Origin of the sequence: Vibrio fluvialis, assembly GCF_900460245.1 — a bacterium.
Classification (GTDB): Bacteria; Pseudomonadota; Gammaproteobacteria; order Enterobacterales; family Vibrionaceae; genus Vibrio; species Vibrio fluvialis.
This window is the reverse complement of record NZ_UHIP01000002.1, coordinates 459,081-516,751: the sequence shown is the minus strand read 5'-3', so window position 1 is coordinate 516,751 and position 57,671 is coordinate 459,081. Positions and strand designations below refer to the sequence as shown.

Below are 57,671 nucleotides of genomic sequence, written 5' to 3'. Positions count from 1 at the left end.
AACGTCTCCGGATTGCTGGTTGACAGCCAGTCGACCAGCTGTCCCATAAAGCCAAACAGAGAGACTTCGATGATCGCGATGGTGGTGCTGAGCAGCGCCATCACCATCAGCGGCTTTTCGTAACCTTTTGTGTAATGACGGCAGAATGCCCACAGCGTATTTGGCGGACGCTGTGGCTCGTCCTGAGGGAAAGCCTGAGTAAAGCTTTCAAACTTTTTATACATGAAGAGTCCTTATCTGTGTCCCGTTCTTTGTACGAGTTATCGCCCAGTGATGTGCAGTCGCCAGAGTCGGGGGATTGTGTACTCTCCAGCCTCATAGTTGAGTGATGGTGAAGAGCACGTCGCCCATCTCTGGTTTCATTACGACGTCTGGATTGTTATGTGTGAGTTGCAGCGAGCGGGCAAATAGCCAAACAAATATGCAACAGATTGTTCGGCCAAGTTCGGCCAGTATAACCTGAATTGATGAAAAGATGCGCATCAGGAATAACGGCGGGCGGCAGAACAGGAATATCCACTGCCCGCTTTGCTGTGCATCGATGGTGCTGGTGAATATTTCCAGAAAATGCGGCATAAAGTGCGCATATTCTGGCCTTGTTGTGAATGTGGTCAGTAAATATTTCTGCCAATTTTATAAATGTCAGTGAAAACAAAAATTCTGCGGCGCAACTATTCTCAAAATCAGTGATTTTTTGTTTAACAATATGCTTACAATTTGCCTATTCGAGTTAAGGAAACGAATCGTCAAATGTTAATGGAACAACAGCGAATTGAAGCCGAATGGCTCCGCTCTCACAGTGCAAATTGTGTGGTGATGGTGCCGCCGAAAGAGTTTAAATACAACGCCGAAACCGCCAAAGATAATGAGTTTCAGCATCAAATCGCACTCAGCGATGAACAGGTTCGGGCTCAGGCGATGCAAGAATACACCGACATGGTGGCGAACCTGCGTCGCGAAGGGGTTCAGGTCGTGGAGTTTGATTATCCACTGTCGGATGTCGAGACTCCGGATGCGGTATTTCCCAACAACTGGTTCAGTACCACGGCGGATGGTGGATTCTTTACTTTTCCGATGGCGTGCGCAAACCGCCAGCAGGAAGTTAGGCCACAAGCGTTAATAGCGGCGCTGCAACAAGCGGGTCGCCAGGTGCGCCTGCGTGACAGTCTGGTTGAATATCAGGAGCAGCGTGCGTTTCTGGAAAGCACCGGCGTGATGGTCATGGATCATGTCAATGAAACGATTTATGCCGCGTTGTCACAACGTTGTGACCGCGAAGTGCTGGAAGATTATGCACAGCGCATCGGTTATTCACGCGTTGTGTCGTTTCAAACCGTTCTGCCTTCCGGCCAGCCGATTTATCACACTAACGTGATGATGGCGGTGGGGGAGAGCTTCTGTGTGATCTGCGACGAAGTGATCCCTGAGTTTGAACGTCGCTTTGTGGTGAAATCGCTGGCGAAAGACAAGCAAGTGATCTCGATTACGCTTGAGCAGATGAACCGCTTTTGTGGCAACATTCTTCAATTGGAAAATGCGTCAGGCGACAAGCTGATTGCGATGTCTCAGTCAGCGTATGACGCGTTTACGCCCAGCCAGCGTTTGCAGCTGTCCGGTCATGGCAAACTGCTGCCATTCAATGTGAAAACCATCGAAGATATCGGGGGCGGTAGTGTGCGCTGTATGTTGGGCGAAGTGTTTCTGCCTGCGCTCAAATAGCATCACTTGTCCTGACAATAAAAAACACCGCTGATGCGGTGTTTTTTTATGCTTACGCTGTCCCTTTCAGATTGCGTGTCCGGCCTTTCTTCTTGGGCTGATAATGCATGATGGTCATCGAAACCGGCAACTGCAGCACTTCGCCTTCCGCATGCCCTGGTTGCACGTTACGCATATTGGTATCGCAAATGATGCGCCACTCCTGCCCCCGATCATTCGGCAGTTTAAAACGCGCTGGCGCATTGGTTTGGTTGATCAGATAGAGTAACTCCTGACCATCTTCACCGATGCCGATGTGTAGCGCGACTGAGCACAGACGGTTCCAGTCATCGTGTTCCATCAGACTGCCATCCACTCGGCGCCAGAAAATGCGGTTAAAGTTGCGTTCTTCACCGCTGAAAGCGCGAATAAACGGCACCATATAGGTTTGGCGCGCGGACACCATTTCCGATAACCAGTTTTTAAAATAGGTTTTGCGCTCAGACAAGCTCCAGTCTAACCAACTGATTTCGTTGTCCTGACAGTAAGCATTGTTGTTACCTTGCTGAGTATGTGAAAGCACATCCGCGGTGAGAATGTGCGGGATGCCGAACGCAAACAACAAGCTGGCCATGAAGTTGCGCTTTTGCCGTTCACGGATGGTGCGAACCACCATATTGTCCGTTTCACCTTCAACCCCGTAGTTGTCTGAACGGTTATCACCGTGCCCGTCGCGGTTCTGCTCACCGTTCGCTTCGTTGTGCTTGAGCTTGTACGACACCAGATCCTGCAAGGTAAACCCGTCATGATAGGTGATGTAGTTCACCGTCAGTTTGTACGGCCAGTTCGCCGCGCTGTAGAGATCGCGTGAACCCATCAGCCGGGTGGCAAATTCTTTCAGATATCCCTGATCGCCCCGCCAGAAGCTGCGGGTGATGTCGCGCAGTTTGTCGTTGGTTTCATTCCAGCCGAAGGGGAAATTCCCCACTTGATAGCCGTTCGGACCGATGTCCCAGGGCTCTGCAATCAGTTTGACCTGACGCAGAATTGGATCTTGTGCCACCGCTTTGAAAAAGGCGGCATCGCGGCTGAAATCGTCGCCATTACGGCCAAGTGTCGCGGCCAAATCAAAACGGAAGCCGTCGATATGATATTCGCTGACCCAGTAGCGTAATGTGTCCATCACCAGCGTAAGCGAGGGCTGATAGGAGAGGTCAAGCGTATTGCCACAGCCGGTAAAGTTGGCAAAGTGCGGACCGTGCTGCAGGTAGTAGTGCGGATCCAGCGCCTTGAGGTTGAAAATTGGCCCATCTTCACCACCTTCGGCTGTGTGGTTATACACCACATCAAGAATGACTTCGATGCCCTGCTTATGCAGTTCACGAATGGTGGTTTTGAGTTCAGTCACGGCATCGTGCCGGGCATAGCGGGGATCCGGCGCCATGAACACATAAGGGTTGTAACCCCAGTAATTCACTTTACCCATTTCAAGCAGGTGTGGCTCATGCATGCAGGCGGCAATCGGCAACAGTTGCAGCGTATTGATGTTCTGCTTGCGGTAAAAGGTCAGCATCGGCTCGCTGATGAGGCCAAGATAGGTGCCTTGCAGCCCTTTCTCTACCTCCGGATTCTGTTTGGTCACGCCTTTGACGTGCGTTTCAAACAGCACCATTTCTTCGCGTGGTCGTTCGGGCTTCGGGGTATCCTGCCAGTCAAACTGGGTATCGATGACGACGCATTTGGCCAAATCAAAACTGCTGGCAGGCTTGAACGGAACTTCGTAGGTGAGGTTCTTGTCCAACGCCTTAGCATACGGGTCGGATAAGCACAGCAAGTCATCGCCGTGCTGGACGATGAAACCGTATTTTTGCCCTGCTTTTATGCCTTCGACATAAGTGTGCTGGATACTGGCGTATTCGCTTTCCAGCGGGTGAGTTTCATAACTGCCGTCAGCGTGAAATAACGCCAACAGCAAATCCTTATTTGCCGGGGCATAAACCGCAAAATTGCATCCATTTGGATCAAGAGTTGCACCTAAAGGGTACGGGCGAGAGCAGGTCGTTTTCATCGTAAGCAGTCGTTTTTGTTATTGAGTTAGCAGTAACCACCGTTTTAAGTAAAAGGCTTTGCTGGTATTAGGTCAAGAGCCCTGTCACAAAATTTTCCATGTAATTTTCTTTCATTTTTATGACGTTATTTCGTTGAAATAGTGATCAATAATGCATTTTGTATTCCATGTCTCCGAAAGTGAGCAAGCTCCTCCCCCCAGATTACGTGATCAATGCTATAAAAACACCATGCGGTAAAAAATCTACGCCTTTCTCATCCCCCCTAAATATATCGGGGGCGGAGGAAGCCACCCCTATGCGCCTTTAGTAATCTTTTCATCAGTTGAAACGACTGGGGATTCGTCCCATCTTGCCTCTCTTTTTCGATGTGACCTCTTTTCTGCCTTTAGAGGGACCAGCAAAGGTGAGCTGAGAGATTAGAAGTAAAAATTTAAATAAGAAAAGACCCTAAATGGAGTTAACAATGAAAAAAGTAAGTGTAATTGCTGCCGCAGTTGCTGCTACTCTTGCAGCGGGCTCTGCATTCGCAGTGGACTTCAACGGTTACTTCCGCGCTGGTACTGGTATCAGTGGCAATGGTGAAGGTGACTACAAATTCATGGTAAACCGAATCGGTCGTCTAGGTAACGAAAACGACAACTACTACGAGTTCGGTTTCTCTCAAGAGCTGAAAACTGGCGAGCAAACCTGGAAAGTGGATTCCATGCTGGCGAAAGGTGACGACGGTAAATCTGGTTGGGAATCTGACAACGCAGTAAACGTCGCTCAGTTCAACGTTCAAGCTAAAGGCCTGTTCGCTTCAGACCCAGACGCGGTAATGTGGGCGGGTAAACGCTACTACCAACGTAAAGATATCCACATCACTGACTTTTACTTCCTGAACACTTCTGGTACTGGTGGTGGTATCGAAAACGTTTCTCTGGGCAACCAAAAGCTGTCTGTGGCGCTGATGCAAGATGGCGAAACGGATGCTTCAGCGGGCTACATCTTTGATGCACGTCTGGCGAACATCCCACTGTGGAATAACGCTTCTCTGGAACTGGCTGTTGCGTACAACTTCGCAACAGAAAAAGATTCTCAGAATGAAGCCGCAGATGACGGCGTGATGACCAGTGCGATTCTGCACCAAGGTCTGAGCAACGGCTTCAACCAAACTGTATTCCAGGTTGGTACAGCGGGTTACGGTAACCAAGTAGCGAACTTCGGTTCTGGTGCATGGTATTCTCGTGGTACTTCTGAGTACAACGATGCAGTGGGTTACCGCCTAATCAACTGGGGTGTGGTTAAATTTGGCGAGAAATGGGAAATGGGTCACCAGGTTTCATTCCACCACGGTGAAGATATCTCTAACGGCGAAGGCACATCTGACATCTTTACTGCTGTAGTTCGCCCAATGTACAAATGGAATGACACCATGCGTACTATCGGTGAAGCTGGCTACTCTTACGGTGAAGAGAAGATCTCTGGCACCACAACTAAGACTGGCGGTAGCAAGTTTACTGTAGCTCAGGCATGGGCAATGGGTGACAGCTTCTGGTCTCGTCCTGAGCTGCGCGTATACGGTTCATACATCACTGATGACGAAGGCACCACGTTCGGCGACAAAGGCGATTCAGACTTTGTTGTAGGTGTTCAAGTCGAAGCTTGGTGGTAATCTGCCACTAAGTCCTAGAAAAATTTAAGTCCATATTCAAATAGCCGACTTAGGTCGGCTATTTTTTTAAGGGTTTATGAGAGCCTTTAAAAAAATAAAAACAGGAGAAGAGTATGTATCTTCGAGCATTACTTTTGGGCGGATGTATCGCGCTGACAGGCTGCCAGTCAGCAACGGTGGTTGAACAACCACAATCAACCTCTGCGCAAGCATTCAGTGTAATCTCCCAGCTTCAAGCGACCAAAGTTAAATTCCCCAGTACCACCAAAATTTCGATCACTCCGTCGACTCAGTATCTGCGCAATGAACAGATTTCGAGCCCGGTTGCGGTATTTGAAATCCCGGCTAACCGCGGCCAGATGTCGCTGACGATCACCAGTGAAATTAAAGATTCGGTGTTTTTCCCACATGTGATGATCACCGACCAACAAGGCAAAGTCGTGGAAAGCTACGACGACTCAGTGTTTGAATACCGCAAGCCGCGCCTGAACTTGGGTAACCGTCTGGTTGCGGAGCTGGATTTCTACCCGCCTCAGGGGTATCAGAATCTGTATGTGGTCGTCTACACCAAGGAGTCGGATCTCAAAGACGTGACTTACGTGGCGCATCCGGGACGTATTGACGCCGAAGCGCGTGGCAACTACATGCCAGAGCTGAAAGACATTGCGGTCCCACACAGTCTGACAGGAACGCTGGAACTGGATGTTGCGGGCCCGGGTCTGCTCGGTTTCACCCGCTTAGAATCGCCAGCCAACGCAACTTCCAGCGATCAGGCGAAGGCACAAATCGTGGTGCAGCCTGATACTCAGGCGTACTACTTCTCGACCATCGAAAAGGCGGTGGAAGCGAACGATATCCCTAAAGCGCTGAGCCTGCTGGATGAAGCGAAAGCACTGGGTATTGAAGGTGCGCAAGAAGTGTTTGTCAAAGCGGTGAACCGCAAATCGGCGCAATAAACTCGGTGAGTGCGCGGCCTGAAACGCGCGACTGACCACAATTCTCATTGCTATTTACTTTGCTAGTACCGCACTTCGTCTGGAGTGCGGTACTATTGTTTTTATCGGAACACACTGTAACGCCACGCTGGAATTAAGTTTTTGCTTCTCGCGCCGATACAGTACCAAAGACTGAGTTAAGAACATTATTAGATGAATACCATTGGGATTGCGATTGGCGCGACGGGCCTGTCACTGATATTGATATTTGTGTGGATGATTTCGCTGTCTATTCGCAAAAAGCGTCTGGAAGCGGAAAAGAAAGCCCGTGAGGAAGCCTATCGTAAAGCGCTGGAACGTCAGCGTGACGAGGAGCGCAAAGAACGTCTGTATAAGGCCGAATCTGGTCATGTTCCTACCATGTTGTATCTGGCGAAAGAAGCGGAACGCTCCAACTTGCGCGAAGCGCTGTTCTGGTATGAAAAGGCCGCACACAACGAAAACATCACCGGTATGTACGGTATTGTCCGCATTTGCCAGCGCATCCGTGATGACTACATCCTCAAAGAAAAAGCCAAGTTCTGGCAAAACTACATTCGTGGTCAGGAAGGCGATCTGGGGGCTAAATATGAAACCGGCCGAGCGCTGGTGCATGGCCGTGGCGTCGAAGTGGATGTGTCAAAAGGCATTGCTATGATTCAGGACGCAGCTGAAGATCAGTACATTGATGCGATTCTGTTTATGGGCGACTGGTGTGTATCAAAAGACAACATCGCCCCTGCGCCGGGTGATTCCACCTACTGGTATTCAAAAGCAGCCAAACTCAACAGCCTGGAAGGGATGATGAAACTCGGTATCAACTACATCAAAGGTATCGGCATTGCAGCAGACTTTCAGAAAGGGGTTTACTGGTTAGAGCGTGCCAGTGAAAAAGGGCACGCCGAAGCCATGTATCATGCTGGTCAAGCCTGGATTGATCGCGGTGCAAACGGCAATGCCATCGCTTATATCTGGCTGTTTCTGTCCGCCTTTTTTGGTTACGAGCCAGCGAAATCGCTGCGCGATCAGGTGGGTGGCCGTATTGGTGTGGATTCTGTGGTTGGCCTGCAATCGCTGTCCAAACCGCTGCAGAAGAAAATCAGCTCAGGTACGGTTAGCAAGCATTCTATCATTCGTGCTCTGAACAAACTGTATAAACGCGGGATTCCGGTGCCGAAGAAAGGCGAAGCGATGGATGATGAGGGCATTGCGGACAATGTAAGTGACACGCTGCTTGATGAACTAGATGGTTCGCTGTTTGATGACACCTCCGCAGCGGAGACTCCCGCAGAAGAGCAGCCTTCGGCGCTGAACTTCTCTCAGACGTCGATGGATAAATTCTGAGAATCGCGACAATAAAAAAAGCCCCGACTGGTCGGGGCTTTTTACAATCTGTGTAACAGATTAAGCAGAAGGTTTGTGTTCTGACTGGCAAACGGCTGCCGTGAAAACTACGTCTGTTGAGCTGTTCAGAGCAGTTTCTGCTGAGTCCTGAATCACGCCAATGATAAAGCCTACCGCAACAACCTGCATCGCCACATCGTTTGAGATACCGAACAGGCCACAAGCCAGTGGAATCAGCAGCAGTGAACCACCCGCAACGCCTGATGCGCCACAAGCCGAGACCGCAGCCACCACGCTCAGTAGCAGCGCCGTCATCAGGTCAACCTCAATACCCATGGTGTGTACCGCAGCCAGAGTCAGTACTGTGATGGTAATTGCTGCACCAGCCATGTTGATGGTTGCGCCTAGTGGAATCGATACTGAGTAAGTATCTTCATCCAGTTTCAGCTTTTCACACAGTGCCATGTTCACGGGAATGTTGGCTGCACTTGAACGGGTAAAGAACGCGGTGACACCACTTTCACGCAGACATTGGAATACCAGCGGGTATGGGTTAGCGCGGGTTTTTACGTACACAATCAGCGGGTTTACCACCAGTGCGATGATCGCCATTGCGCCCAGCAGTACTGCCAGCAGCTGTGCATAGCCAGCCAGCGCGCCAAAACCAGTCGTTGCAAAGGTAGACGCCACCAGACCGAAGATACCAAATGGGGCCAGACGGATGATGAAGCGCACGATTTGCGACACGCCGTGGCTCAGATCTTCGAAAACCGCTTTGGTGGTTGCCGATGCATGGTGCAGTGCCAGACCGAGGCCGACAGCCCAAGCCAGGATGCCGATGTAGTTGGCTGACATCAGTGCGTTGACTGGGTTATCCACCAATTTGAACAGCAGTGTTTGCAGAACTTCCGTAATGCCTTGAGGAGGAGTTGCACCTTCCGCGCCAGCAACCAGTGTCAATGTGGTTGGGAACATGAAGCTCAGAACCACTGCTGTCAGTGCCGCGGTAAAAGTGCCGAAAAGGTATAGCACGACGATAGGACGCATGTAGGTGTGTTGGTTTTTCTTTTGGTTGGCGATAGATGCGGCAACCAGAATAAAGACCAGAATGGGTGCTACGGCTTTCAGAGCACCGACGAAAAGGCTTCCGAGTAGCCCTGCACTTTGCGCAGTATCCGGAGCGGCAACGGCCAGCACGACACCAAAAATGATACCTGCCAGAATTTGCAGCACGAGGTTACCACGAGCAAAACGGGCAAAAATGTTGTTGCTTTGCATAGTTATCCCTGCGATGAATATATGGTTTGATTTGTAGTTATTTCAGTGGATACCACTGAAGGTAGCCAATATTAACGTCACGGGATAATGTGTCTAGGATTAATTGATAGTTAGAACAAAAAATTACCAATCATGTTGAAATGCAACACATTTTAGGTTGTTTGTTAATTATTTGTAGATGTTTGGTTGAAAGCAGAGGGTGAAATTTCACCCTCTGTTGTGTGGTCATCAGGCTTTATGGTTGTTTGATGACGTTCTGTGCATTACGTACCATTTTGCTGAAGCGCCGATGTCTGGCGTGGCGTTCGGCGATGGTTTCACTGTTATATAGCTGTTCTGCAAGTAATTTCTGGTAATTCTTCAATCGTCTCGCATCCAGCTCCCCGCTCTCTACGGCGCGATTCACCGCGCAGCCTGGCTCCGATTGATGGCGACAATCACTGAAGCGACATTGCTGCGCCAGCGACTCCACATCAGCAAACGTTTGTGCAACACCGTGTTCACAATCGGCGATTTGCAGTTCACGCATTCCCGGTGTGTCGAGCAATAAAGCGCCGCTTGGCATCGGCAACAGGAAGCGGGCCGTTGTCGTATGACGTCCTTTACTGTCTTGCTCGCGAATGCCTCCGGTCTCTTGAACCTGCTCACCCATCAGTGTGTTGACCAACGTCGATTTCCCTACGCCGGACGAGCCCATCACCGCGATAGTGCGGCCGATTTTGCACCACGAGTGCAGCACCTGACAGCTTTCATTATTGAGCGCGTTGATGGTTTCAACACTCAATAAGGGGCTGAGATCTTGCACCTGACGGCGTTTGTCTTCCGCGTCATCGCACAGATCGGCTTTGGACAACACGATGACAGGCTCGACCTGAGCTTCTCGCGCCAGCGCCAGATAACGTTCGATGCGACTGAGATTGAAGTCCTGATTGAGAGACGAAACGATGAAGACAGTATCGACGTTTGCCGCAATCAACTGCTCATAGGCGCGATTGCCTGCTGCTTTGCGGCTGAACAGAGATTGTCTATCCAATAGGCGCACAAACTGCTGGCTGTGATCGATAACAATCCAGTCTCCGACAGTCATCGCGGGTAATTTGGCGTGAATGTCGAGATGAAATTCTCCCTGTTCGCTCCAACAGACGTAGCCACTGCGATGGTGCGCAGCAACTCGGGCCAGAGCGTTGTGCTCCATGTCTTCTAAGCTAAGCTGTTGTTGAAATACAGGTCGCCACCCTAACTGTGGCAGTGAGAGAGTGTGTGTATCTGTTAAACTCATTGGTTTACCCCAGACATGCGTAATCACGCTGTCTTGAACGCATTAAAATATGGCTAGGGTCTAAATTGTGTGATGTGACCCCGGTTGAGAACACCGGGCAATTCTAGGGAAGGAAAGGTGAAATTTTGGGTTATGCTTTCTTCACTGAATTTGCGCGGTGGTGAGTAAGTACAATCATAAAATCCTCCAGAGATTAGTTTTTTGTTAATGCGGTTTCATAATAGCAGAAGAGGTGGATTTGCCCACCTCTTTTTGCCGGATCGAGTCACATTCGCCACTCGATATGTACAAACTGAGTGATCAGTGTTGCATGCCTTTCATGACCTTTTTCACCGGCGCTGTAAACGAGACTTGCTCGCCATCTTTAAACGTCAGTTGAACATCGATCTGTGTGCCTTCCTGAAAAGGCATTTTGAGATCAAACAGCATGATGTGGAAACTGCCAGGTTTCAGCTCCAGAGTGCCGTTGGCCGGAATAGTGAACGCCTCGACCTGACGCATCTTCATCACGTCACCCTCTTTGATAACGTCGTGCAGTTCAACTTTGCCTGCCGCTGGAGTGGAAGCTGCCACGATAAAGCGATCGTGGTCGCTGTTGTTCACCAGTTCCGCAAACACCGCGCTGGTCGGGGCATTGGGTGGTGTTGCGCGAGCATACGGATGATGGGCCATGATGTCCGTTTGGGCATAACTGAATGGACTGAGCATCAATCCTGCTAACCACAGAGCCTTCAATTTCATTTCACTATCCTTCTGATGAATTTATTGTTTTTTTAATCGCATCCACGATCGGTGCGGGGTTTTGGGTATGCGGTACTTTGGTGATCAAGGTACCGTCTGGCTTAAGAAAATAGAAATAGGAGCTATGGTCCAAGGTGTATTTCAGTTCTGAATTCGGCAATTCCGTTTTTCTGAAAATCACCCCGTAGCGGTGGGCCAGCGCAGTTGTTACGTCCAGCGGTGCGGACATACCTTCAATCATCGGATGAAAATAGTGGGCGTATGTGGCTGATGCCTCTGCGTTGTCGCGCTCAGGATCCAATGAAACAAACATCGGGCGCAGGTGGCTCAGCGTTTTTTCATCCAGTTCATTTAACGCCCCTGCCAGCATGGCGAGTGAGGTCGGGCAAACATCCGGGCAGCGGGTAAAACCAAAATAGATAATGCGAATGCGATCGTCTTTGGGATCGAAAATATTCACCGCTTTATTGTCGGCTCCGAACAGAGTGACCGTCTGTGGGTCCTGCGAGGCAGAAAGTTGGTTTTGTGAATCCCAATACGTTTTCGCTCCAAATCCCAAGGCAAACGCCACCACCAAAATCAACGACCAATTCTTACTCATCTTTGCATCCTTATTGCGGGATAAACTGTTTTATTCCCATCCGTCAATGTTCCGACCCACGTCATGCTGTCGGTGGTGCAAACCGGCAACATCAAATCTGCGGCGTAATGCCCGTTGGCTGAGCGTTTCAGAACAAACTTCGCCTGTCCCATGTCCATCTCTAATCCTTCCAGCGTCAGCAGCAGTGTATCGGCCTTGCTGTCTGGCCATTGAACATCAAGTGGGGTGGCAACCAATGGATGAGCCGTATCTTGTGCCAGCGTCATACTGACACCATTCTGCTCACACGCTTGGCTGGACAGGTGGCAGTAACTATTAAGAGCTCTGGCTGGCGCTGGGTTCTGAAAATAGTGGACAATATCATTGACGAAGAACCCCGCCAGTAAAGCGATAACCACAACAACAAATCGAACGACTCTGCGCATATTCCTTCCTGATAGCCTATCCGTTGCGTGAAATAAGGTAGCACTGCGACATTTCATGAGATGAGCAGGGGCTGCCGGCCGGCAACGGAGAAAGGAGAATGGTAGCATAGGTCACTTTAACTGGCTGGAAAGGAAGGAGAAAACTGTGCTGGCAGTCAAGCAAACAAAAAAGGCGGCCAAAGCCACCTTTTGTTTGCGTTTTAACGCGTTACACGTCGTGTGTCTGAGCGAATTTTTCTAACCCCAATACCAGCAGTATTGCACACAGCATCAGTACGATGGCGATACCAAGTTGTGCCGGTTGTGAGGTGATAGCCTCGAAATCAAGCGGGCTGAGGTTGTGTTGCAGCAGCGGAACCTGTTCTCCATGTGAGTTGGTACGCCAACTGACGGTCTCTTTCCATGGCCAGATCTTCGGCAGGGTACCCAGCATCAGTCCGGTCAGGAAGGAAAGCGTAATATCGCGGTAGTGCTTGAGCAACCAGGACAATACGTGCGAGAAACTCAGCAAACCAATCACACAGCCAAGCAGGAACAAGCTGAGAATGTCGACCTGAAGCGATTTTACCGCGCCCAGAACGGGTGTGTACATACCGATCAGCAGCAGAATGAAACTGCCGGAAATGCCAGGCAGAATCATGGCGCAGATGGCAATACCGCCCGCGATCAGCACATTGAGGCTGGTGAACTCCATTTCGAGTGGTTTCAAGACAGTGATGGAATAGGCAAAGGCCACTCCGACCAGAAGCAGCGCCCAGCGCGATAAGCTTTTCTGCTCTATCTGTTTGAGTACGTGATAAACCGAGACCAGTATCAGGCCAAAGAAGAACGACCAGATAGGAATCGGGTGGGTCACGAGCAACCAGGAAATCAGTTTCGCCAGCGTCAGAATGCTGGTGAAGATGCCGCCGAACAAAGCGATAAGAAACCAGCCGTTAATATGACGAAACGCTGCGGCAAACCCTTCTCGTTTCCACAAACGCAATAAGCTAGGGTTTACCCGACGGATACTTTCGAGCAGGGTATCGTAGACGCCGGTGATAAAAGCAATGGTACCGCCAGATACACCAGGAACGACATCCGCCGCGCCCATCGCCATGCCTTTCAAAAACGTACTAAAGTAATTCATTGAGAACCTTATTCGAACCAACTGAAGTGTGCAGTATAACCAAAAAATCCAGCCAAATCCGATCGATAAATGTGGATCCGCAAAAGTTTCATTCGCACCTTTATAAGCAATTGCATGACTATGCAATATGATCATTTTTGCAAATTGCAATTATCAATTTGCAAAAAATAAGTCAGGGTTTTCTCAGGAACTGTGTTATTCAGCCCAAAAAAAGGACTTTTAAAGATGGCACGCTTAATGCATAATTCATTTCGACCCTTCTTAAAGCCGAGGGTCACCTAGCCAACTGACGTTGTTAGTGAATAGATTTTTGTTCACACCATACATAAGCCAATCGCGGTTTTGCGATTGGCTCTTTTTTTTCTGGTTAGGTATGATAGCACCACTCCACATCCTCAGTTCACTGACGAATACGGCTCAGTGAACCAGTTCTCACTTAAACATTGATACAGAGACGTGACGTTTTGTCACAACTAAGAGGTTTTCTATAACGACACCGGTATGGTCGTTTATTTGAGCGCCGCTGCTCGGCTGGGTCGCTCGTAGCTCATTAAGGAAGATGAGTGTGAATATAAGAGGTTATATGAATCACATTATCTCCGTGGGCGCGCTGGAATCTTTCCTGATTGCCATCAGCGTGCTGTTTATCGGGCATTTCATCAATGCCAAGTTGCCAGTCCTGACAAAATTCAACATTCCTGAACCCATTGTGGGCGGTCTGCTGGTCGCTATTCTGATCACGATTTTGCATTTCAATGGGATTGATCTGGAATTCTCTCTGCCTTTACAAAACACCTTTATGCTGATGTTTTTCAGTACTGTGGGCTTGGCGGCAAACTACACTCAACTGGTCAAAGGTGGCGCCAAAGTCTTCCTGTTTCTTGCTGTCGCTTCCTTCTTTATCATCATTCAGAATGGCGTAGGCGTGACGCTCGCAACGGCGTTAGGGCTGGATCCGCTGATGGGGTTGATTGCGGGTTCAATTACGTTATCCGGTGGTCACGGCACGGGAGCGGCCTGGTCGCAGACTTTCAGCGAAACCTATGGCTTAAGCAATTCGCTGGAAATCGCGATGGCTTCGGCGACGTTTGGTTTGATCGTGGGTGGCTTGATTGGTAGCCCGGTGGCGAAAAAACTGATCGATAAGCACAACTTTGAATCTGAATATGGCCGAGGTACGCAAGCGCACAGTCGTTTCCCGGAGCTGGTGACCTACAACGAGTACGAAGAAGACAAAGTGACCTCTAAAAAGGTGATTGAAGTGTTGTTCGTCCTGCTGATTTGTGTGACAGGCGCGCAGTATCTGGAACGTTGGGTCGAAGCATTGAATATCCGTTGGTTGATGATTCCGGACTTTGTTTATGCACTGTTCATCGGTGTGTTTATTACCAACGTGCTGCAAGTGACCAAGGCTCATAAACTGGATACTGAAACGGTTGATATTCTTGGCACGGTGTCGTTGTCACTGTTTCTGGCCATGGCTTTGATGAGCCTTAAGCTGTGGAACATTTTCGACTTGGCCATCCCTTTCCTGGTGATATTGGCCGTTCAATCGGCGGTGCTGGGGATATTTGCTTACTTCGTGACATTTAAGGTGATGGGCGCCAACTATGATGCGGCCGTGATCTCGGGCGGTCACTGTGGATTTGGCCTCGGTGCCACGCCTACGGCAGTCATGAATATGGGCTCGCTGGTCAATCGGTACGGACCTTCACCTCAAGCCTTTATGGTTGTTCCGATTGTCGGCGCATTCTTTATCGACATCGTGAATCTGATTATCCTGCAAGGCTACATCTCTTTTCTGGGATAAAGAAAAAGGCTCTGCAATGCAGAGCCTTTTTTAATGCTAAGGGCGATAAATCCTATTCAATATTAAGCGTCAGTTTGGTGCCATTGAACTTGAGCTGGCTCAGCAGATTTTTGGCGTTAGTACGGCCTTGCTCATTGAACTCAAGTCCGTACCGTGCGTAGTGCATGGAGCGCTGTAAGTTACAGATACGTCCGACCAACGGGGCAAACACTTTGGATCCACGCTTGTCGGCAAAGATTTCAATCGAAACCAGATCCCCGACTTGGTAGGAGCGGCCCAATGGCGCGGTGATAAAACGGCAGCCGCTTTTCGACAGATCCCGCACTTCACATTCTGATTTACGTTCACTTTGATGCACTTTGCCCGACAGGTTCACTTCATAACGCGGTTCTTTGCGCAGCTGAGTGACTTGCATGGTGTTGGGAATCGAGAGCATCGCCAGAGCGACTGGCTCGTGCAGGATATGCAGCAACTGGCTGCGAAAATGCAGCATCGCGCCTTCACCACGCGGTGAAATCGCACGAACGTTAATCCAGAAGCCTTCCTGAAAGAAGTAGGCGAGATCATCACTGGAAATTTCAGGAATTTCTATCAGCAGGTAAGTGTCGGAATGGGTACCAATAAAAGGGGTCTTACAGATGAATTTGGTACCGACTGGCGTTGTGATGCTCAACGTCAGCTCACTGCCGTGTTCGACCATAGCCAGAGCATCGGTGCTATTAAGCGTGGAAACGGTTTTATGCCGTGAGTTCGATTTGGAACTTCCGGTCTCCGGTTGGGTAGCTACTGACTGTGAACGCATTGATCTCTCCGTATAACGTACTGCTTTATTTTTATTTTTCCTGCAGATTTAACGATTTTATGATTTGATACCGGGAGATTCAATTCAGTTCTGCCACAATTTATTTGAGTTAATTATCAAATTTGGAGCCTAAATGGAACATCAAGTGACACATGATGCACAAAACCACTGTTTTAAGGTGCATTTGGAAGGTGATGAGTACGCAGTGGTGAAGTATCAGCAAGAAGACGACGTGCTGTATATCACCTCAACACGTGTGCCGGATAGCCTGCAAGGGAAAGGGTACGGAAAGGTGATGATGGAGGCCGTGTTACCGCTTATTGAGCAGCAAGGCCAGACGATTGTGCCAGTATGCAGCTATGTGGATCACTATCTGACCCGCAATGCACAATGGCAGCATCTGCGTCACCGCGCTTGATTGCTGTTTGAATCGCTGTGATCATCGGTTTCACTATCACTCGGATCTGGGGCGGATTTTTGCAGCTTTTCCGGGTGAGCGTGCAGCTCATCGATCAACTCGCGGTCACGCTGGGCAAAATAAATATTCTCAGCGGCCTGACCGCGTAAACGCATCATTTCGACAAAGTCCATGGGTTTGCCACTCCTTACGTTCACTGCTGTAAGTATAGTGACAAACCCCGGGAAGTGTCGTTGCCTCAATCAGGCTTTGATGCGTGCCATGTAATAGGTGCTGATAAACTCGCCTTCACGAAATACCGAGCATTTTGCTTCGCCTTCAATTTCAAATCCGAACTTCTTATAACATGCGATAGCCGCTGCGTTATCACTGTTCACTTCGATTTGAATGCGTTTGATGTTAAGCCAGTTGTCGGCCAGATTGAGTACGGTTTCAATCAGTTGACTGCCAATGCCGTGACCGTGAAATTCGTCATGCACGCCAATACCAAAACTGGCGCAGTGGGCGGTGCGTTCACGTTGCGAAACCTGCATACCGATATTACCCACGACGCGGCCATCCACCTCAGCCACAAAACTGAATACGCCAGCGGGGATGGTTTCCAGTCGTTTCTGCCACATGGCTACTGATGGATGGGGTAATTGCAGCGTTTCTCGCTGTGCTTTCGGTTGAGAATAAATATCGCATAGTGCGCGTGCATCACTGACTTCTGTTGGCCGAATATGAATTTCCATGCTTTCCTTCTTTTTATCTGTTGTTTTTTAACCAATCTAACGAGTTACGCAAGAAATGAAAAGCACTTGGATGCATATAAATTTCAAATGCCGGATGATTTGGCGCACTGCAAGGTGATGGCGACCAGTGCGTGATCGCTGGCATACCGATCGGTCTCAAAGTGCGGATTGATCAGATGCTGATCTTCCACGTGAAAGTCACACACTAAAGCGACCGGATAATCGGCTTCACGGCTGAAATCGCTCGACAGCAAAATGTAGTCGAGTACCTGGCCGGAAGCGCCAGTGTAATGGGTCGGTTTACGTAGCTCGTCACGCGTGTGGCTAAACAGTTCCCAGCTGTCAAAAAGATGATACGGCATAAGCGGTGCGAAGCTATCTGGCTGGCGGAAACGATGGGTGGAACGCAAAGCGGAAAATTCAATGCTGCTCAGTACCTGATTGAAATCCCCCATCAACACCACCGGATGACGGCTTTGTTGCTTACGCTGTACGATCGCTTTGTGCAGTAGGTGTGCTTCTTGTCCGCGCTGCATTGTCGACTGCCAACGGCCGTACAATTCTTGCTGCCAGGCATTCATCAAGTCGTCACTTTGCGGCTCATTGAGCATCGGGCGCTGAGATTTGAAATGCACCACATACACATCGATATGACCCAGAGCCGGATGATGCACCGTTGCGCGAAGCGGTTTGCGGTGAAAGTGAAAGTCCGGCTGTTGGGCGTCCACCGCGACAACGTCGCTGAGTGGATAACGTGAGGCAATGCCAACAACCGGAGACGAGTAAATGTAGTCATCGCTAACCTGCGGCGTGTCAATGACTTCGAAGTATGGATAGCCCAGATCATGCATCTGCTCACGCAAGGCGTCGGCACTGAAAATCTCCTGGAAACCAATCACATCAGCATTCAGCTCAATCAGTTTATGATTCAGCCAACGCTGTTTTTGCTGCCACTGTGTAGCCTCATAGATGTTGTTGAACTCATAGAAGGCATTAGGCGGAGCGAGATAGTTCAATAAGTTGGCGGTGGCAAAACGAACCTGCATACGAAACCTCGGAATTCAGCGTTATCACCTTATGGTGCCGTTGCGACGACACGCTGGAAAAGAAGGATGTGTTACAAAAGGTTACACCGGAGATAAGTTTGGGTAAACTGGCAATCCGATTGATAAGGATGATAATAATTCTCATGGAAGCGAAGACTTGGCGTACGCCACAAAACTTTCTGCTGATCATATCCATTATTGTGCCCATTGCGTTTTCCAGCTGGATGGCACTGCTCAACAATTTCGTGATCGAGAAAGCCAACTTTAACGGTGCCGATATCGGCCTGCTGCAAAGCGTGCGGGAGATCCCCGGCTTTTTGTCTTTTACGGCGGTGTTTGTGCTGCTGTTCATTCGTGAGCAACGTTTTTTGGTCTTGTCGCTGGGAATGCTGACAATTGGTACGGCGATTACTGGCCTGTTCCCGACACTGACCGGATTGTTGCTGACGACATTGTTGATGTCGACCGGCTTTCACTATTTCGAGACGCTGAAGCAGTCGCTGTCGCTGCAGTGGTTGAAGAAAGATGAAGCGCCGGAGATGCTCGGCAAGCTGATTTCAGTCGGTGCATTGGCGTCGCTGCTGACCTACGGCGCACTGTGGGTGATGTTGGAACAACTGCAACTGAGTTTTAAATGGGTGTATGGCATTACTGGTGGTGTGGCGTTTGCGCTGGTGGTCGTGATTGCTTTTGCGTTTCCGGAGTTTAAATCGGAAACCCCGCAAAATAAAAAGTTGGTGCTGCGCAAGCGATACTGGCTCTATTACGCGCTGACTTTCATGAGCGGCGCGCGCCGTCAGATTTTTACCGTGTTCGCGGGCTTTTTGATGGTGGAAAAATTTGGCTATACGGCTGCTGATATCACGTTGTTATTCCTGATCAACTACGTATTCAACTTCCTGTTTGCCAAACGTATCGGTCGTTTTATCGGTGTGGTAGGGGAGCGTAAAGCGCTGTTGTTTGAGTACACGGGACTGATTCTGGTGTTCGTCGGATATGGTCTGGTTACCGATGCGCACTGGGCCGCAGGGTTGTATGTGGTTGATCATCTGTTTTTTGCGCTGGCGTTGGCTGTGAAAACCTATTTTCAGAAGATCGCCGATCCGGCTGACATGGCATCTACCGCCGGTGTGGCTTTTACCATCAACCACATTGCCGCCGTCGTGATTCCGGTCAGCTTTGGGTTGTTGTGGCTGGTATCGCCGGCAGCGGTATTCTTTATTGGCGCCGGCATGGCGGGTGTTTCTTTTGTGCTATCGCTGAACATTCCGCGTCAGCCGGAAGAGGGTAACGAAGTGCGTGTGCTGCGCTGGAGCTAACGTTCTCACGGATAAGAAAAAACCGCCGAAGTTCGGCGGTTTTTTTGTCAGTCAGGATTAATGATCCAGATAGAGGTAGTTTTGCCAGCTCTTCATACGAATCAAAACTTTACGCATGATGGATACATGCTCAAAGGTATCGGAGTATACCGCCACTTCGGCATTAGTACCCAGTGGCAGGTTGAACTCACTCATGTCATCAGTGATGCGCAGTTTCACCAACACGCGGCCCTGAGTATTCAGCGCCTGAGTACCAAGCAGTGAACCTCGTGCCTGAATCTGGCCTTCTGCAATCGCAGGAATGACTTCAACCACTTCACCTTTAAACACTCTGCCAGGCAGTGCGCGGAACAGGAATTCTGCTTCAAAACCCGGATGCAGGCGTTGCAGAGAGTTCTGGCGGAATGCACCTACGTAGTACTTCTCTTCGGTATGCACAAAGGTCATCACCGGAGCCAGAGGCAGCGGAACCGCCATCATACCCGGGCGCAGGGCCAGTTGGGTGACGTAGCCATCGGTCGGCGCGCGAACGACGGTCTCATCGAGATTAAACTGAGCTTGTGTCAATTCTGCACGGATACGTGCAACCGTGGTGTTCTCACCGTCGATCTGAGATTCAAATGCCAGTTTCGCTTCATTTTCCAAAGCCTGAGCGACTTCCAGTGCAGCCTGAGCGGATTTGTAAGCCTGACGCGTGGTATCGACCTGTTGCGCGGTAAATGCGCCGCGCTTGTAGCCTTTCTCGTAACGAGCGGCTTCGCGTTTGGCTTTATCGCGTTCAGCTTCGGCTTTTACTGTCGATGCCGTCGCTTGCTTGTATGCAGACTCCAGTCTCAGCACATCTTGCTCCGCTTCCGCCAGCGCCGCTTGCTTCTGAACGACTGCGGCTTCAAACGGTACAGGGTCAAGTTTGAACAGAATATCGCCTTTATGCAGCGGTGTGTTCGGTTCGACATCGACTTCGATAACTTTACCACGCACGCTCGAAACGATAGGTGTGGTGTTGTACACCTGACCACCAATCGAGGTAAACGGATGGTTGTAGTTCATCAATAGGATCAGCGTACCGATCAGCACCACGCCGCCCAGCACCGCGGTCGGCACCGTCCATTTGTTGAGCGGAATTTTGAAGATTTTGAAAATCGCGATACAGATAGCGGTGTAGGTCAGAATGAGTAGTAAATCCATTAGTTGTGCTCCTCATTCTTTTCCGACGGTTGCGCGCTGGTTTTAGGCTGTTTGAGAGCCGCTACTTCGGCCTTGAGTGCCGCGATTTCGTCGATCAGTTCATCGACGCGGTGATGAATATCGTGTTGTTCTTCTTGTAGTTTGGCAAAACCCCAGCCGCGATCCGGGCGCCACAGCGTTGCCCAAATCCAGAGAAATGGCCACAGGACATGAAGCGTGAAAAGGCTGACCCAGCCCGCAACGTGAATCGCATCCTGATGCGGATGGTTACGCTCTTTGGATATTTCATAAGGGATGTCGTGGATGACGATAATGCCGTAAAAAATAACCAAGGCAACGAAGATTAATACCCCGAGGGCAAAATAATCTAAAAACATGAAAGAGTCCTTGTAACCAAGTAAGAAAAGTGGGCGTAATCATGAGAGATAACACCTATTTATATTAAACAAGTTTTAGTGATTTAATCTGAATAAAATGACCAAATAACGTAAATAATGACGCTAATTTGGGCCATGCTTCACATCCAAGAATGGGAATGCAAGTGGCGGCACTGCAACCTCGTGTCGCCAGAGTGGTGAGACTATTCTGTGCAGACTTGGTTCCGGCCATTTGCTTTGGCCCGGTAAAGTGCTTTGTCTGCGCGGTAAAACGTGCGTTGCGTATTCTCACCGTCACGATGCAAAGTAATGCCGATACTGACGGTCAGGCCGCGTTCGCCGAGAATCTCCGGCCAGTTAAACTGGTAGATGCGCTCGCGAAACGCTTCCGCATGTTTAGTGGCTTCTTCCAGTGTTGCGTTTTCCAGAATGACCAGAAACTCTTCGCCACCAAAGCGGATGCAAGAGGTGCCTTGGAAATCGAAGTAGTTCGCGATTTCATTCGAGACATTGACGATGGCTTTGTCTCCCACCAAATGGCTCAGCTCATCGTTGATGGATTTAAAATGGTCAATATCGACAACCAGAAATGCAAATGAAGCTTCGTTAAGCAGCAGGTCTTTGAGTTTAACTTCCAGCCAGCGTCGGTTGTGCAGCCGGGTCATCGGGTCGGTAAATACGTCCTGTTGCAGCTGTGCTACGGTGTTTTTCTGATTTTCCGTGGTCTCTTTGAGTTCGCGGTTTTCCAGCTCTGAGAGGATCAGTTTTAACTGTAATTCAAAGCGCGACAGACGACGCAACTGAGTGGCGCCCAGCTCTCCAATCGGAATGTGTTTCATCAAATCGGATTCGATTTGAAAGCCCTTTTTCTCGTAGGTCAGCGCTTTTTGATACAAGCCCTGACGCTCGCATACATGACTGAACGCTTCATACAGGCGCTTTTCCAGAATCGGCGCAACCAAGTTGGGCAGACGCTTCTCTGTTGACTCCAGAAGGAAAGTGGAGAAATGAGGCTTTTCCATCTCTACAAGGCAATATACTTTTTCAATCCGGATCATATTCGACAACCAGGTCGAATGCACATTGCCCAGGGTGTACTGCACATTACTCAGCGTCGAGATGGCCTGCGCCAACTTGCCTTGCTCACGATAGAGTTTTGCCTGATAAAGCAGAATTTGACCGCTCAGCGTTTTGTCGCTGACCAGAATACTCAGCTCTTCACACTCCTTGATCAGATCGTTGGCGGCCGTAAAACGGCGCAAGTGCAGGTAGCACGCCAACATATAGAGTTTGTAGCGCAGACGTAGCGAGCGGCTGGAAATAGCGTGGTCGATGCTGTCGATTTTTTGGTAGTAGCGTAGCGCTCGGTTACGGTCGCCATAGGCATCACACAGGTTGCCCATACCTAAAATCGCCAGTACATAGTCATCAATGAAACCATGTTCTACCGCGAGATTGGAGGCAGAAACATATTCGTTGAGAGCGGCGTTGTAATCGCCGTGCTCGACCAGACGATCACTTAAACTGTTTTTCAGCGATAGGATAAGCTCAATATGCTGACTACCTGACAACAACTTCAGTGCCGCACTGAGCTCGTCGATACTTTCTTGAAGGCGATTCATTTCGGCGTGGTATTCCGCGCTGAACGTCAGGCTGAGCGCCTTTTCTTCCGGCGTGGTCGCAATATGCTGGCGCACATGATTCCAGAAATTGATCGCCTCATCCCCCGAGACAGCAGTCGCATCCAGCCCGGCATCTTGAATCTTATTGAGTAGGACTTCCATACGACTCTTCCTGTAATGACATCTCTTCGAGCTGTTCGAGGGTAAACGGGAAACTGAGAATGCTGTGCAGCGTGACATTGGGCATCTCGCCGCTCAACTCTTTGCGCTGCCAAGGATAAATTTCGATCATGTTCAGCAAAGTCTGGTAAACCTGCTCTGATGCCTCATCCTTCTCAGCCAGTAGTAAGCCAAGACGCTGGCTGCTGATCCGCGAGAGCAAATCGTTGTGCGCACACAACGAGTGAACCAGTTCTGTGCACACATCGAGAAAATGTGGGTCGCGGTGTTGAATCACAATCACCGAATGGCTGGAGTGTTGCAATTCGGCTTTGAACTCCATCATCTGTTCCCACCAATAGGTTTCGGACACCACGTTGGAGAGATGTTTTTCCGGGTCGTACTCGTGTTGGCTGCGCACCCGGTTAATCAGTTTGCGCGCCCGCTGCTCCATCTGTCGTTTCGAGGCGCGAGCTTTGTCGCGACCGACCAGAATCGTCTGCTCTCGCAGCATGGTGATGGAAAACTTGCGATATTTGCGAAAAGCTTCCAGTGCACTTTTAAAATCCCCGCTCTCTTCGGCCACTCTTGATTGCTGAAAGCAGATTTGAGACAGCAATTCACCGTTGTCAAACTTCTCTGCGGAGACTTCAGCGGCATGCAGCAGCTCACTCGCTTTGTCGAGATTTTTGCGCAGCAGCTCCAGTCGCGCGCGGCTGATGTAAGAGTGCGCTTTCATCCACACTAGATCGTGTTTGACCGCCAGTTCGTGGGCGCGCTGAGTGGCGTCTTCAGCATCTGCCAAGCGTTCGAGACCCAGCAGCGCCAAGCCACGAAAATCCCATACTTCCGCTTGCCATGTGCGATCCGAATGGCCGCGTAGCACTTCTTCGGCACCATCCAGCACGGTGAGCATGTCGACGTATTGCTCCAGCAAGTACAGGTCCCAAGCCCACAGAATGCGCGCTTTGCCTTCCAGCCAGTGAATGCGGGTGTTGTTGGCGACTTTAACGGCGAGCTCGTGGGTTGATGCCGCAAGCTTGTATTCATTAGTAATGCGCCACACATTGCCCAGACCAATCAGACACTCGATGAGAATTTCGTTTTCATCGACCAAGGCGGCTTGTTCCAGGGCATTAATCCAGAATTGTTGAGCAGTATAGTATTTGGCTTGCCCCCAGAAATGCAGTGCATGCACGTGAAGAATTTCGGGCAAGTAGTCGTCAGTGTCGAGGCTGTTTTGGTAGGTGAATGCTTGTTTGATGGTTTTGAGGCCGCGGCGATAATCCATATTGCACCATAGGCAGCGCGACATGATGATCAGAGACTGCAGAATACCGTCTGAAAACCCGAGTTGCGTTGCTCGGCTCAGACATTGTTCTGCCACCGCCAGGACTTGCTGCGGTTCAGATTCTATGCGATGCCTGAGCTGGTCGATTTCGAGTTCGAGAAGGTACTGGCTTTTATCCAAACTGCATAATCCTTGGCGTTACGGTCCAAACGACAGACTCATTATATTGAGCTGCTAATTTTTCGCATCCATTACTGCAATAAATTGAGTTTATTTACAATTCGTCTAAGCATTTATTGACCTTAGTTCACATTTTAATACTAGACAAATCGTCAAAACGTTTAGGATAAAAGTTCTTTCAGCGTCAAAGGATGCTGGGTGACCCCCAGATTCTGAGCGGCGGTAAATCCTTGTTTATCTTGATAACAAAGGTTGTGCCAGGCGCGGAAAATATCCAGCAGCGGTTGTAGGCCACCCGGACGCAGTTTGCGTCGTGGTTCGTTGATGAACGACTCAAACAGCAACTGGAAACGTTGTTGGTAAAACTCTATCTGGCGAATGGAAGCCGATTGCAGCCACTGCTGCGGATCGGCGTTGTTTCCGGCGAGATAACAGATCCCCTTGTCGCCTTGATTCTGGCTGGCAATCGCCCAGCGGTCGCGCCACCATCCCATCAGCACAATGTCGATTTTGTTGAAATTCAGCTCCGAATTCCAGCCGCTGTCCTCTTCCACGTACATCAGATCCACGGTGTTGTTGCGGATACGCGGCAGACAAACACTGAGCGCCGCAGAGCGCAGTACCGGATCCTGAGGCATGAAAATCGAAACCCGTTTTTCGCTCTCACACATATCCAGTACATGCAGATAGTGGGCGTAGGAGGTATACGGCGGACGAATCAGCGCCCCTTTGGACGGATAATGGAACGAGGTGAGGTTGCCCATCGGGTCTTCCACATTACCTCGTGCCAGAATGGTCTGGTATTTTTGATCGATGCGCTCTCGCAGCACAGGTGATGGCGGCGGAACGGGCAGATTAGCTTCGGCGGAGTGCTCACGCGAGACAAATCGCGCGGGGTAGTCGTAAGGATTGTGATCGGCACTCCCGGCTGGTTCTTCCTGCGCAGAGTAGTTCACGTGCTGACAAAGAATGTAGCCGGTGCGCGCATCGCCAGTTGCAATCCACAATACGCCGTTGTTGCTGCGAGGCTGGAGGGGCATATAACGGGAGGCAAACTGGAACGAATCTGCATGGTTCACCCAGCGCGCATCAATCATCGCCAGTTTGCGTCGGCAGCGGCTGGCAATGTGATCCACGTGATCATAGAAGGTTTTCGGATTGATGCTGAGCTTGCGACAGATCTCGCGCACGGAGTAGCCCATAAAGAGCAGACCGAGCAAGGTCTCTTGAAAACTGAGCTTTTTATTGGCGCCGGACCACTTATCAACGAAAGTCGACTGGCACTGCTTACAGCGGTAGCGTTGACGATCGCCACTGTAACCAAAGGCATGGTAGAGATGCTTGTGCGTATGAACCGACAAGCCGAAGTTCGCGCAGTCGTTATTCCGACACGCAGGCAACCCCTCGCTGTGTAACTGACGCAGACGATGCAGCTCGTTTAACACTTCGCGGTTGTTAAGTAAGGGGGGGAAAGCTCCACATTCACGACAAACCATCGTTGGACGCTTGGGGTTCGCACGCTGCAAAACATAACGTTCTGCATCACTCAAGCCAAAGTTGTCACACGCCAATGTTTTACAAAAGTTGAGCTGTAAACCATCAGCATCCGCCGGTAATTGGTCGTTAGACACGATCGCCCCCTCGGGGTAATTCTGGCAACCGGGTCGGTGACCCGGCTGCGGATGTTGAGTCGTCAAATTAGATATTGATGGCGGTTTCCAGCGCCACTTGCATCATATCGTGGAATGATTTTTGACGATCTTCTGAACTAAGTTTCTCGCCACGCAGAATGTGGTCAGAAACCGTCAGAATGGTCAGTGCACGTGCACCAAGATCTGCGGCAACACCGTAGATGCCAGCGGCTTCCATATCCACACCCAGGATGCCCAGATTCTTCATTTTTTCGAAGATTTCAGGTTCTGGAGTGTAGAACAGATCAGCGGAGAACACGTTGCCCACTTTTACGGGTACGTTGTGCGCGCGAGCTTGGTTAACGGCGGTTTCCAGCAGGTCATAGTCGGCAATCGCTGCGAAATCGTGGCCGCTGAAACGGATACGGTTTACTTTGGAATCGGTCGAAGCACCCATGCCGATCACAACGTCCATCAGTTTAACGTCGTCACGTACAGCGCCACAGCTACCGATACGGATGATGTTTTTCACGCCGTATTCTGCAATCAGCTCGTGTACGTAGATGCTGCAAGATGGGATACCCATACCGTGGCCCATCACAGACACTTTTTTGCCTTTGTATGTGCCTGTGTAACCAAACATATTGCGAACGTCACATACCTGCTTTACGTCTTCCAGGTAAGTTTCAGCAATGAATTTAGCGCGTAGCGGGTCACCTGGCATCAGCACAGTATCAGCGAAATCACCAGGTTGTGCGTTAATGTGTGGGGTTGCCATCGTTTCTCTCCAAAGTAGGTCAGTCAAATGGGTTACCGAGATAAATTACGGTTTCTGTTGACTGATGAATCATCTGTTGCGGCAATACTAGCCAGTTACCCCAACGATCCTTGAGAAGTTTGTCACAAAATGAGTCTAGTCGTGCTGGGTTGTGGTTATTGATAACTAAATGTGTTGAAAGTGGTAAAGCAATCGATTCGGGTAAACGTTTAGTTGGCCGCTGAAATTTTTTGTACAAAAAATTAGTTTGTACAAGATTAATGGCTCGTGCTATATGTTATACAAAGTTTTCGTTTGTATAAGTTGGGGGCCAGTATGGAATCAACAGCTATTCGTGTCGGAGTCAGCGCTTGTATTGTCGGTGAGAAAGTTCGCTTTGATGCCGGGCACAAACGGAGTCAGTTTGTGACAGAGGAGCTGGCACCGTACTTTGAGTTTGTCTCTGTGTGTCCGGAAGTGGAGATGGGGCTACCAGTGCCTCGTCCGACGATTCGCCTTGTTTCGAATGAAGAGCGCATTGCATTGGTGGAAACCAAAGACGCAAGCCGCGATCACACTGATACGCTGCTGGCGTTTTCCGAGGCAAAAGTCGCGCAGCTACAGCAGTTCAACCTGCGCGGCTATATCGTTTGCGCCAAGTCACCGACATGCGGAATGGAAAAAGTCAAAGTGTACAAAGAGCATGGCGCGGAAAAAGAGGGAGTCGGCTTATACACCCAAAAACTGCGCACGGCGATGCCTTGGTTACCCGTTGAAGAAGATGGGCGCTTGCATGATCCTGTGCTGCGCGAAAATTTCATTACTCGTGTGTTCTGTCTCGACGACTTCTACCGTACGCTGGGCGATGAACCGACGGCGCGCAAAGTGGTGGAGTTTCATACCCGTTACAAATTATCCTTGATGGCGCATCATCCGCTTTCTTATCAATCGCTCGGGCGTTTAGTCGCCAATGTCAGTCGCTACTCTGTGGAAGAGTTCATTACCGAGTATCGCTTGGGGCTGATGCAGGCGCTGACTTATCGCGCCAGCCGCAGAAATCACACCAATGTGCTGATGCATCTGCAAGGTTATTTCAAGCGTTCACTGAGCCGGGAACAAAAATCCGAACTGGCACAACTGATTCACGATTACCGACGTGGTACCTTGCCACTGCTGGCGCCGCTGACCTTAATCAAACACTATTTATCCATGTATCCCGATGCGTATCTGAGTAAGCAGCGCTATCTGGATCCTCATCCTCAGGAGTTGAAATTACGTTATGGCTTGTGAAGAGAAGTTGTATGCCATTCGCGAAGTGTCAGAAATCACCGGAGTGAAGCCGGTTACACTGCGCGCCTGGCAGCGACGTTACAACTTGGTTCAGCCGCAGCGCACGGCCAAAGGGCATCGCCTTTATACCGACCACGACATTCAGACCATTCGCCAGATCCAAAGCTGGCTGCTTAAAGGGGTGTCGATTGGTAAAGTGAGCCAACTGCTGCAAGGCAATGCGGCTGAGGTGGGCACCGAACCTGAACTGCACGCTGAGTTGGAAGAGTGCGAAGCACTACTCAGTGCGCTGGCACAACTCAATCGCGGCAAAGCCGAGAATGTAATTGGCACGGTGATGAAAGAGTACCCGCTCGACATCGTTGAACGTCAGTTTGTGCTGCCAGTGATTGATGCCTTGGAGAAAGTGAAAGGGCCGCTACGTTCGCTACAGAAAGGACTGCTCAACGGCATCATGCTGAGCAAACTCTCGACCATTCTTGAATCGGAAAATAAAGCGGCCCACAAGGGCAAATGCCTGGCTGTGAGTTTTGATCCATCTGGCAGCCTGCTGGCCTGGCTGTGGGCTGTCACGTGGGCTGAGCAGGGCTATAACGTTACATTGTTAGACGGCGTCGATGACATGACGGGGCTGGCTGAACATGAATCATTGGCAGCCTACAACGCTGTGGCGCTGTTCTCACATCGCGGCTTAGCGGAAAACCAATGGCAGGCCAAGCAACGTTTGGCAGTGCAGTTTGGAGACCAGCTATTTTTGTCCGATGTACTGCAAACGCTGGCCAACGATTAGGAGCAGACAATGAAACTGGTGTGGCTACGCCGCGATTTGCGTGCGGTGGATAACGCGGCTCTCAATGAAGCTTTGATCAGCGGTGAACCTGTGTGTGCGTTGTTTGTGGCAACGCCTCAGCAGTGGCAACAGCACGATTTGGCACCCATTCAGGCTGACTTGATTTATCGTCGCCTGTTTGCCCTTCAGGAAGAGTTGTCTGCGCTTAATGTGCCGTTGCTCTATCGTGAAGTGGCGACCTTTGCCGATTCGGTTGATGCGGTGCAGCAAGTGGCTGTGGCATCAGGTGCCAACCAAGTACTGGCAAACCGCGATTATGAGCTCAACGAGCAAAAGCGTGATGCGTTGGCAGCGGAACGTCTGCAGCAGCATGGCATCGACTGGCAGTCGTTTAATGACAAGTGCGTGATGGCGCCGGGCAGTGTGCTGAATAAACAGGGGGAATATTTCAAAGTGTTCACTCCGTTTAAACGCGCCTGGCTTACCCAGTTCACTCCGCCGGTTATTCGTGCCAGCCGCGCAGCGCCAGAGCACGCGCTGCCTGATGATCTGCAAGCTCTGGTCTGGAATGCCGCGCAGCCGTTTACACACCCTTGCATCAGCAGCGAATTGTGGCCAGTGGATTTTGACACTCTGCGCCGCCGCTTGCGCGCCTTTTGTCAGGAACAGCTGGACGACTATAAACAGCAGCGCGATTTTCCGGCCAAAGCGGGGACCAGTGCATTATCTCCGTATCTGGCGATCGGCGCGTTGTCACCACGGCAGTGTATTGCGCGCGTTTATGCTGAAACTGAGATGGGCGTTTTGTCGGAAGGTGCCCAAACCTGGCTGAGTGAACTCATCTGGCGTGAGTTCTATCAACACTTGTTGGTGTTTGAACCAAAGCTGTCAAAGAGCAAAGACTTCCTTGAGTGGGGAGCGCGGCTTGAATGGTGGCAGGATGAGGCTAAATTCTCACGCTGGTGCGAAGGTAAAACCGGTTATCCGATTGTTGATGCAGCGATGCGCCAACTCAATCAAACAGGGTGGATGCATAACCGCCTGCGCATGATCGTGGCGAGTTTTCTCACTAAAGATCTGCATATCGATTGGCGCTGGGGTGAACGTTACTTTATGCAGCAACTGGTTGATGGCGACTATGCTGCCAACAATGGTGGCTGGCAGTGGTGTGCATCAACCGGTTGTGACGGTCAGCCTTATTTTCGTATTTTCAACCCGATTACTCAGGGCGAGAAATTCGATCCAAGCGGCAGCTTCATTCGTCAGTGGGTTCCGGAATTAGCCAATGTGCCTGAAGCGCACATTCATGCTCCGTGGAAATGGTCCGGTGTTAACTCTCTGTTATATCCGCAGCCGATAGTTGATCACAAAGCTGAAAGAGAAGTAACCTTACGCTTGTATAAAGAAGCGAAGGATAATGTAGAGCATGTTGCGTAAGTTATTGGTGATTGGGGCCCTTGCCGCCAGTTTTGCCTCCAATGTGTGGGCAGCCACTTATGACTTCCCGATGGAAGGCAGCAGCATGGTCGGCAATACGCAGTATCATGTGATTGAGAAAGGCGAAACGCTGTCCGACATTGCCAAACGTTACGATGTCGGCTTTCTGGCGTTGATGGCTGCCAATAAAGGCGTCGACCCGTTTTTACCTCAGGAAGGGTTTGTGCTGACGATCCCGTCACAAATCATCCTGCCGAAAGTGCCGTATGAAGGCATCGTCGTCAATCTGGCTGAGCTGCGGTTGTACTACTTTGAACCACAAATCCATAAAGTGCATATTTTCCCGGTTGGGATTGGCCGTATTGGTCGTGACACGCCGGAGATGGAAACCATCATCAGCCAGAAACGGCCAAGCCCGACTTGGACGCCACCGCAATCGATTCGCAAAGAGTATCTCGCCAAAGGTATCGAACTGCCGGCTGTAGTGCCTGCGGGGCCGGATAACCCATTGGGTGAATACGCGTTGCGTTTGGGGTATGGCAATGGGGAATACCTGATTCACGGAACCAACAAAGATTTCGGTATCGGGATGCGGGTCAGCTCCGGCTGTATTCGTATGGATCCGAAAGACATTGAATGGCTGTTCCAACAGGTACAGCGCGGCGAAAAAGTGCGTATCATTGATGAACCGGTTAAAGTGGCGCTGGAGCCGGATCGCAGCGTATTTGTCGAAGCGCATGAGCCTCTGACCCGCAGCGATGGCAGTAAAAAAGATCTCGCGCTGCCGATTGAACTGAGCTGGTGGATGCAGGAGTTTAATAAATCGGATGCCAAAGCCCGAGCGGTGATTCTGGCCCAGAATGGGGTGCCCGTTGAAGTGGTCAGTCCGGATTTCTCGGCCACAGAAACCGACTGACTGGTTACGGTTTCTGAGCAAATAAAAAGAGTCTGCATTCGCAGACTCTTTTTTAATTCAACAAGATTTACTTGGTGTACGACTGAGCGATGTTGTCGATGCGCTCGTTTGCACGTGCTGCTTCTTCTTGAGCGGCCATTGCTGCATCAGAAGTTGCATTCAGTTTCGACATCACAGCGGCATGGTCACTTTTCAGAGAAGCCACTTCATCGCTTAGCTGACTGACTTGGTTGCTCAGTTCATCCAGTTTCATTGTGGTTGCTTCGTCTGGACCTGATGCACAGCCTGCCAGTAGAAGTACAGATGACGCTGCAGCTGCGATTAACATTTTGTTCATATTGAACTCCTTGTTTACATTTATCAAATTACGCCCTATACCTTTTTGTCCATATAGTGACGATTTAAAGTGTAGACACTATTTTAATCTTCGCCTACTTAAGCAAAGTCAAAATAATCCAAAATTTTATCCAGTAATCAATTAATTGAAGTTTACTCTCAAAGCTGAGAGTAGATCGGTCGTTACCAGATGTACATTCAACGCCGGGTAGCGATTATTTTGTGTGATCTCTATCTATTTGTGCACTATTCGCGCTATCATACTGCGTTTTTTATTTTGACCTTAGCCTTGCGGTATAAGGCGCTACAACAATATTGGAGAATCCTTTGCAGTTCAAAGAATTAGGTTTAGATAATCGCTTACTGAAGACTCTGGCACATTTTGATTTTAAGAAAGCGACCGAAATCCAGCAGCAGGCCATTCCTGTTGCCATGGCCGGAAAAGATCTTCTGGCTTCTTCAAAAACGGGTTCGGGTAAAACGCTAGCCTTTCTGCTGCCAATGCTTCACAAAGCATTGAAGACCAAAGCGTTGTCAGCTCGTGATCCGCGAGGTGTTATTCTGGTTCCGACCCGTGAACTGGCGAAACAGGTGTATGGTGAGCTGCGCTCGATGCTGGCTGGCCTGAGCTACACCGCGACCCTCATTACGGGTGGTGAGAACTTTAACGATCAGGTAAAAGCACTGCGTCGTGGCCCGAAATTCATCGTAGCAACACCGGGACGTCTGGCTGACCATCTGGAGCATCGTTCTCTGTTCCTGGAAGGTCTGGAAACTCTGATTCTGGACGAAGCAGACCGCATGCTGGATCTTGGTTTTGCGCCGCAATTGCGCCACATTCACAACGCCGCGAAACACCGTCGTCGTCAGACACTGATGTTCTCCGCGACGCTGGATCACGCACAAGTCAACGACATCGCGTATGAGATGCTCAACGATGCTAAGCACATTGCGGTCGGTGGTGCGAATGAGCAACACAAAGACATTACGCAACGTTTCTACCTGTGTGACCATTTGGATCATAAAGAAGCGCTACTGGAGCGTGTGCTGGATGATGCGGATTACCGTCAGGTGATCATCTTCACCGCTACCCGTGACGATACCGAACGTTTGACCAACAAACTGAACGAGAAAAAACTCAAAGCGGTGGCGCTGAGCGGTAACCTGAACCAGATGCAGCGTAATACCATCATGAGCCAGTTTGAGCGTGCGGTGTTTAAGATTCTGGTGACGACCGATGTGGCATCACGTGGTCTGGATATCGCCAACGTGACGCACGTGATTAACTTCGACATGCCAAAACACACCGAAGAGTATGTCCACCGTGTGGGCCGTACCGGTCGTGCGGGTAACAAAGGTGACGCCGTTTCTCTGGTTGGCCCGAAAGACTGGGACAGCTTTAAACGTGTGGAAGCCTACCTGAAGCAAGACATTAAATTTGATGTGCTGGACGGTTTGGAAGGCAAGTTCAAAGGTCTGAAAGTACGTCAGCCGGTGAACAAGGCTAAAGCGCAAAGTAGTAAAGCGAAACCGCAGGCGAAGAAGGTTGCGAAGAAACCGGTTAAACGCGATAAAGGTTTCTACGACCACGTGGCCGTGGGTGATTCCGTCTTCATTCCGAAGAAGAAAGTGGCGCCGAAAGTCGACGACGAGTAATACGGATAAAGAAAAGCCGCCAGTTGGCGGCTTTTTTGTGTCTGCTAAATGGAGGCAAGCGCTTTACACGCGGAAGTAGTTTAGCTGCTGCTTCTGCTGCTCTGCCAACTGTGACAGCTCCTGAGCGGCTGCGGCAGATTGAGTAATGCCGGTGACGTTCTGACTCACCAGTTCATAGATGTTACCCAGATTGCGGTTGATGTCAGAGGTCACCTGATTCTGCTCTTCCGAAGCCGAGGCAACTTGCGTATTCACCGCGCTCAACTCGGCAATCGACTGGTTGATTTCCATCAGCGCCCCGCTGACCTTGCCCGCCAACGCTTGGTTATCCTGCAGCATTTTCAGGCTGGAGGTCATGCTGTCGTTTGCCACACCGGATTTGTCCTGCAGCTCTTCAATGATCGCCTGAATCTCTTTCGTTGAATCCTGCGTACGCGCTGCCAGCATGCGTACTTCGTCGGCGACCACCGCAAATCCGCGGCCACTTTCGCCTGCGCGAGCCGCTTCAATGGCGGCGTTCAGGGCCAGCAGGTTGGTCTGCTCGGAGATACCCTGAATCACTTCAATGACTTTACCGATGCGCTCCGACTGCTCTTTCAGGCTGGTGACCACATGGGCTGCATCGCTCAGTTTATCGGTCATCAAGGCGTTGGCGCGGTTGCTTTGCTCAAACATCGTCAGGCTGTTTTGTGCGAGTTGGTTGGCGTGCTGGGCTGCACTGTCGGCGCGTGTCGCGTTATCCGTGACGGTGCCTGCCGCAATTTCCAGCTGATTAACTGCAGAAGCAACTTGTTCGACTTCCTGCTTTTCCTGATCTGAATTGACGCTCGACTGAGTCATCACTGCCGCCAGTTCGGTTGAGGCTGACGCAACATCCACACTGATGCGAATCAGGGCATCCACGGTTTTGCGCAGTTGAGAAACGGTGGCGTTTACATCACGCGCCAGTTCGGTAATCTCGTTGTTTCCCTCTTCCTCAGCCTGAATTTGCAGGTTGCCGTGAGCGACTTCACGCACGGTCTGCTGCAATTTACGGATTGGCGTTACGATGACGCCCGCCAGTAGCCAACTGCTGGCCGCTGCCAAAAGTAACACGACAATCAGCCCCATCAACGACATATCCATGACGCTGTGGTTGTGCGCTTCATTAGCGTGAATATCGTCCAGAGCGATATTGTTCAGCTTGTCAGACAGCGCCTGAATCGCTTTCACCATGTCACGGCCGGCGTCACGGTAGACATCGGTGGCGCGCTCGTATTCGGTTTCAAACGAGGCCGAGGTTTGCTGCTGATTGTGCTTGGTGTTTAACAGCGGAATCATGGTGTTGACTGAGTAATCGACGTAGCGCTCCATCGCGCGGCGCAGTTCGGCAATCTCTGCTGTCATGCCGGGTACGCGAGCCAGTGAATCGAGATGTTTCAGGTTTTCGCTTTGACGTTGCTGCAGAACAGAAGGCAGTACTTTGACCTCTTCTGGCTGGAACAGACTATAGATAGCGCTGATGCGCATGGCGTAGGTGTTGTCGATGATCTCGGTAAGTTCATCTTTGTGGTTGATTAGGGTTTCCGTGGATTGTGACATCTGGCGGAACGCGTCTTTGAGTGTGGATGTGCTGTAGCTGATCCCTGAAATCAGCAATAGCATGGTGATAAACACCGGTACTACAACCTGCAGTTTGATGGACAAACCGCTCAGTAACTGGCGCATGGTGATCCTCTTCTGAAATAAATTGGGAATAATTATCTTTTTTATAAGTAGGTTGAAGATAATATCCGCTAACTGTCAGATTTCAATCGGATTTTTATCTGACTTATTCTTTTCAGTTCTAGCGGTATTACTTGAAATAAAATCAATGCTTTTCATGTGGTTGAAAAGAGTGATTTATCACTATGACGCTGGTGATCTTGAGTTAGTTCAACAACTTGAAGAAAAAAATCTACGAACCAGAGAATTTTCTCCTGCTGCAAATATTTCAACCTGTCATCGACTTTTCAATTAACTGAAACACAACTGTCATATTCGAGGCCTAAAGTGACCCTCGTTCAAGTGAAACACAACGGCAATAAAGCCACTTAAGGAAATTGTGATGAAAAAGACAGTAATCGGTGCAATCGCTCTTCTAGGCGCTCTGGCAGTTAACCCAGTTTCAGCAAAAGAAACCATCTCTGCAGTGGGTTCTAGCAGTGTTACTCCACTGATGGAAGTTTTCTCTGAAACATACATGAAGAAAAATTCGGAAGTGTTTATTGAAGTTCAAGGTCCTGGTTCTTCTGCAGGTATCAAAGCGGCGAAAAACGGCAGCGCAGATATCGGCATGTCTTCTCGTGGTCTGAAAGACTCTGAGAAAGAATCGAACCTGGTTGAAGAAGTTATCGCTCGTGACGGCATCGCAGTTGTTGTACACCCAAGCAACAAAGTTAAGGGTCTGACAGCTGAACAAGTCTCAGAAATCTACAAAGGCGAAATCACTAACTGGAAACAAGTCGGTGGTGAAGACAAGCCAATCGTTGCGATCACTCGCGACACTGCATCAGGTACTCGTGGTGCATTTGAAGAAATCATGGAACTGAAAAAGAAAATTTCTGGTAAAGAAGTATCAGCAATCTCTCAACGCGCTCAAGTTGCTAACGGTAACGGCGGTCTGAAAACTATGGTTGCTTCTAACCCATACTCAATCGGCTACATCTCTCTGGGTACTGTAGACGGTTCAGTTCACGCTCTGTCAGTAGATGGCACTGATGCAACTGTAGACAACGTGAAGAACGGCTCTTACAAAGTAGCACGTCCGTTCCTGGTTCTTTACAAGAAAGGCAAACCATCTGCTGAAACTCAGAAGTTCCTGGATTGGATGCTGTCTGAAGAAGCGCAAAAGATCGTTGCTTCTCACCACTACATCTCTGTGAACTAAGAAACAAAATTTAATAAGTTTGCTCAGCCCGCTTGATTAGGGCTGAGCGTTTTCAATCCACCTCGACTCGTTCGACAAGTGAGATGAACATGACCATCGCGACCAATAGTGACAAGCTTATGAACGGTGCAAAGACGCAAGTATCAAAGCGCGGTTTACGCGCTAAAAAGCGTATCGACTGGAAAGAGCGTCTCTTTCACGGTTTGTTTTTAACCAGTGCAGTAATCGGTATTGTTTCCTTAGCCGTTATTGCCTATTTCATCATTCGGGAAAGTATTCCGGCATTCCAAGAAGCGGGTGTTGTGGGTATTGTCCTCGGCCAGGATTGGCTGCCACCGGCATTGTACGGTGTAGCGACGATGATCGTCGCTTCTGTCGTTTCGACCTTTGGTGCGGTTATCGTAGGCGTGCCGATTGGCGTGCTCACTGCCATTTTCATTGCTGAAATTGCGCCCAAACGCGTTGCCGATGTGATTCGCCCTGCGGTGGAACTGTTGGCGGGTATTCCTTCAGTGGTCTATGGCTTCTTTGGCCTGGTCATCATTGTGCCACTGATTCAAAACATCTTTCAGGTTCCGGCGGGTAACACCATTCTCGCAGGGATCATCGTACTGGGTGTGATGATTCTGCCGACGGTGATTACCGTATCGGAAACCTCGATTCGCGCGGTACCAAAAACCTACAAAGAAGGTTCACTGGCGCTCGGCGCTTCAAACATTTACACCATTTTCAAATTGCTCGTTCCTGCGGCTCGCTCCGGTATTATGACGGGTGTGATTCTGGGTATCGGTCGTGCATTGGGCGAAACCATGGCCATCATCATGGTGATGGGGAACGCGCCAGCGATGCCTCAGGGCATTCTGGACTCAGCGCGTACGCTGACCGCGAACATTGCGATCGAAATGTCGTACGCCAGCGGTGTGCACGCAAATGCGTTGTACGCGACTGGTGTGGTGCTTCTGGTGTTCATCATGATGTTGAACGCGGCACTGCTGTACCTGAACCGTGAGAAAGCGAGGTAATCACCATGGATCGCGCAAAACTAAAACAAGTTCGTGAATTTAAAGACAACGTGCTGCGCAGCTTCATCTGGCTGGCGGCAGCGCTGACGGTCGGTTTCCTGTTCTGGATCATCTGGTACATTCTGTCGAATGGCCTGCAGCACGTAGACTGGCATTTCATTTCGGATAACTACACGCGTACTGGTGATGAACACGGTATCTTCCCGATGATCATCTCGACCATCTACATGGTAATCGCATCGATTGCGGTGGCAGCGCCACTCGGCATCATGACCGCGATTTACCTGACCGAATATGCCAAAGTCGGCAGCCGACTGGTGAAAGTGATTCGCTTCTGTACTGAATCGCTGGCGGGTATTCCGTCGATCATCTTTGGTCTGTTTGGTATGACATTCTTCGTGGCGATTCTGGGTTTTGGCTTCTCGATTCTGTCGGGCGCGCTGACCCTGAGTATTCTGATTCTGCCGGTGATTATCCGTACCACAGAAGAAGCGCTGATGGCTGTGCCACAAACTTACCGCGAAGGCTCTTACGGCCTTGGCGCATCAAAAATCTACACTATCTGGCGTCTGATTTTGCCAAGCGCAATGCCAGGTATTATGACTTCAGTCATTCTCAGTATCGGTCGTGTGATCGGTGAATCGGCTCCGGTCTTTTTGACCGCGGGTATGGTAGCGCGTATTCCTGACTCCCTGATGGATTCAGGCCGTACGCTGACCGTGCACCTGTACAAGCTGACCACTGAGCTGTTCACTATCGAAGAGTGGAATCAGGCATACGGTACGGCTACCGTCCTGATCGTCGTCGTGTTGCTCATCAACATGATTACCAAATTGATCGCCAAGCGATTCAATACGGCGACTTACTAAACCAACACGACTGACAGATTTTACGAGATTAAGACAATGAACAAATTTAGCATTGAAAACCTGAACCTGTTTTACGGTGAAAACCAAGCCCTGAAATCTATCAACCTGCCGATTCCTACGCGTCAGGTGACGGCGCTGATCGGCCCGTCTGGCTGTGGTAAATCGACGTTGTTGCGTTGCTTGAACCGCATGAACGATTTGATTGAAGGCGTAAAAATTACCGGCAAACTGACCATGGATGGCGAAGATGTGTATGGCAACGTGGACGTTGCAGACCTGCGCATCAAAGTTGGCATGGTATTCCAAAAGCCGAACCCATTCCCGATGAGTATCTATGAGAACGTGGCTTACGGCCTGCGCGCTCAGGGCGTGAAAGACAAGAAACACATTGATGAAGTGGTTGAGCGTTCACTGCGCAGTGCCGCACTGTGGGACGAGGTGAAAGATCGCCTGAAGTCACACGCGTTCGGTTTGTCGGGTGGTCAGCAGCAACGTCTGTGTATCGCGCGCACCATCGCGATGGAACCGGATGTCATCCTGATGGATGAACCGACGTCTGCACTTGACCCGATTGCGACCCACAAAATTGAAGAGCTGATGGAAGAGCTGAAGAAGAACTACACGATCGTTATCGTGACGCACTCCATGCAACAGGCTCGCCGAATTTCAGACCGCACTGCTTTCTTCCTGATGGGAGAACTGGTGGAGCACAATGATACCCAGATCATTTTCAACGAACCGAAAGACGACCGTACACGTGGTTACGTAAATGGTGACTTCGGTTAAGCGAGAAGGACCTCATTATAACTATAAAGCGATGGTAACTTTGCCCCTCTCTATGAGGGGCTTTTTTGTTGGAACTTCATCTGGTACATGTTCTTGTCGGCGATGTGCACCAGTTGGTTAATGTCGATGGCGTCGTAAGGGTAGCGGCTGACGCCGATACTGGTGCTGAGCGGATAGGGAGCGTTACTCGGCAGCACAAAAGCTGCTTCAAAACACTCTGCAATCAGCGTCTGGATTCCCGCCAGATCATCGGGGTCGACGCTGTCGAGAATGATGGCAAACTCGTCACCGCCCATACGAAATACCCAGTAATCGAACGTCGGAATATGCGCCAAACGATGCGCGACCTGACGTAACACGGAATCCCCTGCCTGATGGCCAAGTGTGTCGTTGATGGCTTTGAAGCCGTTCAGGTCAAGTAGCAACAACGAGAACGACTGTTGCGCGGTATAGCGCTTAAGAGCATCAAACATCGCCAGACGGTTAGAAAGTCCGGTTAATGGATCAGTCAGCGCCAGCAGTTTATGAAAACGCGCTTCGGCGTGCAGTATGTAACTCACCAAGCCGATGCACGAAAACAGCACAAACATCAGCACAAACTGAATTTGCGTCAGGGTGTATGCCTGCTGCTTCTGGTGTAGATAAATCGGGCTCTGAATCTTAAAGTTTTCGTTGATGTAGCTGATGATGCGCTGATAGAGATCCTGCGACTTATTCAGAAAACGTTCCATGGATGGCTTGTCGTGAGCCGCCATCAGCAATGGTTCGAGCAGTTTGAAGTCTTCAAATGCACTTTTAAAAAACGGATAAGTCCCTTCCAGTCCCATAAAGCCCTCGGCTTCACGGCTATTCAGAATCACATCAAAGCGGCTCCAGGTCAGCTCGTATTTGAGCCACACATGCTCCATTTTCTTCTTGGAGTTGAGCGCATAAGGCGTCTCGGCCATCATTTCCGTGAACTCTTTGGTCAGCTGAAACAGAAACCACGTGGCCTGATTCTGACGGTCAGTATAGGAGCGCGCCAACTCGCGCGTGCTGTTGAGCGTGTAGAGGTTGGCCACCACGAGCACAGCAGACACGAGGATCAGTAATGTCTTGGCACGATGCACCAGGGGATGGAGCATCTTGTTTTGTATCGGCTTAATCATCGCGTGTGAATCTGTATCTCTTTAATCTGCCAGACCATTAATGTGTAGTGCATAGGTTCATCAATTTCAGGGTGCGTGGTCAGGTCATACACCAGCCAGAAGGGGCCTTTATCACGCACTCGCATGGGCTTACCATCCATAAAATACGCCACGATGGGCTGATATTGGCGCAAGTCTGCCATCTCAATCTTGGCAACATAATCATTCAACGCAATCAAAGAGACGGACGTGGCGTGACTAATCTTGAGGTAATCGAGTAAATCAGTGATGGTAAACCCGGTGTAGGTGTGGGGTTCGGGCAGCCAAGGCAGCTTGGTGGTAAACGCGTTTACCGGCAGCACAGTTTGCAGCTGATCAAGGCTCAGCGTCTGTGATGCTTGTTCCCCTACTTTTATGGTCAAATCTGCAGCAACGGCGTGCAGGCTAAACAGCAGCAACCAGATAATAGACAAGCGTCTCACCATAAGGATGTTCCTCTGCAGGTGATGAATTATTCATTATTGTTGTGTTTCTTTGTGCAGTATAAGGCGAGAGTTTGAGCAATGAAACGAATTATTGATTAAATGATTAGTTTAAGTGGCTGGTTAGGATGACTTAGATATAAAAAAGGCTCCCAGTCAGGAGCCTTTCATTGATAGCGGTAATAACTGATTTAGAAAATCAGGTGCGCAACACCTACAATCACAGGCAGTGTGATCAGAGTACGCAGAATGAAAATGATGAACAGTTCCAGAATGTTAACCGGAATACGGCTACCCAGCATCAGTGCACCCACTTCAGACATGTAAATCAGCTGAGTAACAGACATCGCAGCGATAACAAAGCGTGTCATTTCGTTGTCGATAGATGCTGCCAGAATGGCTGGAATAAACATATCCGCAAAGCCGACAACCATAGTTTGTGACGCTTGCACTGCTTCTGGTACGCCCAACAGTTCCAGGTAAGGAACGAACGGCTGACCCAACACAGAGAATACAGGTGTGTATTCCGCGATAACCAGCGCCATGGTACCCAGGCCCATAACCACAGGCAGCACGCCGAACACCATGTCTACCGCATTACGTACGCCTTCACCGAATACCGCTTTCAGGCAGTTTACTTTGCTCGCCTTGTTTAGCGCCAGTTCCATACCCCAAGAGAATGAGGTGTGACCTTCTGGTACCGCATCTTGATCCGGGTTTGGTTTGCTACCGTCGATGTAGGTGTCTTTTTTCAGGCTCAGTGGTGGCAGGCGAGGAATGATGATCGCTGCAACAAAGCCTGCCAGACAGATGGCTGCGTAGAACGGCAGGAACAGGTGTTCCAGCTCAACCTGAGCAATAACAACCAAGCTGAACGTGATAGATACTGCAGAGAATGTGGTTCCCACGACAGCCGCTTCACGTTGCGTGTAAAATTTTTCTTCGTACTGTTTACTGGTCAGCAGGATTCCCACGCTGCCATCACCCAGCCATGATGCCACACAGTCGATTGCGCTGCGGCCTGGCAGGTTAAACAGCGGACGCATTACTTTGCTCAGCAGCGCGCCCATCAGCTCCAGTAGACCGAAGTTCAGCAGCAGTGGCAGCAGCAGGCCAGCAAAAATGAAAACAGAGAACAGGGTTGGTAGCAGGCCTTCCAGGACCAGACCACCCGTGTTTTCTTCCCAAATCGCTTTAGGGCCGATTTGGAAGAAAGTCATGATCACTGCTGCACCACCGATCACACGTACACACAGCCAAACCCAGCTTGGGTTGAATAGACCATTGAGGAACGCGCTTTGGGTAATGAATGCCGGTTTGAAAACTTTAGTCAAAACGGAGGCAACCGACATAAAAGCGATGATGGTTGTAACGATAGCAACCAGACTGTCACCAAACAGAGCCTGAATGGATTTAGCCAGAATGGCGACTGGAATAGTCAGCGAACCGTCGTAACTGATCGGTGCCATAAACAGGAATACCCCGATCAGTGAAGGGATCAGGAACATCCAAAGGTTGCCGGAAGAGCGGGTCTCTACCGGTGATTCTAAGGTTTGAGCGTTATCTTGCATTACTTCTCTCGTGTTACCACTAGTCAATTAAATCCAAATCCCTGGCATATTAATTCACTAAACATCCGTATTTACTCATACGTGCAAGAATATCCATTTTTTAATGCGTCTGCAATACTATTCATTAAAAAGGGCTAAATATTCATTCCATTGCACTGCGAGATGTGCAAATCATAGTGATTTGTTTTGCCATTGTTACACTGGTTAATTATTTGTTTAAAACGCTTTGTGTATTTTGTGTGATCCTGGGCACAGACTTAAAGGGTTTTATGAAGCAAGGGGACAGGAGAGGTCGATTTATCGACAAGAAGGACAGAAAAAAGCCCTTAAGTTGTGAACTTAAGGGCTGCGATTATCTATGGATATTTAGTGAAAAGTTATGAGGTCTGGGGCGTTGCCGCATGGCGACTCTCTACCTCGGCCAAGCTGTCACTTAATGCAGCATCAAACTCTTCGTAGAAATGGTATTCACCGACCAGCTGCACAATGCCTGCTCGGCGCAGTTTCTGGGTAACACGAGGATTTGCACCGGAAATCAGCACTTTAACATTCTTCTTATGGAAGCTTTCGATGATCTCTTCCAGAGCTTGCAGGCCAGTGATATCCATAAATGGTACCCATTTCAAACGGATGATCAGGATTTCAGGTGTTTCCTGAATACTGCTCATCACGCGTTCAAAGGTTTCTGCGGCCGCAAAGAAGAAAGGGCCTTCCAGCGCATAAACGGCAATTTCACGGGGTAACTGTGAAATATTGTGGCTTTGTAGCTCACGACCAAGCTCGTGTGAGGTGTTGGCTTTTACTTCGACGCTCGATGCCATGCGTTTTACAAAGTGCAGCGTGGCGATGATGACCCCGATATTGACCGCCACCACAAGGTCAGCAAATACGGTCAAACCAAAGGTGAGCAGCAGGATCACGACGTCAGCTTTTGGTGCGCGTTTTACCAGCTTAATAAAGTGGGGCGCTTCACTCATGTTCCACGCCACCACGAACAAGATAGCGCTCAGGGTCGCTAGCGGAATGTTGACGGCCAGTGGCGCTAATGCCAGTAGAATGATGATGAGCGTCGCCGCATGCACGATACCGGCAATCGGGCTGGTACCGCCGTTACGAATGTTGGTGGCGGTGCGGGCAATGGCGCCCGTGGCGGCGATGCCACCAAACAGTGGTGCAACGATGTTGGCCAGGCCCTGACCAACCAGCTCTTGATTGGAATTGTGCTTAGTGCCCGCCATACCATCGGCGACGACGGCAGACAGCAGGGATTCAATCGCGCCCAACATGGCAATCGCGAAGGCAGGGCCAATCAACTGAATCATCTGTGAGAAAGTCACCTCAGGAATCGACAGCTCTGGTAAACCCTGTGGAATCCCGCCAAAGGCAGAACCGATGGTGCGAACACCGTCAAAACCAATAATAAATTGCAGCGAAGTCACGACGACCAGCGCGAGCAGCGGCCCGGGAATTTTATTCAGTTTGGGAATTTTCGGCCCGCCAATCACTAAGGCCAGTGAAAACAGCGCCAGCAGAGTGGTGGTGAGATCAAACTGCGGAAAAGCATGGAAAATGGCGATAAGCTTCTGGTGAAAATGTTCACCGTGAATGGCCGGCAGACCAAAAAACTCCTGCCACTGGCCTACCCAAATGATCACGCCGATACCACTGGTAAAGCCGACAATCACCGGATCAGGAATGTAGCGGATGATGCTGCCCAGTTTGGCAACACCGAGGATCAGCAGAATTACCCCGGCCATCATGGTCGCGATTTGCAGCCCGGCGACACCATATTGCGCGACGATACCTGCCAGAATGACAATGAAGGCGCCAGTCGGGCCGGCAATCTGAACGCGTGAGCCGCCAAACAGCGACACAATGATACCGGCGATAATGGCAGTGTAGATTCCCTGCTCTGGTTTAACGCCCGATGCAATAGCAAATGCCATCGCCAGCGGTAGCGCAACCACCCCAACTATCAATCCTGCACTGATGTTTGTGACCCACTGTTTGGGCTTAAGTAAGCCCGCCTTATAGGATTCATAGATGGCAAACATAAACGATCACCTTATTAAAAATAGGGAAATGAAAACGTGGTGGATTCTACGCTCATTTTTGTCCCTGTAAAGTGGGAGCCATATCACTAATCTGGTGACTGAAACATGGCAATTCATCAAGGGTAATTATCTTAAATATCAGTTGATTAACCTGGTTTCATCGAATCGATAACCGATACGTTACTCTTGTTATGATTTGTTTATCAGAATCTGGTGCGGAAAAATCTGGGGTGGTACACATTCTGCCAAACCTGAGGCTGCATCTGGTTCGGATTCGGGTATAGTGCGGGCCATTTAGAGTTGTTGTAACGGAAAGAACATGAAAAAACGCTGGCTACCCATTCCTCTGATTTTACTCACTCCGATCGTGTTGCTGGTACTGGTGATTGCTGCCGGGGTATACCGTTTCTCGCTGTCAGATGAAGAGATCCTGGCGAAGTTTCCGGTTCAGTCAGCGCAAGCCGATGCGATTGTTGAGCAGCTGTTTGGGTTAAAAGTGACGACTCCGCTGACCATCCCGGTGCCAGAAGCCGCCAGTTTTGCGCTGATCGACCGCTGGGACGATCAACACCGCTGGGTGATGGGGAACTACGATTCCGGCAGCGAGCGCGGACAAGTGCTGCTGGACACTCACTCTTTGTTGGCGCTGAAAGGGCAGGAGAAGCGTTATGGCTACGCTGGCATCATTCGCGTATCGAATCAGGGTTCCGGTGTCATGAACTATCTGGCGCTGTTCCAGTATGATGAACTGCGCTTGCGTATGGTGATGGTCGACAGCCAGTGGTTGGGAGATCGCGTGGAGATACAATCCGTTACGCAAAACAACGCTCAGCTTAACGTTTCTCTGCTCACACGCGGCGAGAATGAGGCGTTTGCAAATCCACCCACAAAATTTGTGTCTATAATGTTTTTGATATCGCAGAAATATCAGTTAATTCGACAATAATTTTGCACTTGCTGGAGCGGCTTGGACGCGTCGGGATGGCTGTTTGTCATTGACACGCTGTTAATCAGAATGTGGTTCTTTATTGAGCATGTGCACCAGGTTTTCTATAATCTGCCGAGCTGAATGATTCATACGAAAACGGAGTTTTACCATGATTAATAAGCGTTTTTTTTAAAACTAAAGATGAAGTAGAAGTGACATTTGAACTGGAGGCGCCCCAAGAGGCATCCAAGGTTGAAATTGTCGCCGATTTTTTAGATTGGCAACCGGAAGCCATGACGAAAGTCGCCAAATCCGGCACCTTCAAATTCAAAACCCGCCTGCCAAAAGATGGTGAATTCCAGTTCCGCTATTTGCTGGATGCTGAGCAATGGGTCAATGATGCCCACGCTGATCAGTACATTCCCAATGGGTTTGGTGAAGATAATTGTCTGGTTAAGACCTATCAGTGAGCGTAAGCATGGAAAAGCACTAAATCTCCATATAAGTGCTTGCTTATGCAGCAAATCTGATAAAAACAAAGGCACTTTGGTGCCTTTTTTAATGGTTCTTTGACACTTCACAGGTGACAATTTGGTAAGAAAGTCTTACTCTTTGGGCTCTTTTAACATTATCCACAGGTTAGATTGTGCTACCCAAGTCTCTATATTTGCGATTTTCTGAGCTTTCAAAACGTAAGAAAGTCTCAGTTGTAGGTGTATCCCTACTGGTAGTGGCAGCTATCTCATCCTCAATCAGCAATCCGTCTTACCCACGAAAAATCGAATTGTCGATTCCTGAATCGCAAATCGTGGAGTCGATTCTGTCGGAAACGGCCGAACCACGACGCTCGTATCCGGATTATGAGTATGAGATTAAATCTGGCGATAATCTGAGCACAATCTTCAATCAGTTGGGCTTTAGCTACCAAGAGCTGATGAAGATAATGGAAACCGATTTAAACTATCTCGCGTTAGATACCCTAAAACCGGGTAACATTCTTCGTTTTTGGCGAGGTCAGGATGGACACTCTCTGGCCAAAATGGAGTTGGAATTCAGCCTGGTAGAACGCGCGGTGTATGCTCGAACTGACGATGGCAGTTTTGAGTTCAAGGATGTAAAAATCCCGGGTAAGTGGAAAGAGTATCCGCTGATTGGTGAGATTCAGGGCAGTTTCTCTCAGTCTGCGAACCAACTCGGGTTAGGAAGCTCAGATATCGATCAGATCGTTTCGCTGCTGAAAGATAAAATTAATTTCGTGCGCGATATTCGTGCCGGCGATCGTTTTGAAGTGGTGCTGTCGCGTCAGTTCGTCGGTGAAAAGATGACCGGCAACAGCGAAATTCAGGCGATTAAGATTTTCAGTCGTAGCAATGAAGTCACGGCTTACTTGTACAAAGATGGCCAGTATTACGACAAAAATGGTGAAAGCCTGCAACGTGCCTTCCAGCGTTATCCAACCACGCAGAAGTGGCGTATGTCTTCGGGCTTTGACCCTAACCGTCATCACCCTGTGACTGGACGCATTGCGCCACACAACGGGACGGATTTTGCTGCGCCGATTGGTACTCCGGTCGTGTCGACGGGTGATGGTGTGGTTGTGATGACCCGTAACCACCCTTATGCGGGGAATTACGTGGTGATTCAGCACGGCAGTACTTACATGACTCGCTATCTGCACCTGAGCAAGATTCTGGTGCGTAAAGGTCAGAAAGTATCACGTGGTCAGCGCATCGGTTTGTCCGGCGCAACAGGTCGCGTGACCGGGCCGCATATTCACTATGAGTTGATTGTGCGCGGTCGTCCGGTCGATGCGATGAAAGCCAACATTCCGATGGCCAATTCGGTGCCGAAGAAAGAGATGGCCAGTTTTGTCTCTCGCCGCAACGAACTGGATAAAATGCTGGCTCATCAGGAGAGTTTGCTGGCGTCAAACAGCTCACCTGACAATCCGGAAAGTTAAACGAAAAGGCCCTGCTGAGCAGGGCCTTTTTTTATGCCTGTTTGGGGCTCTGCAGTGAACGCCATTGCTGAACAATTTTGGTCGGGACTTCCGGTTTGGCAAAATAGTAGCCCTGAATTTGATCGCACCCCATCACATACAGTTTGTTGAGCGCCTCCTGATCTTCCACCCCTTCTGCAATCAGGTCGACATTGAGCTGCTTCGCCAATTGCACAATCAACCACACTACACGCTCAGCCGTTTCATTGCACAGCATGTTGCGAATGAATGTTGCGTCTATCTTGATGCAATCGATCGGGTAGCTGTGAATGTAGTTCAAACTCGAATAGCCAGTACCGAAGTCATCCAGCGCCACCGTAAAGCCCAGCTCGCGCAGTTTATCGAGGATGTATTTCACTTCATTGGTCTGCGACAGCAACACAGTTTCGGTCAGCTCAATGGTGAATTCACGCGGTTCAAAATGGTAGCGTGTGATGGTTGCCATCAAGTGGTTGAGGTAACGGGTAGAGTTCGCCAGTTCATGTGCCGAGCAGTTGAGACCGAGCTTCACTTTGTAGCCAAACTGGCGTTCAAGTTCCGCTTTTGCCTGGCAGGCCAACTCAACAATCTTTTCACCCAGTTCAATGATCAAACCGGATTGCTCCGCCGCTTCGATAAACTCCATCGGCGAGACAAAACCTAAGGTCGCACTATTCCAGCGCGAGAGCACTTCAAAGTAATTCCACTCTTTCTGGCAGCGGCGCACGATAGGCTGCACCACAACATAGATTTCAGAATCAGCCACCGAGAGCTTATCCAGCTCGCTGCGTAGTGCGTTGATGACCTGAGTGCGGCGATGATACTGGCTGCTCAGGTGGGTATCGTAGCAACGAATGTGACTGTTGTTGCTCTGCTTACAATCTTTGAGCGCCAGACTGGCATTGAGGATCAACTGATCCGCGGAAATGGGTTCGTGTGATTTCTTGGCAATACCGATACTCAGGCTGACCTTGATGCGGTGTGACGGGTCAAAGTAGCCCTGATCCAGTTTGTCGAGAATGCTGCGACAGATGCTGAGTGGGTCGTTGGAAAACGTAATGAAAGCAAACTCGTCACCTGCGATACGAAAGGTCAGATTCTCATCGCGTACACATTGCAAAATAGCATTGGCAACAAACTTGATGATTTGGTCGCCAATGTAGTGACCATATAAGTCATTGATTGATTTAAAGTTATCGATGTCGAGATAGGCCAGAGTGAACGGCTCACTACTGGTTTCTACCAGACGTTCCAACTTGTCGGACAGATAGTTGCGGTTCATCAGATTGGTGAGGTTATCGTGGGAAACCTCGTAGCTGAGCTGATTGACCAGGCTTTCTGAACGTTCGGAGAGCCATTTGTTTCTCAGGCTGTGAACAATGATCCGCGCCAGAATGCGGTGATATTCCACCACCACACTTTCATCACGCACCGGAGTGGTGAAGGTGGAGATCAATATTCCTAGCACTTCACCGCTTTTACTGCGCAGAGGGATACCGAGATAGGCTTCGATGCCATGATCATGCAGAAAGTCATCGTAGGGGAACGTTTTGCTAACTTGGGAAGGAAACAGGCAGTACTCCTGCTTTGATTTGGACACTTGCTCGCAAGGCGTGCCCTTCATTTGATAGCACACATTGTCAACCAGTTGTTGTTCAGCTGCGTACGAAATACTGTGAGCTTTGTAGTGTGACTTATCCAGTTCGATGATACAGGTACAAAATGAGCCCAAATGGGTGTGCAGGGTATACGTTACCCTGTCTAACAAAGCCTTACCATCCAACAGTATCAGCTCAGAAATCGTATCCAGACTAACTGCATCTCTAGCCAGTGATGTTGTAGTCATAATTCAGTACTCACGTTGTTTAATAATGTAGAGAACTAAGTTATTGATCTCTTGATATGCGCTTAGACACTATGGTTGAGATTGACACTTTTTTCCACCAGAATGGCGTACGACTTTAGATGTATATTCTAGAAAAATAAGGTTGATCAAGAGGTTAACTTGCAGGTTAACATTGGTACTTTTTTGTTCATTCTCATGTGAAATGAGCGTGGTTACATCTCTCCATCCTGCGATTGAGCCAGTTTCTCTTTGAGGAAATTCAGGAACAGATGCGTGCGCGTGTGCTGGTAATCGAGTTTCGGGTAGTAGGCAAACACCGTCGCTTGATCGATAGTGACGTCCGGCAGAATTCGCACCAGAGTTCCTTGTCTGAGATCTTCTTTCAACATCACATGGTTAGACACCACGATTCCCATGCCGCATTTTCCGGCGTAGAACAGCGCTTCCGGGTTCGTGGTGGCGAAGTTACCTGACAGCGTCAGGCGCTTATTGTTGTTGGTTTTGACCTCGCGGCTGGTTTGCTCACCCCAACACAACACATTGTGGCGAGTCAGATCGTGCAAACTGGTCGGCGTGCCGTGGCGCTGCAGGTATTGTGGCGAGGCATAGAAGCCAGCTTTGTGCACAAACAGCGGAGTGGCTTTGAAACTGAGTGAATTGAGCTGGTCGATTTCACGGCTGATGAACAGGTCGAGATGCAGTTCAGGCAACTGGCCTGGTGTGGTGGTGGTGAGCTGAATTCGAATGTCCGGATAACGCTGGAGAAACTCATCGACATACTGCATCAGGAATTTCGAACCTACCGCAAGGGTCGCACCGATCTTAAGCAGCCCGGCCGGATTCTGGTTAAGTGAACGTGTCTCGTCGACCACGGACTGCCAGCTTTCCAGTTGTGCTTTGGCTCTTTCATAAAACAGAACGCCCGCTTCTGTTTGGGTGACGGAGCGAGTTGTGCGTTTCAATAACTGAACACCGATGCGCTCTTCCAGCCAGTGAATTCGCTTGCTGACCGCCGAGCTCGTGGTATTGAGCTTTCGTGCTGCGCCGTTGAAGCTGCCTTCTTCGACTACTCGAATGTATGTTTTTGCACTTTGTAGCCAGTCCATTCCTTCTCCTGTTTGTTCCACTTTGGAACTAATTCATTTCCTGAAAGCGACATTATCAAGCGTAGGTTACCAATATACACTGCGCGTATGAACAGAGAAGCACAAGATTCCTTTAAAAAAACGCCAATGCTGTTAGCGATGATGATCATCGCCACCGGCCAGGTCGGTGTTGCCATTTATCTGCCGTCGCTCCCCATGATCAGCCAGGATTTGCAGGTTGATCAGGCCAGTGTCCAGATGCTGGTCACCTTATTCCTGCTGGGTTTTGGCGGTTCACAACTCTTTTACGGCGCATTGTCTGATGCGGTAGGGAGACGTCCGACTTTTATTCTGGGTCAGGGCATTTACCTGCTGGGTACCATATTATGCGTTGCGTTTTCCGACAGCTTCAGTTCGCTGGAAATGGGGCGCCTGCTTCAGGGCTTAGGGGCGGGTAGTGCGTCCGTGTTGGGGCGCAGTGTGTTGCGAGACAGTTACGATGGCCACCATCTGACCAAAGCGATGTCTTACATCGCCATTACCGCGTCGATCATGCCGATCGTTGCCCCGGTTGTGGGCGGCTGGATGACCTATCATTTCAGCTGGCAGGCGGTGTTCATTTTTGTCATGGTGTACATCAGTGCCATTTTTACCCTGGGTTACTTTATTCTGCCGGAAACCCTGCCCTATGCGAAAAAGCGCTTTGAACCGTCCAAAGTGGCGATGAATTACTGGGCGCTGCTGCGCAACTGGCAGGTGCTGAGCAGTGCGAGCTATAACTGGATCAGCTATCTCTCCAGTCTGGTTACGTTGTCTGTGTTGCCATTTCTGCTGCAAAAGCAGCTGGGCATGACGGCCGCAGAATACGGCAGCATTATGATTATTCCGTCAGCAGGTTTGCTGGTGGGAAGCGTACTGGTGAATATTTTTCATCGCCGTTTTTCCAGCCGTCAGTTGCTAGGTACGGCGATCGGCATCATGATTTTTGCGGGCGTCTGGCTGCTTATTACGCCGTTTAATGTGTTCAATTTGGTGTGGGCGTTTACCTGGTTAACGGTCGCGCAAGGCATTTCCTTCCCGCTCTCTACCACGCTGTTACTGGCACCGCATAAGACTCAGGCCGGGTCGGTGTCGGCGCTGTCGGGTTCCATTCAGATGTTGATTGCCGGGCTGCTGGGTGGCTTTTTGGTTGAACACTGCGTGACGCAGCAGTCGTCGCTCGGCTGGTTCTATCTGGCAACCAGCTCCAGCATGCTATTCGTACTGATGCTGTCGGTTTCCCAACCAGAAACCTCAACTCAGCCGTCTACCTGATCCCTTCTGCACTGATGATCATGACGTTACGCTAGTGCAGTCGGTGCAGGTTGTGGGTATAATCCGCCGCTGCTACTAAGAGGAATGATCATGCAACAGAACGAATTTGAAGCGTTAGTAAAACAGCTGTGTGCGCAAGCGAGCCTACCCCAAGCGTTGGATATTCTGCGCGCCAGTGAAGATGCTGATGTCGCGGAAGCCGCTCAGTCGCTGACCGGACAGTTTGCTCTCGCCGATGTGGAAGGGGAGCAGCGTATTTATCATGTCACTGTGCAAGAAGACGAGCAGGGTGTTGAGCAAGAGTACGTTGAGCACATCATGAACGAAGGTGACGATGTGGTGAAATTTGTCGCGTGGTTCTTCGATATGATGTTCGACGTGAAAGTGAAAGACACCTATCAGGCTGCGGGCAAAACTTACAAACAGCCAAAACGTAGCTAATCTGAAAATAAATTACGTAAAAATGTGACACATGTCTTGTTATATCCGATTTTGGTGCTATATTAACTACAAAAGGTAGTTAAAAAACAACCAAATGTAGGAGAGAGTCATGGGTAACGATTTAGGTGCTGCGTACGTCGGTCAAATCATCGCGAAACAGATGATGCATGAAGCGTTTTATGGCAAGGCCCAGCCTAAGAAAAAATCTTTCATCAAAACCATGTGGAAGAAAATGACGAAGTAATTCGCCTCAAAGAATTAAAAAAGGCCTCAAGAATGTTCTTGGGGCCTTTTGCTTTTCTGAAACTAAATTACAGAACTTTGCCAGTTAATTTGACAACATTGCCTTGCTTGGCCTTGTGAGGGTTGGCTGCCAACCAGGTCTCCAATGCATCACATCCCCCGATGTATTGGCCATCCAGCCATATCTGCGGCACGGTTACTGGTGTTTTCTCGCCGATGATGGCTTTCACTTCTGGGATCATGCGATACAGGGCTGCGCTGTCTTTGATGACATCCCGGTAGTCGTAATCGATACCCGCCGACTGCAGTAAGTTTTTCGCTTTGGTGCAGTAGGGGCAACTCGCTTTGCCAAAGACAATATTGCCGGTGAGCGTGTCTCTGGGTGTCCATGCCTGAATCACGGACTGCACAAGCATGCCACGGTTAAGTGCTTCACCCTGACTGACCACTTTGCCCTCTACGATAACAATCGGTGCGTGCCAAGCTCCGTAACGCAAAGGCTCCCACCAATGGCTCAGCCAATCTTTGACTTCCAGCTCAATCGGAATACCCGCCAGTTCGTTGCTGAAGGTATCATTGAGTATGTCTTTGGTGAGCGTACATTCGCCACAGGGAATGTTGACCTTAAACGGTCCAAACTGCCCAGCCCAGCGGTATAGGGTGACTTTAATCGGCGTTGCCATCATTGTTCCTCGGAATCACTTTCTTACAGCATAGGAAAGGTTTTACGCCGCTTTTATTTCACGCGCCGTCTTTTTTGTTTCCCAATGGGTAATAAACGCGACCGATGCGATGATGATCGCTGCGCCCAGCCACAAACGCCCCGGTGGAACCCAGCCAAACACCATCCAACCTGCCAAGACGTTCAAGGGCAGTTTGGCGTGGTCGAACGGCTGAACAAAAGAAGCGTCAGCCAGTGAATAGGCTTTAACAATGGCCCATTGCGCCAGCGCTGTCATCACACCTGCAGCGAGCAGTAGCAGCCAAATTTGTGTGCCTTGCGGTGTCCGCCATTCCGGAATGGCGAGTAGCAGGTTGAATGGCGTGATCAGTAGCAGCAGGTAAACCACCATGGTGGACGGTGAATCTTGTGCCGAAAGGTGTTTGACCATCAACGAGTAGCTGGCCCAGAACAACGCAGCTCCAACGGGTAATAGCGCCGCCCAACTGAAATCGTCAGCCCACGGTTCAAGAATGATCATCGCACCGATGAATCCGGCCAGCGTGGCACACCAGCGAGCCGTTCCGACCCGCTCTTTGAGAATCAGACCGGAACCGAGTGTCGCAAACAGCGGAGATGTCATCAGCAATGCGATACCTTGCCAGATAGGTACAGGATACGCGAGAGCCCAAAGCCACAACTGAATCCCAATCACGGCCAGCAGGACACGCAGGACGTGCCATTTAAAATGGGCGGTGCGCAGTGAACGGCGAATACCGAGCGAGCGCAAATAAGGCAGAATCACAACGATAGCGACCGCGTACTGAATAAACGCGACTGTGGTGGAGGCCAGGCCAAAATGAATACTGGCAATTTGTGTCACGCTGTTGACCAGAGCAAACGCAAGACCAGCGGTCAGCATCCAGAATGCGCCCTTTGCAGGAGAATGACGGTTCGACATAAAGTTATCAAAATGTGGGAAAAGAGTGACGGCATCATACGCGCGAATGGTTATGAAACCAATGACTCATCTTTGTTGAGATAATTCGAAAAAATTGACGATGCTCAAATCATGCGCAATAGAAAGCGACTAGTATCTTTGCCCAGACGCTGTTGCAACGGCGCAAAAAAAAAAGACCTCCCAGAGGGAGGTCAAAGAACATGAAGTGACCAGTGATTTCTGCCATATCACTGAAAAGAAGCACAAACGCTGCCTGCATTTGTAATTTATATAATGCAGGCAGCGTGCCAACTTTTTCAATTCAATAAAATCAATGAGTTATATCGACTCTCCGTTTCCGCACAATTATTTTTCTATCTTTCAGATGCTTCGACTTGGGGCAGTCTGCTGTGATCTGGTGCATAAAATAAAAAAAGCCACGCGGCATGGCGTGGCTAAGACTTGGAGTTAAGCTCAATGCGGCTCGGATGAAGGTTCAACTGACCCTCACCCTGGATGCGGACTTACAGGTTTTCACCGTAGATATCAAAACTGAAATATTTCGCTGCGATTTTGTCGTAAGTACCATTGGCTCGAATGGTTTCAATCGCCTGATTGAATTTGGCGGCCAGTTCCTGATCCTGTTTACGCAGTGCCAGTGCGGTGCCTTCACCAATGTAGGCTTTATCGGTCACCGCTTCACCCTTGAATTCGAAATCTTGGCCATCGGTTTTATCCAGGAAAGCGAGTGAGAGCTGATCCGCGTTACCAAACGTGGCGTCCAGACGACCGTTTTGCATGTCGATGTACACTTCATCCTGACCGGTATAGCGTTTGATCTCAGCCACTGAACCAAATTTGTCGGTCACGTAGCGATCGTGAATGGTGCCTTGCTGCACGCCAATCACTTTGCCGGTCAGGCCTGCTTTATCCAGCGTGAAGGTCCCGTCCTTGCGGGTCACGAAACGCGCTGGCGTTTGGTAGTATTTGTTGGTGAAAAGCACTTTCTTTTTACGATCGTCAGTAATGCGCATTGAAGCCATGATCACGTCAGATTTACGGGCCAACAGGCTAGGGATCAGTGCATCCCAGCTCTGAGCGACCCAGGTACAATCGAGTTTGGCTTCTTTACACAACGCATCGGCGATTTCGATATCAAAGCCAACCGGTTCACCAGCGCTGTTTTTGTAGTTGAACGGTGGATAGGTAAAGTCGGACGCCAGACGGACTTCTTTAGCAGAAACCGCAGCGCAGAACAGAGTGGCGACACACGCCATACCAACAGCAAATTTTTTCATGGTCAAATTCCTTTTCTGTACATCTATGATTGCGACGGGTAACGACGGAGCACTTCTACCACTTCTTGCATGCTCGTTAGGCTACCGATAGTGATACGCACGCAGTCTCTCAGCGCAGGATCATGACTTTGATTACGAGTCACAATACCGTGCTTAAGCAGATACGCAAACAGATCTTTACCTGTGCGCGCGCGCAGTAACACGAAATTGGTGGAGGAAGGGTAAATCTTGGCGATGAAGTCCAGAGTGTGAAGTTCACCGATAAACCATTCGCGGGTATCAATCAGTTGTTGAGTCACCCGGTGAACCTTCTCCAACCCTTGTTCAGACAAAGCTTGCAGCACGATGGTCGCGCTGGAATCCGGCATCGGATAAGGCGGGATCAGTTTGGCGACGTACTCCATCACGCTGGCATCGGCGATGATAAAACCGCAGCGCACCGCCGCCAGACCAAAGGCTTTGGACAGGGTACGAATCACAACCAGATTCGGGTAAGTGGCAATCAGTGAAGCCACGCTCTGATTGAGTTCAAATTCAATGTAGGCTTCGTCGACCACCACTAAAGCGTCATGGCGGGTGCCTTCAAGCACTTCGATGATCGCCTCGCTGGCCAGCGGGTTACCGGTCGGGTTGTTCGGTGAACAGAGGAAGACCAGATTGGCATCTTTGGCGGCGGCAATCACCCCTTGAGTATCGAGCGCAAAATCATCACCCAGCAGCGGCACATGCAAAGTATCAATGGCGAGAGCGTCTGCACAGAATTCGTACATTGCATAGGTTGGTGAGCAGACGACGATTTTGTCTTTGCCTGGCTGACAGAAGGTGCGGATCAGCAGATCAATCGCTTCATCCGCGCCGCGCACGGCCATAACGGGCGTGTCGACCTGGCAATAACGTTGGTAAGCACTGGCGACGTCGTGGGGCAGAAAATCCGGATAGCGGTTGTAACTCTGCTCGTGAGCTCCGTAGTGAATCGCGCTTTCGAGTTCGTTGGCGTTAAGCCACACGCGACCGGAACCACCGATACGGCGTGCAGATTGATAAGGTATTAATTTTTTTATGGCCTCTGGTGCCAGTGTCGATGCAATGGAAGACATGTGTGACCTCGTCCTGCTGTTATTTAGTCGCAGTAAATGATTTTTTATGCTGATAATTGCACTTGGTGTGCGTTTATTTTCAATTTCATCAGCAGTGGATTTATTCAAACAAAAAGAGTTTGTAAAAAGAATCGAAATAAACACATACTAGCCATGATAAAAAATCATAGCTTGTGGGCCACTATGCATCTTCCATCGACCAAAACACTGCAGGCGTTTCTTGCCACCGCAGAACATCTCAATTTTACCCGCGCTGCTGACGCGCTGAACCTGACGCAGGGGGCGATCAGCCGCCAGATTCTGGCGTTAGAAGATCTGTTGGGTGTTAAGTTGTTTTTCCGTCATGCGCGCGGATTGTCGCTGACTCAACAAGGGGTGAAGTTTGTGCCGCATGCCGAAGATGTGCTGCGCCGTTTGCGCATGGCCATCGATGATGTTTCCAGCACGCCGTCGACCATTAAACTCAACGCACCGAGCTGTGTGACCTCTTGGTTGCTGCCGCGGCTGATGGCGTTTCAGGATGCGCATCCAGATATCGACGTCGAACTGACCTCAACCATCAAACACCATCCTGACCCTAACTTTGACCTGTTCGATGCGGTGATCAGCTATGGCAAAACGCCTAAGCTGCCATCGGTGATGAGCCATCTGTTGTTTGAAGAGCGCCTGACGCCAATTTGCCGACCTGAGCTGCTGCAGACTTATGGCGGGGAACTTTCGGTGAAACAGCTCACTCAATTTACCTGGCTGCATGCCAATACCGAGCAGAGTGACTGGAAGCTGTGGCTGACCCATCACGGTGAACGCGGGCTGGCCAGCAAACTCAATCAGCATTTTTCTACCCTGGATCAGGCGATGAATGCGGCGCAGCAAGGTTTTGGCATTGCTGTCGGCGACGTCACACTGGCGGAGCAGGACTTGGCGATGAAGCGGCTGATGATGCCGTTTGACGACACGGTGCTCTCCGGCCACAGCTACTATTTCCTGTTCCCGAAACAGAGCGATAACCCGATGCTGGACAGATTGCAGAACTGGCTGGTCTCCGGCTATAAAGCGCAAACCAACCTGTAATTCATGGAACTGTGAGCACGCAGCTTGTGCCAGTGCGAACCGGGGTGGATACTGGCCGCTTATTGTTTGTATTATCAAGGTACTACACATGGATGTTTTACAGGCTCTGCATGCCCACCGTTCTATTCGCCGTTATCACCCGGATGCCATCGCTCCAGAGCTGCTGGAGGAGATTCTTCAAGCCGGTATTCGCGCGTCTTCTTCTGGCAACATGCAGTCTTATTCCATCATCGTCACTCAGGATAAAGCGCTGCGCGACGCCTTGTATATTCCGCACATGGAACAGAACATGGTGGTGGACGCGCCAGTATTGCTGACCTTCTGCGCGGACTTTCGCCGCATGCGCAAATGGCTCGAACTGAGTGATGCGCCGCTGAATTTCGACAACTTCATGAGTTTTATTATTGGAGCGATTGATGCGACGCTGGTGTCGCAAAACGTCGCACTGGCCGCAGAAGCGAAAGGGTTGGGGCTATGTTATATGGGTTCGACGCTGGCCAATTGCGATAAAATTGGCGAAATTCTCAAATTGCCGCAAGGTGTGGTACCTGTGGTCGGTTACTCACTGGGTTATCCGGCAGAGCAACCGGACGTGCGTGATCGCTTGCCGCTCAGTGGTTTGGTGCATCATGAGGTGTATCACGATCACAGTGACGAAGAGATTGAAGCCATCTACCGCGAACGCGAGCAGGCCGGGTGGGCGCGCTATATGTCCTATCCTGAACTGCGCGCCATGATTGAGCAGTCGGATGTGAACAATCTGGCCCAGATTTACACTCAACTGAAATACACCCGTGAGTCCCATTTAGAGTTTTCGCAAACCGTACTGAACTATCTGCATCAACAGGGTTTTATGAATCACGAATAGTGCCAGCGGCGGCGTACACCTGCGCCGCCGTTGCGTTTCCGGCAGATTTCGCCACAATAAGGCAACTTTACCTCAACGGCATGCAAGGAACCTTCATGGCCCGGCCTAAAATCCCTCGACAAATTTGCGGT

At 49.9% G+C, this 57,671-nt stretch carries 55 protein-coding genes and 1 pseudogene (2 of these 56 cut by a window edge); 25 read left to right on the top strand and 31 right to left on the bottom strand.

Translation table 11 applies throughout. From position 1 onward, the window contains the following. Positions 1-224: the beginning of an ABC transporter ATP-binding protein gene (locus DYA43_RS17395; RefSeq protein WP_044365293.1), read on the bottom strand. It extends 1,630 nt beyond the left edge of the window; 224 of the gene's 1,854 nt are visible here — the first part of the coding sequence; it begins with the start codon at positions 222-224; its stop codon lies off the left edge, out of view. Between the two features lie 91 nt (positions 225-315). After that, positions 316-576 (bottom strand): hypothetical protein, encoded by a 261-nt coding sequence (locus tag DYA43_RS17390; RefSeq protein ID WP_061056017.1) that lies wholly within the window; start codon positions 574-576, stop codon positions 316-318. A gap of 174 nt (positions 577-750) precedes the next feature. Here DYA43_RS17390 and DYA43_RS17385 point away from each other — a divergent pair, with 174 nt between their 5' ends. Beyond that, complete coding sequence (locus tag DYA43_RS17385) at positions 751-1,719, top strand: arginine deiminase-related protein (RefSeq protein WP_024375324.1); 969 nt, start codon at positions 751-753, stop codon at positions 1,717-1,719. Between the two features lie 52 nt (positions 1,720-1,771). Here the strand turns inward: DYA43_RS17385 and glgX are convergent, their stop codons facing one another. After that, on the bottom strand, positions 1,772-3,766 hold the full coding sequence (gene glgX, locus DYA43_RS17380) for a glycogen debranching protein GlgX (RefSeq protein ID WP_061056016.1): 1,995 nt from the start codon (positions 3,764-3,766) through the stop codon (positions 1,772-1,774). A 464-nt stretch (positions 3,767-4,230) separates the two neighbouring features. Between glgX and lamB the strand changes: the two genes are divergently transcribed. The 3 genes from lamB to DYA43_RS17365 all read left to right on the top strand — a co-directional run bounded on the left by lamB (position 4,231) and on the right by DYA43_RS17365 (position 7,739). Further along, the gene (gene lamB / locus DYA43_RS17375) at positions 4,231-5,421 is read left to right on the top strand and encodes a maltoporin LamB (protein ID WP_047461663.1); all 1,191 of its coding nucleotides are present in this window, start codon (positions 4,231-4,233) and stop codon (positions 5,419-5,421) included. Between the two features lie 113 nt (positions 5,422-5,534). Continuing rightward, positions 5,535-6,377, top strand: coding sequence for a MalM family protein (locus tag DYA43_RS17370; protein ID WP_061056015.1), 843 nt, complete (start codon positions 5,535-5,537; stop codon positions 6,375-6,377). Positions 6,378-6,569: 192 nt separating this feature from the next. Beyond that, positions 6,570-7,739: a tetratricopeptide repeat protein gene (locus DYA43_RS17365; protein ID WP_061056014.1), complete on the top strand. Its 1,170-nt coding sequence runs from the start codon at positions 6,570-6,572 to the stop codon at positions 7,737-7,739. A 60-nt stretch (positions 7,740-7,799) separates the two neighbouring features. On the opposite strand, the gene sstT is transcribed toward DYA43_RS17365, so the two are convergent. The 6 genes from sstT to DYA43_RS17335 all read right to left on the bottom strand — a co-directional run bounded on the left by sstT (position 7,800) and on the right by DYA43_RS17335 (position 13,192). Continuing rightward, positions 7,800-9,017, bottom strand: a complete 1,218-nt coding sequence (gene sstT / locus DYA43_RS17360; RefSeq protein WP_024375486.1) for a serine/threonine transporter SstT — start codon at positions 9,015-9,017, stop codon at positions 7,800-7,802. Positions 9,018-9,252: 235 nt separating this feature from the next. After that, positions 9,253-10,296 (bottom strand): ribosome small subunit-dependent GTPase A, encoded by a 1,044-nt coding sequence (gene rsgA, locus DYA43_RS17355; protein ID WP_032082137.1) that lies wholly within the window; start codon positions 10,294-10,296, stop codon positions 9,253-9,255. 300 nt (positions 10,297-10,596) lie between these two features. Further along, positions 10,597-11,037 (bottom strand): copper chaperone PCu(A)C, encoded by a 441-nt coding sequence (locus DYA43_RS17350; protein WP_061056013.1) that lies wholly within the window; start codon positions 11,035-11,037, stop codon positions 10,597-10,599. Between the two features lie 4 nt (positions 11,038-11,041). Then, positions 11,042-11,638: an SCO family protein gene (locus DYA43_RS17345; RefSeq protein WP_020329622.1), complete on the bottom strand. Its 597-nt coding sequence runs from the start codon at positions 11,636-11,638 to the stop codon at positions 11,042-11,044. Beyond that, entirely contained in the window at positions 11,635-12,063 is a 429-nt protein-coding gene (locus DYA43_RS17340; RefSeq protein ID WP_061056012.1) for a hypothetical protein, read from the bottom strand. The genes DYA43_RS17345 and DYA43_RS17340 overlap by 4 nt, the downstream gene beginning before the upstream one ends. 208 nt (positions 12,064-12,271) lie before the next feature. Then, entirely contained in the window at positions 12,272-13,192 is a 921-nt protein-coding gene (locus tag DYA43_RS17335; RefSeq protein WP_024375491.1) for a polyprenyl-phosphate transporter, read from the bottom strand. A 583-nt stretch (positions 13,193-13,775) separates the two neighbouring features. Between DYA43_RS17335 and gltS the strand changes: the two genes are divergently transcribed. Further along, a complete protein-coding gene (gene gltS / locus DYA43_RS17330; RefSeq protein WP_020329625.1) occupies positions 13,776-15,002 on the top strand; it encodes a sodium/glutamate symporter in 1,227 nt (408 codons plus the stop codon). 52 nt (positions 15,003-15,054) lie between these two features. Here the strand turns inward: gltS and DYA43_RS17325 are convergent, their stop codons facing one another. Next, entirely contained in the window at positions 15,055-15,804 is a 750-nt protein-coding gene (locus tag DYA43_RS17325; protein ID WP_020329626.1) for a PilZ domain-containing protein, read from the bottom strand. A gap of 133 nt (positions 15,805-15,937) precedes the next feature. Here DYA43_RS17325 and DYA43_RS17320 point away from each other — a divergent pair, with 133 nt between their 5' ends. Beyond that, positions 15,938-16,222, top strand: coding sequence for a GNAT family N-acetyltransferase (locus DYA43_RS17320; RefSeq protein ID WP_061056011.1), 285 nt, complete (start codon positions 15,938-15,940; stop codon positions 16,220-16,222). Here the strand turns inward: DYA43_RS17320 and DYA43_RS17315 are convergent. From DYA43_RS17315 to DYA43_RS17305, 3 genes are all read right to left on the bottom strand, one after another. Continuing rightward, entirely contained in the window at positions 16,210-16,395 is a 186-nt protein-coding gene (locus DYA43_RS17315; RefSeq protein ID WP_061056010.1) for a hypothetical protein, read from the bottom strand. The genes DYA43_RS17320 and DYA43_RS17315 overlap by 13 nt on opposite strands. 69 nt (positions 16,396-16,464) lie before the next feature. Beyond that, positions 16,465-16,956: a GNAT family N-acetyltransferase gene (locus DYA43_RS17310; protein ID WP_020329629.1), complete on the bottom strand. Its 492-nt coding sequence runs from the start codon at positions 16,954-16,956 to the stop codon at positions 16,465-16,467. Positions 16,957-17,039: 83 nt separating this feature from the next. Continuing rightward, complete coding sequence (locus DYA43_RS17305) at positions 17,040-18,002, bottom strand: endonuclease/exonuclease/phosphatase family protein (RefSeq protein ID WP_061056009.1); 963 nt, start codon at positions 18,000-18,002, stop codon at positions 17,040-17,042. A 143-nt stretch (positions 18,003-18,145) separates the two neighbouring features. Here DYA43_RS17305 and DYA43_RS17300 point away from each other — a divergent pair, with 143 nt between their 5' ends. Beyond that, the gene (locus DYA43_RS17300) at positions 18,146-19,321 is read left to right on the top strand and encodes an MFS transporter (protein WP_020329631.1); all 1,176 of its coding nucleotides are present in this window, start codon (positions 18,146-18,148) and stop codon (positions 19,319-19,321) included. Positions 19,322-19,378: 57 nt separating this feature from the next. Here the strand turns inward: DYA43_RS17300 and DYA43_RS17295 are convergent, their stop codons facing one another. The 6 genes from DYA43_RS17295 to deoD form a co-directional block, all read right to left on the bottom strand. After that, on the bottom strand, positions 19,379-20,509 hold the full coding sequence (locus tag DYA43_RS17295; RefSeq protein WP_055452272.1) for an HlyD family secretion protein: 1,131 nt from the start codon (positions 20,507-20,509) through the stop codon (positions 19,379-19,381). Further along, on the bottom strand, positions 20,509-20,886 hold the full coding sequence (locus DYA43_RS17290; RefSeq protein WP_020329633.1) for a DUF3302 domain-containing protein: 378 nt from the start codon (positions 20,884-20,886) through the stop codon (positions 20,509-20,511). Before DYA43_RS17290 ends, DYA43_RS17295 begins: the two co-directional genes overlap by 1 nt. 203 nt (positions 20,887-21,089) lie before the next feature. Then, complete coding sequence (locus tag DYA43_RS17285; protein WP_062789269.1) at positions 21,090-22,670, bottom strand: GGDEF domain-containing protein; 1,581 nt, start codon at positions 22,668-22,670, stop codon at positions 21,090-21,092. Next, positions 22,651-24,138: a tetratricopeptide repeat protein gene (locus DYA43_RS17280; RefSeq protein ID WP_061056007.1), complete on the bottom strand. Its 1,488-nt coding sequence runs from the start codon at positions 24,136-24,138 to the stop codon at positions 22,651-22,653. Before DYA43_RS17280 ends, DYA43_RS17285 begins: the two co-directional genes overlap by 20 nt. Before the next feature lie 161 nt (positions 24,139-24,299). Next, complete coding sequence (locus DYA43_RS17275) at positions 24,300-25,769, bottom strand: hypothetical protein (protein ID WP_020329636.1); 1,470 nt, start codon at positions 25,767-25,769, stop codon at positions 24,300-24,302. Positions 25,770-25,836: 67 nt separating this feature from the next. Further along, positions 25,837-26,547, bottom strand: a complete 711-nt coding sequence (gene deoD / locus DYA43_RS17270; RefSeq protein WP_020329637.1) for a purine-nucleoside phosphorylase — start codon at positions 26,545-26,547, stop codon at positions 25,837-25,839. Between the two features lie 315 nt (positions 26,548-26,862). On the opposite strand from deoD, the gene DYA43_RS17265 reads away from it, so the two are divergent. The 4 genes from DYA43_RS17265 to DYA43_RS17250 are packed head-to-tail and all read left to right on the top strand — an operon-like array spanning position 26,863 to position 30,959. Next, positions 26,863-27,816, top strand: coding sequence for a YbgA family protein (locus DYA43_RS17265; protein ID WP_020329638.1), 954 nt, complete (start codon positions 26,863-26,865; stop codon positions 27,814-27,816). Further along, positions 27,806-28,606 (top strand): MerR family transcriptional regulator, encoded by an 801-nt coding sequence (locus tag DYA43_RS17260; RefSeq protein ID WP_061056006.1) that lies wholly within the window; start codon positions 27,806-27,808, stop codon positions 28,604-28,606. Before DYA43_RS17265 ends, DYA43_RS17260 begins: the two co-directional genes overlap by 11 nt. A 9-nt stretch (positions 28,607-28,615) precedes the next feature. Continuing rightward, positions 28,616-30,043 (top strand): deoxyribodipyrimidine photo-lyase, encoded by a 1,428-nt coding sequence (phrB, locus tag DYA43_RS17255; protein ID WP_061056005.1) that lies wholly within the window; start codon positions 28,616-28,618, stop codon positions 30,041-30,043. Beyond that, on the top strand, positions 30,033-30,959 hold the full coding sequence (locus DYA43_RS17250) for a L,D-transpeptidase family protein (RefSeq protein ID WP_020329641.1): 927 nt from the start codon (positions 30,033-30,035) through the stop codon (positions 30,957-30,959). The genes phrB and DYA43_RS17250 overlap by 11 nt, the downstream gene beginning before the upstream one ends. A gap of 67 nt (positions 30,960-31,026) precedes the next feature. Here DYA43_RS17250 and DYA43_RS17245 read toward each other — a convergent pair whose 3' ends face one another. After that, the gene (locus tag DYA43_RS17245; protein WP_020329642.1) at positions 31,027-31,296 is read right to left on the bottom strand and encodes an Lpp/OprI family alanine-zipper lipoprotein; all 270 of its coding nucleotides are present in this window, start codon (positions 31,294-31,296) and stop codon (positions 31,027-31,029) included. A gap of 314 nt (positions 31,297-31,610) precedes the next feature. Between DYA43_RS17245 and DYA43_RS17240 the strand changes: the two genes are divergently transcribed. Beyond that, on the top strand, positions 31,611-32,951 hold the full coding sequence (locus DYA43_RS17240; protein ID WP_075989852.1) for a DEAD/DEAH box helicase: 1,341 nt from the start codon (positions 31,611-31,613) through the stop codon (positions 32,949-32,951). A 63-nt stretch (positions 32,952-33,014) separates the two neighbouring features. Here the strand turns inward: DYA43_RS17240 and DYA43_RS17235 are convergent, their stop codons facing one another. Further along, positions 33,015-34,658: a methyl-accepting chemotaxis protein gene (locus tag DYA43_RS17235; RefSeq protein ID WP_047461520.1), complete on the bottom strand. Its 1,644-nt coding sequence runs from the start codon at positions 34,656-34,658 to the stop codon at positions 33,015-33,017. A gap of 379 nt (positions 34,659-35,037) precedes the next feature. On the opposite strand from DYA43_RS17235, the gene DYA43_RS17230 reads away from it, so the two are divergent. The 4 genes from DYA43_RS17230 (at position 35,038) to pstB (ending at position 38,536) form a co-directional block, all read left to right on the top strand. Next, the gene (locus tag DYA43_RS17230; RefSeq protein WP_020329646.1) at positions 35,038-35,859 is read left to right on the top strand and encodes a phosphate ABC transporter substrate-binding protein; all 822 of its coding nucleotides are present in this window, start codon (positions 35,038-35,040) and stop codon (positions 35,857-35,859) included. 89 nt (positions 35,860-35,948) lie between these two features. Continuing rightward, positions 35,949-36,881 carry a phosphate ABC transporter permease subunit PstC gene (pstC, locus tag DYA43_RS17225; protein WP_024375556.1) on the top strand — a complete coding sequence of 311 codons (933 nt, stop codon included), beginning with the start codon at positions 35,949-35,951 and terminating at the stop codon, positions 36,879-36,881. A 5-nt stretch (positions 36,882-36,886) separates the two neighbouring features. Next, complete coding sequence (pstA, locus tag DYA43_RS17220) at positions 36,887-37,750, top strand: phosphate ABC transporter permease PstA (RefSeq protein WP_020329648.1); 864 nt, start codon at positions 36,887-36,889, stop codon at positions 37,748-37,750. Positions 37,751-37,786: 36 nt separating this feature from the next. Then, positions 37,787-38,536: a phosphate ABC transporter ATP-binding protein PstB gene (gene pstB / locus DYA43_RS17215; protein ID WP_020329649.1), complete on the top strand. Its 750-nt coding sequence runs from the start codon at positions 37,787-37,789 to the stop codon at positions 38,534-38,536. A gap of 50 nt (positions 38,537-38,586) precedes the next feature. On the opposite strand, the gene DYA43_RS17210 is transcribed toward pstB, so the two are convergent. The 4 genes from DYA43_RS17210 to DYA43_RS17195 form a co-directional block, all read right to left on the bottom strand. Next, on the bottom strand, positions 38,587-39,684 hold the full coding sequence (locus DYA43_RS17210; RefSeq protein WP_038156739.1) for a GGDEF domain-containing protein: 1,098 nt from the start codon (positions 39,682-39,684) through the stop codon (positions 38,587-38,589). Further along, positions 39,681-40,148, bottom strand: a complete 468-nt coding sequence (locus DYA43_RS17205; protein WP_020329651.1) for a putative pterin-binding protein — start codon at positions 40,146-40,148, stop codon at positions 39,681-39,683. The genes DYA43_RS17210 and DYA43_RS17205 overlap by 4 nt, the downstream gene beginning before the upstream one ends. A gap of 188 nt (positions 40,149-40,336) precedes the next feature. Then, the gene (locus tag DYA43_RS17200; RefSeq protein ID WP_020329652.1) at positions 40,337-41,716 is read right to left on the bottom strand and encodes a YjiH family protein; all 1,380 of its coding nucleotides are present in this window, start codon (positions 41,714-41,716) and stop codon (positions 40,337-40,339) included. Between the two features lie 377 nt (positions 41,717-42,093). After that, positions 42,094-43,770 carry a SulP family inorganic anion transporter gene (locus tag DYA43_RS17195; RefSeq protein ID WP_020329653.1) on the bottom strand — a complete coding sequence of 559 codons (1,677 nt, stop codon included), beginning with the start codon at positions 43,768-43,770 and terminating at the stop codon, positions 42,094-42,096. Between the two features lie 319 nt (positions 43,771-44,089). Here DYA43_RS17195 and DYA43_RS17190 point away from each other — a divergent pair, with 319 nt between their 5' ends. The 3 genes and pseudogenes from DYA43_RS17190 to shyA all read left to right on the top strand — a co-directional run bounded on the left by DYA43_RS17190 (position 44,090) and on the right by shyA (position 46,658). Then, positions 44,090-44,716, top strand: coding sequence for a hypothetical protein (locus tag DYA43_RS17190; RefSeq protein WP_024375493.1), 627 nt, complete (start codon positions 44,090-44,092; stop codon positions 44,714-44,716). A 151-nt stretch (positions 44,717-44,867) separates the two neighbouring features. Then, positions 44,868-45,168, top strand: a pseudogene (locus DYA43_RS17185) (isoamylase early set domain-containing protein). Between the two features lie 176 nt (positions 45,169-45,344). Further along, entirely contained in the window at positions 45,345-46,658 is a 1,314-nt protein-coding gene (gene shyA, locus DYA43_RS17180) for a peptidoglycan DD-endopeptidase ShyA (protein WP_024375495.1), read from the top strand. A gap of 31 nt (positions 46,659-46,689) precedes the next feature. Here shyA and DYA43_RS17175 read toward each other — a convergent pair whose 3' ends face one another. Together DYA43_RS17175 and DYA43_RS17170 are read right to left on the bottom strand one after the other, a co-directional pair. Beyond that, on the bottom strand, positions 46,690-48,522 hold the full coding sequence (locus tag DYA43_RS17175; RefSeq protein ID WP_055452279.1) for a putative bifunctional diguanylate cyclase/phosphodiesterase: 1,833 nt from the start codon (positions 48,520-48,522) through the stop codon (positions 46,690-46,692). 212 nt (positions 48,523-48,734) lie between these two features. After that, entirely contained in the window at positions 48,735-49,628 is an 894-nt protein-coding gene (locus DYA43_RS17170; protein ID WP_020329658.1) for a LysR family transcriptional regulator, read from the bottom strand. Positions 49,629-49,715: 87 nt separating this feature from the next. On the opposite strand from DYA43_RS17170, the gene DYA43_RS17165 reads away from it, so the two are divergent. The 3 genes from DYA43_RS17165 (at position 49,716) to DYA43_RS23150 (ending at position 51,606) form a co-directional block, all read left to right on the top strand. Beyond that, positions 49,716-50,921 carry a multidrug effflux MFS transporter gene (locus DYA43_RS17165; RefSeq protein WP_061056004.1) on the top strand — a complete coding sequence of 402 codons (1,206 nt, stop codon included), beginning with the start codon at positions 49,716-49,718 and terminating at the stop codon, positions 50,919-50,921. Between the two features lie 90 nt (positions 50,922-51,011). Then, the gene (locus DYA43_RS17160; protein ID WP_020329660.1) at positions 51,012-51,362 is read left to right on the top strand and encodes a hypothetical protein; all 351 of its coding nucleotides are present in this window, start codon (positions 51,012-51,014) and stop codon (positions 51,360-51,362) included. Positions 51,363-51,471: 109 nt separating this feature from the next. Continuing rightward, positions 51,472-51,606 carry a hypothetical protein gene (locus DYA43_RS23150; protein ID WP_020329661.1) on the top strand — a complete coding sequence of 45 codons (135 nt, stop codon included), beginning with the start codon at positions 51,472-51,474 and terminating at the stop codon, positions 51,604-51,606. A 67-nt stretch (positions 51,607-51,673) separates the two neighbouring features. Here the strand turns inward: DYA43_RS23150 and DYA43_RS17155 are convergent, their stop codons facing one another. From DYA43_RS17155 to hisC, 4 genes are all read right to left on the bottom strand, one after another. Next, positions 51,674-52,288 carry a glutaredoxin gene (locus tag DYA43_RS17155; protein WP_061056003.1) on the bottom strand — a complete coding sequence of 205 codons (615 nt, stop codon included), beginning with the start codon at positions 52,286-52,288 and terminating at the stop codon, positions 51,674-51,676. Between the two features lie 42 nt (positions 52,289-52,330). Continuing rightward, entirely contained in the window at positions 52,331-53,227 is an 897-nt protein-coding gene (locus DYA43_RS17150; RefSeq protein WP_061056002.1) for a DMT family transporter, read from the bottom strand. 503 nt (positions 53,228-53,730) lie between these two features. Continuing rightward, on the bottom strand, positions 53,731-54,504 hold the full coding sequence (locus DYA43_RS17145) for an ABC transporter substrate-binding protein (protein WP_061056001.1): 774 nt from the start codon (positions 54,502-54,504) through the stop codon (positions 53,731-53,733). 23 nt (positions 54,505-54,527) lie between these two features. Beyond that, positions 54,528-55,601, bottom strand: coding sequence for a histidinol-phosphate transaminase (gene hisC / locus DYA43_RS17140; RefSeq protein ID WP_081094728.1), 1,074 nt, complete (start codon positions 55,599-55,601; stop codon positions 54,528-54,530). Positions 55,602-55,784: 183 nt separating this feature from the next. On the opposite strand from hisC, the gene DYA43_RS17135 reads away from it, so the two are divergent. From DYA43_RS17135 to DYA43_RS17125, 3 genes are all read left to right on the top strand, one after another. Further along, entirely contained in the window at positions 55,785-56,672 is an 888-nt protein-coding gene (locus tag DYA43_RS17135) for a LysR substrate-binding domain-containing protein (RefSeq protein ID WP_024375024.1), read from the top strand. Between the two features lie 88 nt (positions 56,673-56,760). Beyond that, positions 56,761-57,540, top strand: a complete 780-nt coding sequence (locus DYA43_RS17130) for a nitroreductase family protein (RefSeq protein WP_061056000.1) — start codon at positions 56,761-56,763, stop codon at positions 57,538-57,540. 95 nt (positions 57,541-57,635) lie between these two features. Next, positions 57,636-57,671: the beginning of a DUF134 domain-containing protein gene (locus tag DYA43_RS17125; protein WP_047461499.1), read on the top strand. 264 nt of this gene lie beyond the right edge of the window; only the first 36 of its 300 coding nucleotides appear in the window; the start codon lies at positions 57,636-57,638; its stop codon lies beyond the right edge, outside the window.

Coding starts and splice junctions, on each gene's coding strand:
- DYA43_RS17390 (WP_061056017.1), bottom strand. CDS start 576: ATGCCGCATTTTCTGGAAATATTCACCAGCACCATCGATGCACAGCAA.
- DYA43_RS17385 (WP_024375324.1), top strand. CDS start 751: ATGTTAATGGAACAACAGCGAATTGAAGCCGAATGGCTCCGCTCTCAC.
- glgX (WP_061056016.1), bottom strand. CDS start 3,766: ATGAAAACGACCTGCTCTCGCCCGTACCCTTTAGGTGCAACTCTTGAT.
- lamB (WP_047461663.1), top strand. CDS start 4,231: ATGAAAAAAGTAAGTGTAATTGCTGCCGCAGTTGCTGCTACTCTTGCA.
- DYA43_RS17370 (WP_061056015.1), top strand. CDS start 5,535: ATGTATCTTCGAGCATTACTTTTGGGCGGATGTATCGCGCTGACAGGC.
- DYA43_RS17365 (WP_061056014.1), top strand. CDS start 6,570: ATGAATACCATTGGGATTGCGATTGGCGCGACGGGCCTGTCACTGATA.
- sstT (WP_024375486.1), bottom strand. CDS start 9,017: ATGCAAAGCAACAACATTTTTGCCCGTTTTGCTCGTGGTAACCTCGTG.
- rsgA (WP_032082137.1), bottom strand. CDS start 10,296: ATGAGTTTAACAGATACACACACTCTCTCACTGCCACAGTTAGGGTGG.
- DYA43_RS17350 (WP_061056013.1), bottom strand. CDS start 11,037: ATGAAATTGAAGGCTCTGTGGTTAGCAGGATTGATGCTCAGTCCATTC.
- DYA43_RS17345 (WP_020329622.1), bottom strand. CDS start 11,638: ATGAGTAAGAATTGGTCGTTGATTTTGGTGGTGGCGTTTGCCTTGGGA.
- DYA43_RS17340 (WP_061056012.1), bottom strand. CDS start 12,063: ATGCGCAGAGTCGTTCGATTTGTTGTTGTGGTTATCGCTTTACTGGCG.
- DYA43_RS17335 (WP_024375491.1), bottom strand. CDS start 13,192: ATGAATTACTTTAGTACGTTTTTGAAAGGCATGGCGATGGGCGCGGCG.
- gltS (WP_020329625.1), top strand. CDS start 13,776: ATGAATCACATTATCTCCGTGGGCGCGCTGGAATCTTTCCTGATTGCC.
- DYA43_RS17325 (WP_020329626.1), bottom strand. CDS start 15,804: ATGCGTTCACAGTCAGTAGCTACCCAACCGGAGACCGGAAGTTCCAAA.
- DYA43_RS17320 (WP_061056011.1), top strand. CDS start 15,938: ATGGAACATCAAGTGACACATGATGCACAAAACCACTGTTTTAAGGTG.
- DYA43_RS17315 (WP_061056010.1), bottom strand. CDS start 16,395: ATGGACTTTGTCGAAATGATGCGTTTACGCGGTCAGGCCGCTGAGAAT.
- DYA43_RS17310 (WP_020329629.1), bottom strand. CDS start 16,956: ATGGAAATTCATATTCGGCCAACAGAAGTCAGTGATGCACGCGCACTA.
- DYA43_RS17305 (WP_061056009.1), bottom strand. CDS start 18,002: ATGCAGGTTCGTTTTGCCACCGCCAACTTATTGAACTATCTCGCTCCG.
- DYA43_RS17300 (WP_020329631.1), top strand. CDS start 18,146: ATGGAAGCGAAGACTTGGCGTACGCCACAAAACTTTCTGCTGATCATA.
- DYA43_RS17295 (WP_055452272.1), bottom strand. CDS start 20,509: ATGGATTTACTACTCATTCTGACCTACACCGCTATCTGTATCGCGATT.
- DYA43_RS17290 (WP_020329633.1), bottom strand. CDS start 20,886: ATGTTTTTAGATTATTTTGCCCTCGGGGTATTAATCTTCGTTGCCTTG.
- DYA43_RS17285 (WP_062789269.1), bottom strand. CDS start 22,670: ATGGAAGTCCTACTCAATAAGATTCAAGATGCCGGGCTGGATGCGACT.
- deoD (WP_020329637.1), bottom strand. CDS start 26,547: ATGGCAACCCCACACATTAACGCACAACCTGGTGATTTCGCTGATACT.
- DYA43_RS17265 (WP_020329638.1), top strand. CDS start 26,863: ATGGAATCAACAGCTATTCGTGTCGGAGTCAGCGCTTGTATTGTCGGT.
- DYA43_RS17260 (WP_061056006.1), top strand. CDS start 27,806: ATGGCTTGTGAAGAGAAGTTGTATGCCATTCGCGAAGTGTCAGAAATC.
- phrB (WP_061056005.1), top strand. CDS start 28,616: ATGAAACTGGTGTGGCTACGCCGCGATTTGCGTGCGGTGGATAACGCG.
- DYA43_RS17250 (WP_020329641.1), top strand. CDS start 30,033: ATGTTGCGTAAGTTATTGGTGATTGGGGCCCTTGCCGCCAGTTTTGCC.
- DYA43_RS17245 (WP_020329642.1), bottom strand. CDS start 31,296: ATGAACAAAATGTTAATCGCAGCTGCAGCGTCATCTGTACTTCTACTG.
- DYA43_RS17235 (WP_047461520.1), bottom strand. CDS start 34,658: ATGCGCCAGTTACTGAGCGGTTTGTCCATCAAACTGCAGGTTGTAGTA.
- DYA43_RS17230 (WP_020329646.1), top strand. CDS start 35,038: ATGAAAAAGACAGTAATCGGTGCAATCGCTCTTCTAGGCGCTCTGGCA.
- pstC (WP_024375556.1), top strand. CDS start 35,949: ATGACCATCGCGACCAATAGTGACAAGCTTATGAACGGTGCAAAGACG.
- pstA (WP_020329648.1), top strand. CDS start 36,887: ATGGATCGCGCAAAACTAAAACAAGTTCGTGAATTTAAAGACAACGTG.
- pstB (WP_020329649.1), top strand. CDS start 37,787: ATGAACAAATTTAGCATTGAAAACCTGAACCTGTTTTACGGTGAAAAC.
- DYA43_RS17210 (WP_038156739.1), bottom strand. CDS start 39,684: ATGATTAAGCCGATACAAAACAAGATGCTCCATCCCCTGGTGCATCGT.
- DYA43_RS17205 (WP_020329651.1), bottom strand. CDS start 40,148: ATGGTGAGACGCTTGTCTATTATCTGGTTGCTGCTGTTTAGCCTGCAC.
- DYA43_RS17200 (WP_020329652.1), bottom strand. CDS start 41,716: ATGCAAGATAACGCTCAAACCTTAGAATCACCGGTAGAGACCCGCTCT.
- DYA43_RS17195 (WP_020329653.1), bottom strand. CDS start 43,770: ATGTTTGCCATCTATGAATCCTATAAGGCGGGCTTACTTAAGCCCAAA.
- DYA43_RS17190 (WP_024375493.1), top strand. CDS start 44,090: ATGAAAAAACGCTGGCTACCCATTCCTCTGATTTTACTCACTCCGATC.
- DYA43_RS17175 (WP_055452279.1), bottom strand. CDS start 48,522: ATGACTACAACATCACTGGCTAGAGATGCAGTTAGTCTGGATACGATT.
- DYA43_RS17170 (WP_020329658.1), bottom strand. CDS start 49,628: ATGGACTGGCTACAAAGTGCAAAAACATACATTCGAGTAGTCGAAGAA.
- DYA43_RS17165 (WP_061056004.1), top strand. CDS start 49,716: ATGAACAGAGAAGCACAAGATTCCTTTAAAAAAACGCCAATGCTGTTA.
- DYA43_RS17160 (WP_020329660.1), top strand. CDS start 51,012: ATGCAACAGAACGAATTTGAAGCGTTAGTAAAACAGCTGTGTGCGCAA.
- DYA43_RS23150 (WP_020329661.1), top strand. CDS start 51,472: ATGGGTAACGATTTAGGTGCTGCGTACGTCGGTCAAATCATCGCGAAA.
- DYA43_RS17155 (WP_061056003.1), bottom strand. CDS start 52,288: ATGGCAACGCCGATTAAAGTCACCCTATACCGCTGGGCTGGGCAGTTT.
- DYA43_RS17150 (WP_061056002.1), bottom strand. CDS start 53,227: ATGTCGAACCGTCATTCTCCTGCAAAGGGCGCATTCTGGATGCTGACC.
- DYA43_RS17145 (WP_061056001.1), bottom strand. CDS start 54,504: ATGAAAAAATTTGCTGTTGGTATGGCGTGTGTCGCCACTCTGTTCTGC.
- hisC (WP_081094728.1), bottom strand. CDS start 55,601: ATGTCTTCCATTGCATCGACACTGGCACCAGAGGCCATAAAAAAATTA.
- DYA43_RS17135 (WP_024375024.1), top strand. CDS start 55,785: ATGCATCTTCCATCGACCAAAACACTGCAGGCGTTTCTTGCCACCGCA.
- DYA43_RS17130 (WP_061056000.1), top strand. CDS start 56,761: ATGGATGTTTTACAGGCTCTGCATGCCCACCGTTCTATTCGCCGTTAT.